Source organism: Rathayibacter sp. SD072, assembly GCF_017355185.1.
Taxonomy (GTDB): domain Bacteria; phylum Actinomycetota; class Actinomycetes; order Actinomycetales; family Microbacteriaceae; genus Rathayibacter.
The window spans coordinates 55,821-112,562 of record NZ_JADILJ010000008.1; the positions used below are offsets into that span (position 1 = coordinate 55,821).

Below are 56,742 nucleotides of genomic sequence, written 5' to 3' on the forward strand. Positions count from 1 at the left end.
CGCTGATCGCGCTCATCGTGATCCTCGCCATCGTCATCGGCGGCACGATCTTCGCGCTGACCACAGGCGACGGCGACCAGGCCGAGCCGACGCCCACCGTCACGCAGACCCAGGCCCCCTCCCCGACACCGACACCCACTCCGACGCCGACCCCCACGCAGACCTCGAATCTCGTCCCCATCAACGAGGACGACTTCACGAACCGTCCCTTCGAGGACGTCGAGGCGGAACTCGGCGCGCTGGGCATGGGCGTCGAACGGGTCGACGGCCCGAACGCCGAGACCAGCGAGCAGGTGGGAACCGTATCGAGCCTCACCCCCACGGCCAACGTCGCGCGGGGCACCACGATCCGGGTCTCGGTGTTCCTCGAGGTCGCGACTCCGGATGCTCCGACGGCGGTGCCGACCGTGACTCCGGCCGCGTCGAGCGTCGACGCCGGTGCGACGTTCAACGTCACCTGGAGCAACTACAACCAGTGCCCGAGCGGCACCTCGGTCTCCGGCTACCGCGTGACCGCGACCGGCGAGGGCGCCTCCGTCACGAGCACCAACCCGTCGAACTCCACCACGGCGGCGATCCAGGCCGGGCCCGCCGCCGGCTCGATCGACATCACCTACACGGTGATCTGCGGAGAGACGGAGTCGGCCGCCTCGCCGACCCTGACGGTCACCGTCGACGCCCCCGCTCCGACTCCGACGCCGACCCCGACCGGATCGAACTCGGCCACCTCGTCGCCCTCCAGCCCGCCCGAGGAGTAAGCCGCAGGAGCGAGTCCGCGACGGGCCCGGAGGAGCGATCCTCCGGGCCCGTCGTCGTGCCCGACGCGTCCAGCGGGATCACGTCGGACCCGCGGGTACACTTGCCGTGGCTCCTGCGGGGGCAGGGCCATACGGGATTCAGGGCGGGAGCGCACGCGTGACGGAAGAGGGTCGCCTGATCGCGGGACGGTATCAGGTCGGGCCCCGGCTCGGACGCGGCGGCATGTCCGAGGTCTACCTCGGCACCGACACCCGGCTCGGACGCACCGTGGCGATCAAGGAGCTCAAGCTCTCGCTGTCCTCCGACTCCGCGTTCCGCCTGCGGTTCCGACAGGAGGCCCAGTCCGCCTCGCGCATGTCGCACCCCACCATCGTCCGCGTCTTCGACGCCGGCGAGGAGGTCACCGTCGACGAGCAGGGCGCCGAGTCGCGCCGCCCGTTCATCGTGATGGAGCACATCGAGGGACGCCTGCTCAAGGACGTCATCGCCGAGGGCCCGGTCGACGTGGACGAGGCCGTCCGCATCACCGAGGGCATCCTCACCGCGCTCGAGTACTCCCACCGCGCCGGTGTGGTCCACCGCGACATCAAGCCCGGCAACATCATGCTGACCCCGTCGGGCCAGGTGAAGGTGATGGACTTCGGCATCGCCCGCGCCGTCTCCGATTCGGCGGCGACCGTCGCCCAGACGACCGCGATCCTCGGCACCGCCGCCTACTTCTCGCCCGAGCAGGCGAAGGGCGAGCAGGTCGACGCGCGCAGCGACCTCTACTCCGCGGGCATCGTGCTCTTCGAGCTCCTCACCGGGCGGGCGCCGTTCCGCGGCGACACCCCGGTGGCCGTCGCCTACCAGCACGTCAGCGAGACGCCTCCCGCGCCGAGCTCCATCAACCCCGCCGTCAGCCCCGCCCTCGACTCGATCGTGGCCCGGGCGCTGTCGAAGGACCGCTACGAGCGGTTCCAGGGGGCGGCCGAGTTCCGCGACGACCTCCGCGACGCCGCGGCCGGCCGCCTCGCCGAGCACCGGCCGATCGACGAGCTCACCACCTCGCTCTTCGCCGCGCGCAGCCAGGGCGGCATGAACGACTCCGAGCTCGCGCTGCGTCAGCTCGCCGAGGACAACTCGGCCGTGCGCACGCAGCGCCGCCCGCCGGTCCTCTGGATCTGGTCGTCGATCGTCGTGCTCGCGGTGATCGTGGCCGCCCTGGTGATCTGGGTGCTCACCCTCCAGCCCACGACCACGCTCCCCTCGCAGTCGCGCGAGGTGCCGACCCTCACGGGCACGAGCTACGACAGCGCGCAGTCGACACTGACGGCGCTCGATCTCGTCCCGAGTCAGGTCACCGAGTTCAGCGACTCCGTCCCGGAGGGCGAGGTGGTCCGCACCGATCCCGGATCCGGCACCATCGTCGCTCCGGACACCGTGATCCGCGTCTACGTCTCGCAGGGCGTCCAGCCCGTCGCCGTTCCGGGCACCGCCGGCACGAGCCTCGGCGAGGCGATCGCCGCTCTCACCGGGGCGGGCCTCGCGGAGGGGTCGCAGACGCGCCAGAACTCCCCGACGATCGCCGCCGACGTGGTGCTCTCCACCACTCCGTCGGCGGGCGAGCAGGTCGTCCCCGGCACGCCGGTCGATCTCGTCGTCTCCTCCGGCACGGTCGTCCTGCCCGATCTGGTCGGCCAGTCGCTCAGCGCGGCTCTGGCGGCCCTCGAGGCCGAGGAGCTGCAGCTCGTCGGCGTCGAGGCGCCCGACGAGTCGTGCGAGTCGGTGCGGGCGAACCCGCCGATCATCACGCAGTCGCTCGCCCCCGGCGAGGTGCCGCAGGGCTCCACCGTCGAGCTCGGGTACTGCGCCGGCTGACGGAGTCGGGCCGACCGAGGAGCACGGGGCCGGCCCCGGCCGCCGCTCCTCGGAGGGGCCGCGACGAGCAGACATTCCGCATCACCCGAGTCGGAGGCGTGCCCAGACGACTGCGCCCGGTCTCAGGCGCGGCGGGCGTCGACCAGCGGCTGCTCGAGGCGGAGCAGGTCGCTCGACGCCGCCGACTCCGCCGCAGGCGAGATCCTGCCCCGGATGTCGCTCGGAGTGAGCCCTTCGCGGCGCTTCAGAGCCCGGCGCAGATGATCGGCCGAGGAGAACCCGGAGGAGGCCGCGATGGTCTCGAGCGGCACCTCGCGCGGACGACGCCGCAGCAGCTCGACCGCACTGGCCACGCGGGCGCGCTCGATCTCGCTCGCGACCGTGGTGCCGGCGTCCTCGAACAGGCGCTGCAGCGAGCGGGTCGAGACGTTCACCGCGTCGGCCACCGCCTCAGGGGTGCAGCGCGGGGTGCGGTGCGTGCGGTCGATCACGGTCCTCGCCCGCCCCAGGGTCGCGGCCCGGATGCTCGTCGCACCCGACTGCGCGCCGTGCGAGGCGAGGAACGCGCTCACCAGCAGCTGCTTCACGACGTGGGCGAAGTTCGCGAGCTCGGCCTCGCCGGGGACGCCCGTTCCCGACTCCGCCGCGAGCGCGAACGCCGTCGTGAACGCGGCGGCCGCGCGCGTGGTCCGCGCATCGGGATCGAGCGCGTGCACGCCCGAGCTCGTGTCGAAGCCGTAGCGGCGCATCTCGTCCGCGCGGAGGGAGACCTGCAGCAGGCTCACGGGCGTCGTCGACTCCGTGGTGAAGGTGGTCGTGCCGGGCTGGTACGAGATCGAGCCCGGACGCAGCAGAGTGGTGCGCTCCGGACCGACCATCCGCACGAAGCCCTCGAGGAGGAACGAGAAGGTGAGCACCGAGGAGTCATCGGCCCCCCAGGTTCCGCGCAGGACCCGGAGCGGGGAGGAGGTGATCAGGACGACGCTGACGTCCTGGGAGCCGAAGCCCGAGCCCGTGATGCGAGGCACCGTTCCCGGCTTCACGACGATGCGCGGTCCGAGGCTCTCGAGTTCCCGTATGCCCGTGTACGCCCAGGAGATCTGTTCCACCATCTGCGCCCCCGGATGTGTCGTTCCGGCAGTCGATCCCCTTGCCGGATGTCCTCCGATTATGCCGGGAAGGACTACCGCATCCTCCGCCGGAGGCCCGTCAAAACACGCCAGCAGGCCGGTCGACGGAGCCTCGCATCGTGCGGGACGACGCCTGTAGATCCGCGGATCGCTCCCCTCTATCCGACATCCATAGCGCATTTCAGGCGCAATCCGCTCGGGTCGTGGCGGGCGAACGCGTCCCCACTGTGGGGGGCAATTCGATGACCGGGACCTCGCCGCGCACGTCGCGAACGGACGGGGCGCCGAGGGCTTCTACGCCGGGAGGTCCGCCACGGGAGGAGCCGAGCGCCGTGCTCCCACCTCCGTCAGCCAGTTCTCCAGGAGCGCGCGCCCGTGGGGCGTGAGGACCGATTCCGGATGGAACTGCACGCCCACCACCGGCGCGGAACGGTGCCGGAGGGCCATCACGACGCCCTCGGACGACGTCGCGGTCACCTCGAGCTCCGCGGGCAGCGAGGTGCGCTCGACGGCCAGCGAGTGGTAGCGCATGGCGTCGAATACGGAGGGGATGCCCGCGAAGAGCGCATCCCCCCTGTGCTCGACGGGCGAGGTGCGCCCGTGGAGCGGCTCGGGCGCCTCGCCGACGCGCGCGCCGAGCGCGTGCGCGATCACCTGATGGCCGAGGCACACGCCCAGCAGCGGATGCGCGTGCTCGACCGCGTGCCTCACGAGGGCGACCGACGTCGGCACGTCCTCGGGTCGTCCCGGCCCCGGAGAGACGAGCACGGCGTCGACCGCCTCGGCACGGCGGATCGCCTCGGGCGCCGCGAGTTCGGCGCCCTCGACCACCTCGACCTCGGCCCCCAGCTCGCGCAGGTACGCGACCAGGGTGAAGACGAAGCTGTCGTAGTTGTCGACGACGAGGATCCGGATCACCGCGCGCTCCTCGGCCTGCTCACTCCTGGACGGTGACGTCCCGGTCCAGGACCAGCGACTGCACCCACGGGAACACCCACTCGGCGAGGGCGACGAGGACCGCCGCCACCAGGACGAGGACGATCAGGAGCCGGACCCACCAGGGTCCGGGCAGGACCCGCCACAGTGCCGCATACACGTCAGCCCTCCTCGGCGACCGTGGCCGCGATCTCGGCGGGCGGACCCGCGGAACGGGGCTGCCACGACTCGAGCACGCCGTAGGCGATGATCCGCTCGGCCGTCGAGTAGAGCGGGTTGCAGCTGGTCAGCGTGATCAGCCGGTCGGTGGGAGCGACGTCTGTCGTCCACGGCACCGGGTCGATGACCTGCACGTCCGACGGCTGCACGTACTCGAGGTTGCGGAAGCGGTAGGTGTACCAGCCGTCGGCGGTCTCGATGTAGATCGCATCGCCCAGCTGCAGCTCGTCGATCAGGTGCATCCCGCCGCCGTAGGCGCTGCGGTGCGCGGCGAGGGCGAAGTTGCCCACCTCGCCCGGCATCTGCGTGGTCGGGTAGTGGCCGATGCTGCCCTCGTCGAGGACGTTCGCCGCGTCGACGCCCTCGGCGATCGTGCGCACCCATCCCTCGCCGTACCTCGGGATGTACAGATTGCCGAACGAGGCGTCGATCGCCGACGCCGGAGAGACGACGGGCGCCCCGAAGTCGACCGGAGCACCCTCGGCAGCGGGCGGGAGCTCCGCGGAGGGCAGCTCCGACGACTGCGGTCCTCCCCAGCTCTGCCGCAGCTCCGCGGCCTCGGAGGTCTGCTGATTGGCGATGACGGCGTCGTTCCACCACAGCTGCCAGCCGAGGAAGAGGAGCACCAGCACCCCGGCGGTCATCAGGAGCTCACCCACGACTCCGAAGAACGAGAGGCGGCGCCGCGGACGGGCGGCGGTGCGCGTCGATCGACGCCGCCGAGGGGCGTCGGAGGGCTGCGGGGCGGACATGGCTCGAGTCTAATCGGGCAGTTCCCGCGGGCTCCGGCCTCCTCGGCCGCCTGGGGAGACGCCCTCCGCGCCCTGTGGAGAACCGGTGCCGCGGCTCGTCGAGGGCACCCCGCTCCCGGTCCGAGGGCTCGGCCCGGTACAGTGTTCCCCATGGCACGAGCGACGAAGAGCCCGAAGCCGGAGCGCGACGAGGCCCGGACCGGAGAGAACTCCCCCAACCCGGTCTGGTTCAAGCCGGTGATGTTCGGCTTCATGCTGCTCGGACTCGCCTGGATCATCGTCTTCTACGTGAGCCAGGGCCTCCTGCCCATCCCCGATCTCGGCAACGTCAACATCCTCATCGGCTTCGGGATCGCCTTCATCGGCTTCCTGATGACGACCCGCTGGCGCTGACCGCGCCCCTCGCGTGAACGACGCCCCGTCCGGACCTCCGACGGGGCGTTCGTCGTCGGTGGCGCGGTTGCGGGCCGCCGGCTGCGTCTTCGCCGAGGAGGAGGCCGCACTCCTCGAGGAGGCGGCGCACTCCGAGGAGGAGCTCGAGCCGCTCCTGCGGCGCCGCGAGACGGGCGAGCCCCTCGAGCAGATCCTGGGGTGGGTCGAGTTCCGCGGTCTGCGGATCGGGATCGCTCCGGGCGTCTTCGTCCCCCGGCAGCGCACCGCGTTCGTCGTGGATGCGGCCCTGACCGTCCTCGGGGACGCCGTCGGAGGCGGTACCACGGTGCTCGACCTGTGCTGCGGCTCCGGCGCCATCGGTCGCGCCCTCCTCGACGAGCGGAGCGGTCTGCGCCTGCTGGCAGCCGACGTCTCCCCCGAGGCCGTGGCGTGTGCGCGAGCGAATCTCGCCGGACTCGCGACGGTCGTCGAGGGCGATCTCTTCGATGCCCTGCCCACGGGTGAGCGCGGCCTTCTCGACCTCGTCGTCGTCAACGCCCCCTACGTGCCGACGGAGGCGATCGCGCTGATGCCGCCGGAGGCGCGTCTGCACGAGCCGACCGTCTCGCTCGACGGTGGGAGCGACGGCCTGGTGCTGCACCGACGCATCGCCCGGGAGGCGCCCGCGTGGCTCTCTCCGGGCGGTGCGGTCGTGATCGAGGTCGGCCGGGAGCAGGCCTCCGTCAGCGCCGCGGCGTTCGCCGACGCGCGCTTCACCGCTGAGGTGCGGAGGGACGACGAGCGGGACGCGACGGTCGTCGTGGCTCGGCTCGTCCGAACTACACGCCTGTAATTATCCCCAGCTGTGCAAACTCCTGTGGAAAGACGGGGGCGGCGCGCGCATCCCCGGGATCCCGCGGCTCCCGAGAGCGATCCGCATCAGGACGCGGCAGGATCGAGGGCCCCCGACCACCTCGCTCGGGGTCCGCGGAATGACAGCCGCGTAGTTCTCCCCATTGTTAACAACCCTGTGGATAACTTTCTCCCCACCTGGGGAGGGTGCCTGTGGAAGAACCTCTCGAGCCGGTTACGTCGCCTCGCGCCGCAACCACTTCGACCGGTTACTCCGCTGTTCCGGCACTAACCGCACGATGCGGTTACGACCGGCGACAAGCATCCTCCTGCTGGTCAGGCAGCCGCCCCGAGCACGTGTCGAGCGGAGGAGCCGCGTCGCGTCCCGGTGAGTGGGCGAAGGAGTGCCTGCCCGTCAGCTCGTCGGCCGAGTAGCACCGCAGGGGCGTCCCGGGACCCGCGTCCGCACGCGGATCCGGGTCATCGTCCGGCCTTCCGGTGGATCTCGAGACGCCCGCTGCGCGGGATGGTCGATCAGCAGGCTGCAGCCGACCCGGGTGGTGACTTCTCCTCAGAGACCCCGCCCCGCCCTCGCGGATCGCGGCCGACGAGCGCCTCAGCCCAGGAGGTACGCTCCCGCGGTGATCGCGACCAGGCCGGCGCCGATCAGGCCGACGAGCAGGTTCTGCGTCCGGCGCTGCGCACGCTGCCGCGTCTTCGTGAACACGAGACCGATGAGCGCGCCGGCCACGAGGCCGCCGACGTGCGCCTGCCACGCCACGTTCATCCCGGGCAGGAATCCGATGACGAGGTTGAGGCCGACGAGCACCAGCAGCTGCGACGCCTGGCCGCCGAGGTGCCGGAGGATCACCAGATAGGCCCCCATCAGGCCGAAGATCGCTCCGGAGGCGCCGATGACCGTGGTGAGCGGGCCGGCCAGCAGGAGGACGCCCACGGATCCCGCGAAGCCGCTGAGCAGGAAGAGCGCGAGATACCGGCCGCGGCCGAGCATCCGCTCGAGCGCCATGCCGAAGATCCACAGCGTGTACATGTTCAGCGCCAGATGGAACGGGATGACGAAGAAGACGGACGTGCTGTGGAGGAAGACCGAGGTGAGCATCCGCCATGGCTCGAATCCGGCGCCGAAACCGGGGAGCGTGTAGGCGGGGACGTACGCCAGCCCGCCGATGACGAGGTTGCCGACGACGGGGAGGACCTCGAGGATCCAGAGGAACACGCAGAGGGCGATGATCGCGTACGTGACGGTCGGCTGATCGGCGCGGGTCATGGCGCGGACCCTCGAGACCAGCGGGCTGCGCGTGCGGGGGGCCTCCGCGCGTTGCTGCGCCATGTCGTCGGGGCAGATCACTCCCACCGGAGCCGGCGTCTGGCACTCGCCGCAGATGGTGCGGCCGCACCGCTGGCAGCGCACGAAGCTCTGCCGGTCGGGGTGGCGGTAGCACGCGTACGCGCTGGTCGGCGGGACCTGGGTCACGGATTCGCCTCCGGGGAGAACGAGGGCCGGATCCAGACGGACCCGGCCCTCGAGGAGAAGGTGGAAGAGGGGATCAGACCTCGGTGATCTCGACGCTCTCGATGACGACGTCCTCGAGCGGCTTGTCGCGGCCGTCGGTGGCCACGGTCGACAGGGACTGCACCAGCTGCTTCGACGCGTCGTCGGCGACCGCGCCGAAGATCGTGTGCTTGCCCTGGAGCCAGGTCGTCGGCGCCACGGTGATGAAGAACTGCGAGCCGTTGGTCCCGCGCCCCGCCTGCTTGCCGGCGTTGGCCATCGCGAGGATGTACGGCTGCGTGAAGTCGAGCTCGGGGTTGATCTCGTCGTCGAACTGGAAGCCCGGGCCTCCGATGCCCTGGCCGAGCGGGTCGCCGCCCTGGAGCATGAAGTCCGGGATCACGCGGTGGAAGACGGTGCCGTTGTAGAGCGGCTCCTTCGTCTTCGCGCCGGTGGCCGGGTGGGTCCACTCGATGTCGCCGGTCGCGAGACCGACGAAGTTGCGGACCGTCTTGGGAGCGTGATTCCCGTAGAGGTTGACGACGATGTCGCCCTTGTTGGTGTGGAACGTCGCGACTGCGGTGTGCAAAGGCATGGGGGGATTCTCGCACAGCGCGTATGTAGGGGTCCCCTGTGCCCGGTGTCAATGCGCTGGGTGCGCGATGCGGAGCCGGATCGATGAGTGGCAGTATTGAGGAGTTCGCTGCTCGTAGCCGATGGAGGACCACACATGGGTCTGTCACGTAAGCACAAGAAGGATCTCAAGCGCCTCCGCAAGAACGCCGAGGCGGTCTGGAGTGAGCAGCAGGAGGTGCTGGCGCACGCGGCCTCCGTTCTCGAGAAGAGCCGCGCTCACGCCGCCAAGTACGCGAAGAAGGAGCTCGTCCCCTTCGCGAAGGACACCTACCAGTCGCGGGTGAAGCCCGTGTACGACAACGGCGTCCACGCGGTCGAGGGCACCTACTCCTCGGCTCGCGACACCGTGCTGCACAAGGTCGTCCCGACCTTCGCCGCTGTCGGAGGAACCGCCGCTGCCGCGTTCGAGGCGGCCAAGGACTCGAAGAACCGCGCCAAGCTGGGCGAGATCTCGAAGGCGCGCTGGGAGGAGCTGACCACTCCCCCCAAGAAGAAGTCGGGCGCCGGCACGGTCTTCGCCATCGGCGCTGCGCTCGTCGCGGTCGGCGGCATCGGCTACGCCGTCTGGCAGACGTTCCGCGCGGACGACGAGCTGTGGGTCGCCGAGGACGAGCCGGCCAGCGCCGCGCAGTCCGCGGCATCGACCGCCTCCTGATCCTCCCCGTCCGGCCCGGACTCCGCCTCGCGGGGTCCGGGCCTGCCGCATGTCCGGAAGCGTCCGGAGTTAGGCTTCTGCCGTGGATATCCGTGTCGCCGCGTACGGCGTGATCATCGACGGGGACCGCATGCTCCTCGCGCACTGGAGCCAGGGACCCTGGCAGGCGTGGACGCTGCCCGGCGGCGGCATCGACGAGGGCGAGTCCCCGGCCGACGCCGCCGTGCGCGAGATCTTCGAGGAGACCGGCTACCACTCCGAGCTCGAGGCCCTCATCGGGGTCGACTCCCACGTGATCCCGGCGCACCGCCGCAGCGACCCCGAGGCCGGCCCGCTGCACGCCATCCGCATCGTCTACCGCGCCCGCATCACCGGCGGAGAGCTGACCCACGAGGTCGACGGATCCACGGACGCCGCATCCTGGTTCCCCCTCGGCGACGTCGAGGCTCTCGAGCGGGTCGAGCTCGTCGACGTCGCGCTCGGCATGAACGAGGCCTGGCTCGTCCGCTGACGGGAATCGCACGCTCCGCCGGCACGTTGTCCCCCGTGTGATCGTCGAGCTGTACTCCTCCGCCTTCTGCGGCGCCTGCCACGCGGCTCGCGCGGTCCTGGAGCACGCCGTCGAGCTGGTGCCGGCGGCCGAGTTGCGCGAGTACGACGTGGCGTTCCGGGCCGATCTGGCCGAGGCGGAGCAGGTCCGCTCGACTCCGACCGTGGTCGTCCGGTCGTCCGACGGCAGTGCCGTGTTCCGCGCCGAGGGGGCGCCGTCGCTCCCCCAGGCCCTCGCCGCCCTCGCCCGGGCCCTGCCGGAGTCCGCTGCAGCCGACGCGCCGTAGGGTGGCCGGAGGAGGTCTCATGCGGCATCGCCTCGCGGTCGTGAGCGGCACGGTCGTGCTCGCCTCGATGGCCGCGGCGGCCCTCGCCGGGTGCTCGAGCGCCGAGGAGGCCAGCGCCGTCGTCGGACTCGGACGCGGGGGCCAGCGCGGCGAGGTCATCGGCGTGGTCGTCGTCTGCTCCGGAGTGGTGGACGGCCTGGATCTCGCGGTCGACGACTCAGCCCCGCTGATCCTCGGAGACGGGCTGCGCCGCATCACCCGGTGGGAGTCGCCGGACACGATCGTCGATCTCGGAGCCACGGATCTCGTCGGTCGCACGGTCTGGCCGGCCGACCCGGTCGTCGAGCGGTTCGCTCCCGGTGTCGACTACGCGCTGAGCGCCTATGCGGAGGACCGTCCGATGTCGGCGCGACCCGTGGTGTTCCGCGCGGAGCAGTTCGACACCCTGTCGGTCGGCGAGATCATCGTCGGCGACGTCCGTGACGAGACGTCGGAGGTCCTGTCGGTCGAGAACTTCCTCGGACTGGCCTGCGAGGGCGCGTGACGGCCATGGTCCCCCACCCGCCCCACCGACAAGGGCTGGTGCGAACCCGTTTATATTCTATGTTAGGACCTGATCCTTTAATATGATGGTGTCATGTCCAGTGATGCAGAATCGGCCGGAGTCATGACGGCGTGGCCGTCCACTTCCTACGAGACCAGGCCGTGGACGCCCACAGGCGACGAAGTCGGATCCCGGCGACGCATACGAGCTGCTCACGGACCGTACCTCGCCGCAGTACCGCCTCTCATCGCAGCCCGTGATGTGACGCTCCCTGCCGACCTCGTGGCTCTCAGCGAGGACGCAGGCCGCGAACTAACAAGGTTCGACACAGAAGTCGGAAGCCTGGCTGCGCCTTTCGCGTCGATCCTGCTCCGCACGGAGAGCGCATCAAGCTCGGAAGTAGAGAATCTCACGTCGAGCGCGAAGCAGGTCGCCCTTGCGGAGATCGGTGATTCGACGTCAGCCGACGCGAGACTCGTAATGAGAAATGCTGAAGCGATGAAGGCCGCCATAGCGCTTTCCGACGATCTCGACGCGGAAGCGATCCTCACGATGCACCGAGTGCTGCTTGAGAAGACGAATCCTGAGACCGTCGGAATGTGGCGCAGGGAGCAGGTCTGGATCGGAGGAGGAAGCGTGTCCCCGCACGGAGCTTCTTTCGTCCCGCCGCACCACGACCTCGTGCCCGAATTGATGGACGATGTCATGGAGTTCTCGAGAAGAGTCGATCTTCCCGTCATCGCACAACTCGCCATCGCGCACGCCCAGTTCGAGACGATCCATCCGTTTCCGGACGGCAACGGTCGTACAGGTCGTGCCCTCATTCAGGGCATGCTCCGCGCCGGTGGCGTGACCACCAACGTCACTGTTCCCGTGTCTGCCGGCCTGCTCGGAAGCACGGAGCATTATTTCGACGCTCTGACTGCCTACAGGGCGGGCGATCTTCGCCCGATCATCGAAACCCTCTCAGAAGCAGCCTTCTCCGCGATCTCCAACGGTCGCACTCTGGAGAAGGACATCACGCGGATTGCGGCGCGCTGGGATGAACTTGTCCGAGCCCGACGGGATTCCTCGGTTCACGCCCTCAAGCGCCTCCTCCTGCGACAACCGGTCGTCACGACCGGAATCGTCGCGAATGAGTTGAACGTGAGCTTCCCAGCAGCAGACGCCTCAGTTCAGAAACTCGTGCAAGCCGACATCCTGACCCAATCGAGCGCGGGCCGACGCAATAGGCACTTCCAATCGTCGGAGGTGCTCCAGGCGCTGGATGACTTCGGCGCTCGCGCACGCCGACAACGCCCAGGGCAGTGAATGATCGAGCATGCTGTCTGCGCCGAGAGATCGTCACGCTGCGGATGACGTCGATCCCGCTCCAGGCGATCTGCGGGCTAGGGAGCGCATGTCCGGGAACAACAGACGATGAGGAATGTGGAGCCTGGGAGAATCGAACTCCCGACATCCTGCTTGCAAAGCAGGCGCTCTACCAACTGAGCTAAGGCCCCGGGCCGGAGACGGGGCGATCCGTCTCCGAGAGCTGAACGGCCCGCCACCGCGAGGTGACGGGCCGATCGGCACGGGTGGGGGTACCAGGACTTGAACCTGGGACCTCTTCATTATCAGTGAAGCGCTCTAACCGCCTGAGCTATACCCCCGAAATGGCCAGATGAGACTCTACCTGACGAACCGCCAGAATCCCAATCGGGCCTCGGGTCCCGGCGCGTACCGGGACCCGTGCGGCTCACTGGTTGGTGAAGCCGACGAGCAGACCACCCGTGATCTTGACGCTGAGGTTGTACAGCAGCGCCACGATCGCACCCAGCGCAGTGGTGACGATGGTGTTGAGCACGGCCACGACGACCGCGAAGCCCATGATCTGGGGGAGCGAGATGATCGTGTTGAGATCGAACGCCTCCGCGCCGGCGATGTCCTGGACGAGGCCGTTGACCTGGTCGAAGACTCCGGTCTGCGCGAGCACCGTGTAGACCAGGTAGACGACGACGATCGTGATGATCGCGAGCGTGAGCCCGAGCAGGAACGAGAGCTTCACCGCCGACCAGAAGTCGACGTAGACGAGCTTCAGGCGGACCTGCTTCGCCGCCGGGCTCTTCGCGGACTTCCTGGCGAGCTTCTCGGCGACCGTGCTACTCATCTACGGACCCATCCTCCTCCGACACCGTGTCGGATTCGGGGGACGCCGCTGCGGCGTCGGGATCCTCGTCCGGGGCGTCGAGATTGCGTTCGGTGTTCTTGGCGAGTGCGATGATGCGGTCGTCCTCTGCGAATCGTGCGAAGACGACTCCCATGGTGTCGCGACCCTTGGCCGGTACCTCGGCCACGGCAGAGCGTACCACCTTGCCTCCGGCGAGGACGACGAGCACCTCGTCGTCCTCCCCCGTGATGATCGCGCCCACCAGGTCGCCGCGCTTCTCCTCCAGCTTGGCCACCTTGATGCCCAGTCCGCCCCGGCCCTGCAGGCGGTACTGGTCGACCGCGGTGCGCTTCGCGTAGCCGCCCTCGGTCACGATGAAGACGAAGCCCTCGTCGCTCACGACGTTCGCGTCGAGCAGACGGTCCTCGCCGCGGAACGACATCCCGCGCACTCCCGAGGTCGAGCGGCCCATGGGCCGCAGCGCCTCGTCGGAGGCGGTGAAGCGGATCGACATGCCCTTGCGCGAGACCAGCAGCACGTCGCTGTCCTCGTCGACCAGCAGCGCCGAGACGAGCTCGTCGCCCTCACGGAGCTTGATCGCGATGATGCCGCCGGAGCGGTTGGTGTCGTACTCCGCGAGCGCGGTCTTCTTCACCAGTCCGTCGCGGGTGGCGAGCACCAGGTAGCGCGCCGCCTCGTAGTCGCGGATGTCGAGGATCTGCGCGATCTGCTCGCCCGGCTCCAGTGCGAGCAGGTTCGCGATGTGCTGACCCTTCGCGTCGCGACTCGCCTCCTGCAGCTCGTACGTCTTGGCGCGGTACACGCGTCCGGTGTTCGTGAAGAAGAGGAGCCAGTGGTGCGTGGTGGTCACGAAGAAGTGCTCGACGATGTCGTCGGCCTTCAGCTGGGCGCCACGGACCCCCCGACCGCCGCGGTGCTGCGCGCGGTACGAGTCGCTCCGGGTGCGCTTGAGGTAGCCGCCGCGGGTGACGGTGACGACCATCTCCTCCTCGGGGATCAGGTCCTCGACACTCATGTCGCCGTCGAAGCCGAAGAGGATCTCGGTGCGGCGGTCGTCGCCGAAGCGGTCGACGATCTCGTCGAGCTCGTCCGAGATGATGCTGCGCTGGCGCTCCGGGCTCGCGAGGATCGACTTGTAGTCCTCGATCTCGGCCTGGATTCGGTCGTGCTCGTCGATGATCTTCTGGCGCTCGAGCGCGGCGAGGCGGCGCAGCTGCATGTCGAGGATCGCCCGCGACTGCACCTCGTCGATGTCGAGGAGCTCCATCAGGCCGTCGCGCGCCTCCTCTACCGTGGGGGAGCGGCGGATGAGGGCGATGACCTCGTCGAGCGCGTCGAGCGCCTTGAGGTAGCCGCGCAGGATGTGGATGCGCGCCTCGGCCTCGTCGAGGAGGAACTGGGTGCGCCGCACGATGACCTCGACCTGGTGGTCGACCCACGCGCGGATGAAGCCGTCGAGCGAGAGCGTGCGCGGGATGCCGTCGACGATCGCGAGCATGTTCGCGCCGAAGTTCTCCTGCAGCGGCGTGTGCTTGTAGAGGTTGTTCAGCACGACCTTGGCGACGGCATCGCGCTTGAGCACGACGACGAGGCGCTGACCGGTGCGTCCCGAGGTCTCGTCGCGGATGTCGGCGATGCCCGAGACACGGCCGTCCTTGACGAGCTCGGCGATCTTGATCGCGAGGTTGTCGGGGTTCACCTGGTACGGGAGCTCGGTGACGACGAGGCAGGTGCGGCCCTGGATCTCCTCGATCGAGACGACGGCGCGCATGGTGATCGAGCCGCGACCGGTCCGGTACGCGTCCTGGATGCCGCGGACGCCGAGGATCTGGGCGCCGGTGGGGAAGTCGGGGCCCTTGATGCGCTGCAGCAGCGCCTCGAGCAGCTCCTCGCGCGATGCCTCCGGGTGCTCGAGCGCCCACTTCGCACCCGACGCGACCTCGCGGAGGTTGTGCGGCGGGATGTTCGTGGCCATGCCGACCGCGATGCCGACCGATCCGTTGACGAGCAGGTTGGGGAATCGCGCCGGCAGGATGGCGGGCTCGCGGGTGCGTCCGTCGTAGTTGTCCTGGAAGTCGACGGTGTTCTTGTCGATGTCGCGGACCATCTCGAGGGCCAGCGGGGCCATCTTAGTCTCGGTGTACCGGGGTGCTGCGGCGCCGTCGTTGCCGGGGGAGCCGAAGTTGCCCTGGCCGAGCGCGAGCGGGTAGCGGAGGCTCCACGGCTGGACCAGGCGCACGAGTGCGTCGTAGATGGCGGAGTCGCCGTGGGGGTGGAACTGGCCCATCACGTCGCCGACGACGCGCGAGCACTTCGAGAACGCCTTGTCGGGGCGGTAGCCGCCGTCGTACATGGCGTAGATGACGCGGCGGTGCACGGGCTTCAGGCCGTCGCGCACCTCCGGCAGCGCGCGACCCACGATGACGCTCATCGCGTAGTCGAGGTACGAGCGCTGCATCTCGAGCTGCAGATCGACGGGCTCGATCTTGTCGTGCCCGTGGATCACCACACCGGTCTCGGTGACGATGTCCTCGCTGTCGTCCGGACCGGTGGGGGTGGTGGGTTCGTCTGCCATGATCTCTGGTCTCTCAGGTGGGTCCGGGCCCCGGGTGGACGGGGGCGGCGGTCGCGCTGGGTGTCAGTCGTTATAGGGCTGATGCGGCCCATTGAGGGCCGCCGTCACGTTGTCGAGATGGTCGCTCGCCGCGGCCATATGCCGCGGGGCTGCCGCCTTGTAGATCGCGATGCGATCTAGATGTCGAGGAAGCGCACGTCCTTGGCGTTCTTCTGGATGAAGGAGCGCCGCGACTCGACGTCCTCGCCCATCAGGGTCGAGAAGATCTCGTCGGCGGCGGCCGCGTCGTCGAGCGTGACCTGGAGGAGGGTCCGGGTGGCCGGATCCATCGTGGTCTCCCACAGCTCCTTGTAGTCCATCTCGCCGAGACCCTTGTAGCGCTGGATCCCGTTCTCCTTCGGCATGCGCTTGTTCGACGCGGCGCCGTGCGCGATCAGGGCGTCGCGCTCGCGGTCGCTGTAGACGTACTCGTGCGGCGAGTTCGACCACTTGAGGCGGTACAGCGGCGGCTGCGCGAGGTAGACGTAGCCGAGGTCGATCAGCGGTCGCATGTAGCGGAACAGCAGCGTCAGCAGCAGCGTCGTGATGTGCTGGCCGTCGACGTCGGCGTCGGCCATCAGGATGATCTTGTGGTACCGGGCCTTGTCGGGGTTGAAGTCCTCCCCGATGCCGGCGCCGAAGGCCGTGATCATGGCCTGGACCTCGTTGTTGCCGAGTGCGCGATCGAGGCGCGCCTTCTCGACGTTCAGGATCTTGCCGCGGAGGGGGAGGATCGCCTGCGTCTCGGGATTGCGGCCCTGCACCGCGGATCCGCCCGCCGAGTCGCCCTCGACGATGAAGATCTCGGAGAGCGACGGGTCCTTCGACTGGCAGTCCTTGAGCTTGCCGGGCATGCCGCCGCCCTCGAGCAGGCCCTTGCGGCGGGCGGTCTCGCGCGCCTTGCGGGCCGCCATCCGGGCCGACGCGGCCTGGATCGACTTGCTGATGATGTCCCTGGCCTGGGTGGGGTTGCGGTCGAACCAGTCGGCGAGCTGCTCGCCGGTCACGCGCTGCACGAACGCCTTGGCCTCGGTGTTGCCGAGCTTGGTCTTCGTCTGGCCTTCGAACTGCGGCTCGCCGAGCTTGATCGAGACGACCGCGGTGAGGCCTTCGCGGATGTCCTCGCCGGAGAGGTTGTCGTCCTTCTCCTTCAGGAGGTTCTTCGCGCGGGCGTACTTGTTCACGAGGGTCGTGAGCGCCGCGCGGAAGCCCTCCTCGTGGGTGCCGCCCTCGTGGGTGTTGATGGTGTTCGCGTAGGTGTGGACGCTCTCGGTGTAGGCCGTCGTCCACTGCATCGCGACCTCGAGCGAGATGCGGCGCTCCTTGTCCTCGCTCTCGAAGTCGATGATCTCGGAGTGCACGAGGTCGGACTTCTTGAGCGAGTTGATGTACTCGACGTAGTCGACGAGGCCCTTCTCGTAGTGGAAGACGTCGCCGCGGACGCCCACGGTCTCGTCCTCCCCCTCGCCGTCGAACTCGACCTCGTTCTGGTCGGTCAGCGCGATCCGCAGGCCCTTGTTGAGGAACGCCATCTGCTGGAAGCGGGCACGGAGGGTCTCGTAGTCGAACTCGGTGGTCTCGAAGATCTCGCCGTTGGGCCAGAAGGTGATCGTGGTGCCGGTCTCGTCGCTCGCCTCGCCCTTCTCGAGGGGCGCGACGGGCACGCCGTCAGCGAAGGACATCCGGTAGACGCTGCCCTGGCGCTTGACCTCGACCTCGAGCTTCGTCGAGAGGGCGTTGACGACGGACGAGCCGACGCCGTGCAGTCCGCCGGACACCGCGTAGCCGCCGCCGCCGAACTTGCCGCCGGCGTGCAGCACGGTCAGGACGAGCTCGACGGTCGAGATGCCCTCGGTCGGGTGCATGTCGACGGGGATGCCGCGGCCGTTGTCGGCGACCGTCACGCCTCCGTCGGCCCGCATGACGACCTCGATGTTGTCGCAGTACCCGGCGAGCGCCTCGTCGACGGCGTTGTCGACGATCTCGTAGACCAGGTGGTGCAGACCGCGCGGCCCCGTGGATCCGATGTACATGCCGGGGCGCTTGCGCACCGCCTCGAGGCCCTCGAGGACCTGGATCTGGCTGGCGCCGTAGTCGCCGGAGGACTTGGTCGACATCCCGGAGGACGGTGCGTCGGTGGAGCCGTTCGCGTCCAGGTCGTTCGCTGCGGGGGCTGACGTGGAGTCGGTCGGCTCAGATGTCATAGCTGTGGAGTTCTCCTCTGACGGTCCGATGCGACGCGGGGGAGGATCTGGAGATCGCTCCCGCTGCGCGAGGTCCCACGAGTGGTGGACCGCGCTGCTCCCGAACGGACTCGGGAGCGGCGTCACTGCGGTTCGGCGGCCCTCCATTCTACCGCGCGGGAGGACGATCCGCGGCGCTCTGCGGCGATCTGACGCCCTGGATCGGCGGGGTCGACCGAAAATGCGTCCTCAGCCGTAGGTGTCGCGCGGACCACGCCCTGGAATCGACCTGGGGCCCTTTTTCCAGTTCGGTACGTCAGGGCCCTGGAATCGGATCGACGCGATCCCCGCCTCGGGGTAGTTCACCGCGATGTGGTTCATGATCTCGATCCGCATGAGCCGCAGCTGCGTCGCCCAGGCCGTCGACTCGCACGCGACGCTCAGCACTCCGTCGACGACGCCCAGTGGAGTGGAGTGCTTCGCGGTCTCCTCGCCGGCGATCGCCGTCCACGACGAGATGAGGTCGCCCTGGGCGAGCGGAGCGGTCCAGTCCATCTTGCGGGTGAGCGACTCGAGCACGTCGCCGAGGTCGTGCGGGTCGCGTCCCTTGCCGAACGGGATCGCGTCGCCCTTGGGCTCCGCGCGCTCGACTGTCCTGCGGACGCGGCGCGGACCGTCGCCGCCGAACACCTCCTTGAGGTGCCGGTAGACGCGCGCGGCCTCGGTCTCGGGCGCGGGGGAGCCGCGACGAGGGGTGTCAGCCACGGGCCGGCTCCTCGGCGGCGGGCTGGGCCTCGGGTGCCGCGTCGGCCGACTGCTCGGAGTGCGCGAGGTCCGGATCCGTCGCGTCGGCCGACCGCTCCGAACCGGAGACCCCCGGCTCGGGTGCGATCGCCGCGCCACCCGGGGTCTCGGGCTCGACGATGCTGCCCGCCTCGATCCTCACGGTGTGCGCCGCCAGTGCGGCCGGCACGTCGTCGAAGACCGCCGCGGTGATGAGCACCTGCTCGTAGTCGGCGACGACGGAGGCGAGCCGCTCGCGGCGGCGCGAGTCCAGCTCCGCGAACACGTCGTCGAGCATCAGGACGGGATCGCCCATGGGGGAGTCGCGGCGCAGCAGCTCCGCGGCGCCCAGCTTGAGGGCGAGGGCGAACGACCAGCTCTCGCCGTGGCTCGCGTACCCCTTGGCCGGCAGGTCGTTCAGCTCGAACTGCACGTCGTCGCGGTGCGGTCCGACCAGCGAGATCCCGCGGTCGAGCTCCTTGCGGCGCACCGCCGTCAGGGCTGCGGCGAAGGCATCGGTCAGCCCTGCGCGCTCGACGGGTGAGCCCGGCTCGGCGCTCTCGACGGGCTCGCCGTCGTCATCGACCGCGCCCTCGATGCTCAGGCGCGAGCGCAGGACCGGCCGCTGGTCCGCCCCGGCCACCGCCTCGTAGGCGCGACGCACCGGTCCGCTCAGCTCGTCGACGAGAGCGAGGCGCGACTGCATGATCTCGGAGCCGAGGGCGATCAGCCGCTCGTCCCAGATGTCGAGGGTGCTCAGCTTGGAGACGTCGCGGATGCCGCTCGCCCGCGCCGACTTCAGCAGCGAGTTGCGCTGGCGCAGCACCCGCTCGTAGTCGGCCTGCACCGCGCTCATCCGGGGGGAGAGCAGGATCACCAGCTGGTCGAGGAAGCGGCGCCGGGCCGACGGGTCGCCGCGGATCAGGAGGAGGTCCTCCGGTGCGAAGAGGACGCTGGAGAAGAAGCGCGGCAGCTCGCGCGGCTTGATGCCGCCGCGGTTGATCTGGGCGCGGTTGGGGGAGGAGCGGTTGATCTGCACCTCGGCCAGCAGCTCGCGATCGCCGTTGCGGAGTCGGGCCCGCACCACGGCGCTGTCCCGGCCGGCCCGGATGAGCGCCTGATCGCTCGAGACCCGGTGCGACCCCAGGGTGGAGAGGTACCCGAGCGACTCGACCAGGTTCGTCTTGCCCTGCCCGTTGCGCCCCACGAAGAGGTTCGGCCCGGGCACGAGCGCGACGTCGACGGATCCGTAGTTCCGGAAGTCGCTCAGCGCCAGCTGCACCACGTGCACGTCACCACCTCCTCCGTCCCACTCTGCCCGATGCGCCTGTGCCCTCCTCCGCTGGAGCACTCGGCCCTCCGGGGCCCCTCGACCAGCGGAGGGATCAGCCGGGATCCCCGCCGCCCCGTGTCCGTGACACCGACCCGACGATCGGCCCGGCTGCTGGATCACGTGGGTCTCGATACGCCCCTGCGGGGCTACTCGACCAGCAAGCATCGAGCGCCGCCGTCCGCAGGTCGCCGGACGCGACCGGCTCTGCGGAACGTGACCGCCTCAGGAAGCCGACCGCCGCGAGGACCGGCACAGCCGGTCCGAGCCCGTCGACTCAGTCGACGGCTTTGACGCTGTGCCCGCCGAACTGGTTCCGCAGCGCCGCCACGGCCTTCATCGCGGGGGAGTCCTCCTGGCGTGAGACGAAGCGCGCGAAGATCGAGGCGCTGATCGTGGGCACCGGGACGGCGTTGTTGATGGCCTCCTCGATGGTCCAGCGGCCCTCGCCGGAGTCCTGGACGTAGCCCTCGATGTGCTCGAACTCCGGGTCCTGCTCGAGCGCACGCACGAGGAGCTCGAGGAGCCAGGAGCGCACGACCGTGCCGCGCTGCCATGCCTTGAAGGTGCCGGTGACGTCCTTGATGATGTCCTTGCGGGTGTCGAGCAACTCGTAGCCCTCGGCGAACGCCTGCATGAGCGCGTACTCGATGCCGTTGTGCACCATCTTCGCGTAGTGACCCGCGCCGACCTCGCCCACGTGGACGAAGCCCTCCTCGCGGGGTCCCTCGGGGCGCAGTGCGTCGAAGACGGGCATCGCGTACTCGACGAGCTCGCTCGGACCGCCGACCATGAGGCCGTAGCCGTTCTCGAGACCCCAGACGCCGCCCGAGACGCCGGCGTCGATGTAGTGGATCCCCTTGGGCTTCAGCAGCGCGTCGTGCTTGAAGTCCTCGGTGAAACGGGAGTTGCCGCCGTCGATGACGAGGTCGCCCTCCGAGAGCTTCTCGGACAGGTCGGTGATGACGCTGTCGGTGATCTCTCCGGCGGGGACCATGACCCACACCACGCGGGGCGCGGGCAGGGCGGCGATCATGTCGTCGAGGGAGGCGGCGTCGGAGACGTCCGGGTTGCGGTCGTATCCGGTCACCTCCACCCCCTTCTCACGGAGGCGGGAGCGCATGTTGTCGCCCATCTTGCCGAGTCCGACGAGTCCGATGTGCATGGTGAACCTTCCTGGATTCATGAGCCGGCGGGCGGGCGCTCGTCGGGAGCGGGGAGGGTCGCGACGGTGCGATCGAAGAGGGGGGTCAGCGCAGGAGCAGGTTGGGCTGCAGCAGGTAGCGGTAGCTGTCGTTGCCGGGCTGCTCGCGCGAGGTCTGGGCCGTGAGCAGGACCGGACCGGGCTTGTTGGGGTTCTCGGTCTTCGTGAACGCGATGCGCACGAACTCCGAGTGCACCGCGGCGAGCCCGTCGAGCAGGAACTGCGGTTTGAGCGAGACGACGACGTCGCCGCCCGTCAGGATCGCGTCGATGCTCTCGGACGCCTGCGCCTGCTCCGATCCGATGGCCTCGAGGGTGAGGCCGTCGCTGCTGAAGCTGAAGCGGAGGGCGGCCTCGCGCTCGAGGACGAGCGAGACGCGGCGCGTGGCCTCGATGAGGTCGCTGGTCGCCATGACCGCGTAGTTCTCGACCGAGGCGGGGAAGAGGCGCTTGACCGGAGGGAAGTTCCCCTTGATCAGGAGCGACGTGACCGTCTTGCGGTCGGCCGTGAAGGCGATGAGCTCGCGCTCGTCACGTTGCGTGATCGCGACCGAGACAGTGCCGGAGTGGCCGAACGTCTTGCCGACCTCCTGCAGGGTCCGCGCCGGCACGAGAGCGGTGAGCGGCTGGCTCGGAGCGGGGTTGTCGCCGTTGTCCCAGTCGATCTCGCGGACGGCGACGCGGTAGCGGTCCGTCGCGACGAGGCCGATGGTGTTCTCGGTGATCTCGAGCTGCACGCCGGTGATCACCGGAGTCACGTCGTCGCGGGAGGCGGCGACGGCGACCTGCGAGATGGCGGCCGAGAAGGCATCGGCGGGGACCAGCCCGGTCGACGCGTCGATCTCGGGGATCGACGGGTACTCCTCCACGGGCATCTGCAGCAAGGTGAAGCGCGCGGATCCGGCCGAGACCGTCACGCGGGACTCCTCCGTCGCGATGCGGACGGGGGCGTTGGGCAGACGGTTGGCGATGTCGGCGAGAAGGCGTCCCGAGACGAGGACAGTGCCGGGCTCCTCGACGTCGGCCGCGATCTGCGTCTGCGCCGAGACCTCGTAGTCGAACGAGGAGAGCGTGAGGCCCTCGCTCGTCGCCTCGATGAGGACGCCGGAGAGGATCGGCAGGGTGGTGCGCTGCGGCAGCAGCTTGACCGCGAAGGACACGGCCTCGCTGAAGACATCGCGGTTGGCTTGGAACCTCACGAGAACACCCCTGACGAGTCGCGGACGAAGACCGTCGCCCATCGTACCCGGGTGTCTCGCCGCGCTCAGAAGGGGTGGACTCCTCCGACCTCTCCTCGCGCCTTCCACAAGGTTGTCGTTCGCGCCCTGATTAAAGAGAGAACTGCGTTAACAGTGTTAACACGTGTGGAAACTGTGGAAAGCGCTGGTGGCCCCTACTCCCCGCTGGCATCCGGACCCCCTGCCTCTGTGGAGGAGTTGTGAGCGCGCCGGTGGACGCCCTGTTGAGAGATCCGAGCGCGTCGACCGGATTCCACAGGCGGGCCGATCGGCCGCACAGTTCGAGCTCGGTTGTCCACAGTTATCCACAGGTTCTGCACACGTGTGGAAAGCGTCGGAATCCGTTCGATGCGTCGAACGCGGAGGGGGGCGACGGCGTGTCGGAGTCGTCGAGGGCAGGGTCTCGAGACGCCGCGGTGCGGCTACTCGACCAGCGGGAGGAATTCGCGGTGCCGACCGGAGACGGCCTGCACCCTCTGCTTGCTGATCGAGTAGCGGCCGCAGGGCGCGTATCGAGATCCCCGTCACAGGGTCGGCGGGTCTCGATACGCCGCGGTGCGGCTACTCGACCAGCAGGAAGGGGGTCCGACGAGCAGCTCGGGGCCCGTAGCGCGGGTGCTCGACCGGCAGAGGAGTGAGCCGTGGAGGGCCGCTAGCGGTTCGTCTTGATGCGGGTGGTCAGCTCGGTGACCTGGTTGTAGATGCTGCGGCGCTCCTTCATGAGCTCCGAGATCTTCTTGTTCGCGTACATGACCGTCGTGTGGTCGCGGTTGCCGAAGAGCTGGCCGATCTTGGGCAGCGACAGGTTGGTCAGCTCGCGGCAGAGGTACATGGCGATCTGACGTGCGGTGGCGACGGCCTGCGAGCGGGACGAGCCGTAGAGGTCGTCGACGGTGAGCTTGAAGTAGTCCGCGGTGTGATTGATGATGTCGACCGGCGAGATGACGTTGTCCTCGTCGAGCGTGATCAGGTCCTTCAGCACCGTCTGCACGAGCGACATGTCGACCGGAGTGCGGTTGAGGCTCGCGAACGCGGTGACGCGGATGAGCGTCCCCTCGAGCTCGCGGATGTTGCTCGACACCTTCGACGCCATGAACTCGAGGATGTCGTCGGGCACGAGCAGCTTCTCGCTGACGGCCTTCTTCCGGAGGATCGCGATGCGCGTCTCGAGGTCGGGCGCCTGGACGTCCGTGATCAGGCCCCACTCGAAGCGCGAGCGCATCCGGTCCTCGAACCCCGTCAGGGCCTTCGGCGGCAGATCCGACGTGATCACGACCTGCTTGTTGTGATCGTGCAGCTGGTTGAAGGTGTGGAAGAACGCCTCCTGCGTCTCCGCCTTGCCCTGCAGGAACTGGATGTCGTCGATCAGGAGGATGTCGACGTTGCGGTACCGGCCGTGGAACGCGTTGCCCCGGTTGTTGGCGATCGAGTTGATGAAGTCGTTGGTGAACTCCTCGGATGACACGTAGCGCACGCGGATGCCCGGGTAGAGACTCATCGCGTAGTGGCCGATGGCGTGCAGGAGGTGGGTCTTGCCCAGTCCGGAGTCGCCGTAGACGAAGAGCGGGTTGTACGCCTTGGCCGGCGCCTCCGCGACCGCGACCGCCGCGGCGTGCGCGAACCGGTTGGATCCGCCGATGACGAAGTTGTCGAAGCTGTACTTGGGGTTCAGCCGGGTGTCCGTTGCCGGGACGGTCCGCATCTCCTCGACCACGCGCACCGGGGTGAGGGCGGGGGAGGAACCGGTGATCGGCTCGAACGGGTTCAGCGACTCGGACGAGGCGGGCGAGCTCAACGGCTCGTGCTCGATGTCCGGGTTCACGACGAAGGCGAAGGTGGAGACGCCGAAGGAGTCGTCGAGGGTGCCGATCGCGCTGAGGAGCGGCACGCGCACGCGCTGCTCGAGCATGCCGCGGGTGAACTCGTTCGGGACCTCCAGGTAGAAGGTGCCCGCCATGATGCCCTTGGGCTCCACGAGCGAGACGAATCCGTAGAGCGGAGCCGTGATGCGATCGTCCTGCGAAAGGGCCCCGAGGATCACCTTCCACGCGTCGACGATCGACGTGTCCTCTGGCATCTGTCTCCGGTCCTCGGTCGCTGTCGAAATGCTCATCGCCGTGCGGCGGCGCCGTTCGCAGTGCGAACGCGCGGAGTCCGTCGGTGATCCGGCCCGTCCGGGGGTCGAACGTCGTCCACAGGGCCCTCCACAGGAGGGAGCCGATGCCAGCGCGGACGCGGGAACGGGCGGCCTGGGCCTGTGGATAACTGCGGCTCAACACGGTAACGAAGGAGCCGACGGGAGACAAATCCACCACAGCCGACTCCGCGTGTCAATGCGCGGAACACGCCGTCGCGCGGGCAGAATCGAGGTTTCGGCCCGGTCCCATTTGACCGGTGGCGGGACAGGCCGTAGTTTTAATCAGTTGACGCCTGCCCGGGGTCGCTCGGTCGGTCCTCAGGGACACGTCCTGATCGGAGCCGGGCTCCCTTTCTTCCCGGGAGACCGGAGCACCGCCCCGGCGGTCGCCCCGCCGGTACCGAGGAACACGTACGTGGAGATTGAACTATGAGCAAGCGAACCTTCCAGCCGAACAACCGTCGTCGCGCCAAGGTGCACGGCTTCCGCCTGCGCATGCGCACCCGCGCCGGCCGCGGCATCCTGAGCGCACGCCGCGCCAAGGGCCGCACCGAGCTCTCGGCGTAGAGCCCACTGGTACCGACCAGCGGTGCTGGCCAGAGCCCATCGCATCGTCCGAGGTGACGAGTACCGGGCAGTCGTCCGTCGCGGTGTGCGGTCCACAGGACCGCACACCGTCACGTATGTCCGGAGGTCGTCTTCGGCGACTCCCCCGCGATTCGGTTTCATCGTGGCCAAGACCGTCGGATCGGCCGTGACGCGCAACACCGTGCGCCGGCGCCTGAAGGCGATCGCGTTCGAGCTGGTGGCGCAGACCGAGCACGGGACCGACGTCGTGATCCGCGCGCTGCCCAGCAGCGCGACGGCTCCGTGGGCGGATCTCCGCCGGGAGGTCGTGGGCGCGATGTCGCGGAACTCGCGCTCCGGTCGGTCGTCCGAGGTCCGCTCGTGACCACTGCCGTCGTCGACCGACCGCTCTCCTGGCCGGCGCGACTGGGCTGGGGCCTGCTCCTCCTCCCCCGCAATCTCGGGATCCTGCTCCTGCTGGTCTACCGAACCGTCGTCTCCCCTCTGTACGGCGACGTCTGCCGCTACTACCCCTCGTGCTCCTCGTACGCGCTGCAGGCCGTCCAGCTCCACGGACTCGTACTCGGCTCCGTCCTCGCTGCGCGTCGACTCCTCCGCTGCCACCCGTGGGCGGCCGGCGGCGTCGATGACGTACCGACCTCGATCCCTCTGCACCGGCCGGCTCCGGGTCGCATCCGATTCGCTGTGACGCGTCTCGGGTTCGTCGCGGGCCCTCGAAAGGACTGACCCCCTCCCATGGACCTCCTTGGCACGATCCTCTGGCCCCTCAAATGGGTCGTCGAGCTGATCCTCGTCGCCTTCCATCAGCTGCTGACGCTGACCGGTCTGGAGGCGGCGGCCGGCATCACCTGGGTGCTGTCGATCGTGGGCCTCGTCCTCGTCATCCGTGCCGCTCTGATCCCGATCTTCGTGAAGCAGATCAAGAGCCAGCGCCGCATGATGGAGGTGGCGCCGCAGCTCAAGAAGATCCAGGACAAGTACAAGGGCAAGCGCGACCAGCTCTCCCGCGAGGCGATGTCGCGCGAGACCATGGAGCTCTACAAGCGCACGGGCACCAACCCGCTCGCCTCCTGCCTGCCGCTGCTGATCCAGATGCCGATCTTCTTCAGCCTCTTCTCTGTGCTGAACGACGCTCAGCGGAGCGAGCGGGGCGTCGGACCCCTCGATGCGGCCCTCGCCCGCCAGTTCGGCGAGGCGAACCTCTTCGGCATCGCGCCCCTGCACCAGTCGATCCAGGGCGCCCTCCAGGAGGGCGGCCAGGAGCTCGTCGTCGTGATCGCCGTCATCATGGTGGTCCTGATGACCGCCTCGCAGTTCATCACGCAGCTGCAGATCGTCTCGAAGAACATGTCGCCCGAGGCCAAGGCCTCGCCGACCTTCAAGCAGCAGCGGATCCTGCTGTACATCCTCCCCCTCGTGTTCGCCTTCTCGGGCTTCGCGTTCCCCCTCGGCGTGATGTTCTACTGGCTGACCTCGAACATCTGGACGATGGTCCAGCAGTTCATCGTCATCCGGAACATGCCCACCCCGGGCAGCGAGGCCGCCAAGGCCCGCGAGGAGCGCCTGCGCCGCAAGGGCAAGCTCGTCGAGGAGACGAACGTCGCCGGCGAGACCACGCTCGTCGAGAAGAAGGCCGTTCAGCGCCAGCAGCCCGTCGGAAAGAACCGCGCCAAGAAGCAAGCCGGAAAGAAGTAGGACCGTCATGACCGACTCGACGCAGACCACCGCCGTCCCCGCGCAGGCACCGTCGTTCGACGGTGCACCCGCCGTGGACGAGTCCACGATCGTGCCCGCCGGCGAGAGCGCCGCGCCGGCTCCGGAGTCGACCCTCAAGCAGCTCGAGGACGAGGGCGACGTCGCTGCGGACTACATCGAGGAGTTCCTCGACATCTGCGACCTCGACGGCGACATCGACATCGAGGTGCGGAACGGCCGCGCCTACCTGTCCGTCACCGCGTCCGGAGATTCCAACCTCCGCGTGCTGTCGCGCCCCGATGCCGTTCAGGCCCTCCAGGAACTGACCCGCCTCGCAGTGCAGACCCGCACCGGTGCCTTCTCGCGCCTCATCCTCGACATCGGCGGCTCGCGCGATGCCCGCGAGACCGAGCTCGCGCAGCTCGTCGACCGGGCGATCGAGCGCATCGAGGAGGGCGCGACGTCGGCGTCCCTGCCTCCGATGTCCTCCTACGAGCGCAAGCTGGTGCACGACATGGTGGGCGAGCGCGGCTTCGTGTCGGAGTCGCGCGGCGAGGCGCGCGAGCGCCACACCGTCATCACCCGCGGCTGAGACCCGTGGAGCCGACCCTCGAGGCCGAACCCGCCGCGGCAGCCGCGATCGCCGGCGACCGACTGCCGGTCCTGCGCCGGTTCACTCAGTCGCTCGCCGCGCAGGGCGAGGAGCGCGGCCTCATCGGCCCGCTGGAGCTTCCCCGCCTCTGGACCCGGCACGTGCTCAACAGCGCCCTGGTGGCGCCTCTGCTGCGTCCGGGGCTGGTGGGTGACGTCGGTAGTGGTGCGGGTCTTCCCGGCCTCGTCCTGGGCATCGTGCGGCCGGACGTGCGCTTCGTGCTGATCGAACCGATGGAGCGGCGCATCCTCTGGCTCCGCGAGCAGGTCGAGGTGCTCGAACTCGAGAATGTCTCGGTTCTGCGTGCCCGGGCCGAGGAGGTCCGCCTTCCGGAACCGCTCGATCAGGTGACGGCACGCGCCGTCAGCGCTCTCTCGAAGCTCATCCCTCTCACAGCGCCGCTGCTGCGACCGGGTGGCGAGCTCGTGCTCCTCAAGGGGATCAACGCCGAGAAGGAGATCCTGGCGGCCGAGAAGGTGCTCCGACGGTTCAAGGTCGCGACGCCCGAGGTCGTCGTGCTCGGCGACGGCGTGCTCTCCGAGGTCACGCGCGTGGTCCGGGCTACAGTGGGTTGATCCGGCCCTGTCGCGCGCGATCCGTCTCGGATCCTCGACTCCCGGCCTCGGTGGCACCCGCCCTGATCCATCTGCTGAGCGAAGGTTTCACGTGAAACGACCCGATTCCGACGTGACCGGACAGGCCGGGGGTTTCGACTCCTCCACTCCCCTGGCCCGCGAGATCGCCGATATGACCCGTCGACGAGCGCTGCTCAACGCACAGCCTCTGCCGAAGCCGGAGTCGACCAGGGTGATCACGATCTCGAACCAGAAGGGCGGGGTCGGCAAGACGACGACCACCGTCAACCTGGCGGCGGGGCTGGCGCGCGGTGACGCCAAGGTTCTCGTCATCGACCTCGATCCCCAGGGCAATGCATCGACTGCGCTGGGCATCGAGCACCGCGCGGACACGCGCAGCGTCTACGACGTCATCGTGAACGACACCCCGCTGGCCGAGGTGGTCCAGAAGAGCCCGGAGTTCGATTCTCTGTACGGCGTTCCGGCGACGATCCATCTCGCCGGCGCCGAGATCGAGCTCGTGTCCCTCGTGGCGCGCGAGCAGCGCCTCCGTCGAGCGCTCGATCGGATGCTCGAGGGCATGGACGAGCCGTTCGACTACGTGTTCATCGACTGCCCGCCGTCGCTGGGGCTCCTGACGATCAACGCCTTCGTCGCCGCCCGAGAGGTGCTGATCCCGATCCAGTGCGAGTACTACGCACTCGAGGGTCTCAGTCAGCTGTTGAAGAACATCGACCTGATCGAGCGTCACCTCAATCCCAACCTCGCGGTCTCGACGATCCTGCTGACCATGTTCGACGGCAGAACCAACCTCTCGCACCAGGTCGCCGCAGACGTGCGCGAGCACTTCCCGAAGGAGGTGCTGAGGGCGGTCATCCCCCGGAATGTGCGCATCTCGGAGGCGCCGAGCTACGGGCAGAGCGTGATCACGTACGACCCGCAGTCCTCCGGCTCGCTGGCCTACCTGGAGGCAGCTGCGGAGATCGCACGCCGAGGTGCACGGAAGGCCGCTACCACCGAGAACGAAGGGCAGGCACGCTGATGGCGACGAAGCGCACAGGACTGGGCCGTGGAATCGGCTCGCTGATCCCGACCAGCGACGAGACGCGGTCGCGACCCGTCGACGTCTTCTTCCCGGACCAGAACCTCGGCGTGGAGCCGGCCGACGATCTGCTGGATGTCCCCGGTGCGCGGTTGGCACGACTCCCCCTCGAGGACATCGTGCCGAATGCTGCGCAGCCCCGTGCGGTCTTCGACCAGGACGATCTCGCCGAGCTGGTCCACAGTGTCCGCGAGTTCGGGGTGCTGCAGCCGATCGTCGTGCGTCCGGTGTCGGGCCGCGGTGGTGCGAAGTTCGAGCTCGTCATGGGGGAGCGTCGGTTCCGTGCGTCGAAGGCGGCAGGACTGACGACGATCCCGGCCGTCATCAAGGACACCGCGGACGAGAACATGCTCCGGGATGCTCTGCTCGAGAATCTGCACAGGGCGGAGCTGAACCCCCTCGAGGAGGCGTCGGCCTACCAGCAGCTCCTCAGTGACTTCGGGATCACGCAGGAGGCGCTCGCGTCCCGGCTCGGGCGATCCCGCCCGCAGATCTCGAACACGCTCCGGTTGCTCCGCCTGCCTGCGGATGTGCAGGCGCGGGTGGCTGCCGGAGTGCTCACCGCGGGACACGCTCGTGCGGTGCTGTCGCTCGAGGATGTCGATCAGATGCGCCGGCTCGCGGACAAGATCGTGAACGAAGACCTGTCGGTGCGGGCCGCGGAGGCTGCGGCCGCGCAGATGAAGAAGCCGCGGACGTCGGTCCGGGAGTTGCCCGAGGAGCGCGGGGGACACGCTGGACACCTCAGCTCGATCGCGGATCACCTCGGGGATCGCCTGAACACTCGCGTGAAGGTGACTCTGGGGGCTCGCAAAGGCCAGATGGTCATCGACTTCGCCACTATTCAGGACTTGAACCGCATTCTGGCCGAGATCGGCGAGCCGTCCGAAGTGTCTCTTGCCCCGTAGCTCTCTGATGTTTCACGTGAAACGCCCCGGTGGTCTCCCCCGCCGGGGCTTTTCTTTGCTCTGAGCAGATTCGCCCGATGCGTCAGAGAGGCTTGCTCACAGAGCCGACGCCTCGTTGAAGGGAGCTCCCGCGTGCGCGGATCCTATAAGGCTTCCGCGCCAAGCTGGTGAGAGACTCCTTCATCTCCGTTTCACGTGAAACGTTCGGATAGATGCAGCGCATCCCGAGATCTGCAATGGATCGGCCTCATGGCGCCTTGACCGATCGGCTCCTCCCTCACATCGGACGGTGCACAGCGGTCCGCGGTTGCACACAAGCGATCTGGAGGATGTTTCGTGGTTCCCGACTAGGACGCTCGGGAGCCATCGCCAGACCAATGTTTCACGTGAAACAATAGAGCGCCGCGGCTGTCCCAATTCGCACACGAAGTATGCCCGGTTGAGGTACCGTTTCACGTGAAACATCGGCACCGGGGATCACAGCTCGAAGGGCGCTCAGTCGCGCGAAGTGGTCGGCGCAGCAGCGAGATGTGCAAGCGTCGAGTAGACGTCGCCGAGGAATCGGCCCGACGCCTCGATGGCCTGAGGGACGAGGGAGGTCTCGGTCATCCCGGGCAGTACGTTTGCATCGAAGAACCAGGGGGTGCCGTCTTCAGCGACGACGAAGTCGATGCGGGAGAGATGACGCAGGCCGAGCAGTTCGTGGATCTGCACTGCGGCACGGGAGACTTCGGCGGTCGTCGAGGCGTCGAGCCGAGCCGGCGTGAAGAACCGTGTCTCGCCGGCGTTGTACCGGGCGTCGAACGTGTAGGAGCCTGTGACGGGCTCGATCTCGACTGGCGGAAGCGCGAGGGGCCCGTCTCCGAGATCGATGACACCGACAGCGACCTCCGTGCCGTGGATGCGCTGCTCGATGAGGACGACATCTCCGTAGGTGTACGCCGCAACCATGGCTTGGGGGAGTTCGGAGTCCTCGTCGACGAGGGTCACCCCCTGTGCGGACCCGCCTTGTGCGGGCTTGACCACGAGGGCGTCGGGCAGCATCGCCCGGACCTGGGAGAGGATCGCCGCTGCGCCGAGTTCGCGGAAGGTGTCGCGGGGGAGCGTGAGTGAGTCCGGCGTGGCGAGTCCGGAACGACGCACCAGGGTCTTCGCGGTGGGCTTGAACCAGGCGAGTCGGGCGGAGTCCGCGTCGGACCCGACGTAGGGCAGGCCTGCAGCCTCGAGAAGCCCCAGCAGGGCTCCATCTTCTCCGCTGGCCCCGTGGACGGCCGGCCAAACGAGATCTGGTCGGCGGGAGACGAGGAACGGCAGCAGCTCGGCGTCGGGCTCGCGCGTCACGACACGGTGGCCCATGGCGACGAGCCGATCTCTGACGCGGCGCCCGGAGCGGAGCGAGACGTCCCGCTCGTGGCTGATGCCTCCGCTGACCACGACGATGTCGAGTGCGCGGGAGCCGATGGAGAAATCGGTCATGACCAGGCCTTTTTCGGGATCGCGAGGCGGACGGGCATCGTCACGCGACGCTCGGAGGAAGGGTGTGCGCCGGACGGCCGGCGTCGACGGTCCGCAGAGCCCCCGTGCCGGCGAACGTCGTGAGGAGGTCGAGTTCGCCGTCGATGACCTTGGCGAGCCGCTTGATCCCTTCGGTGATACGGTCCGGCGTCGGGTAGCAGAAGGAGAGTCGGATGTTGCCGCGTCCGTCTCCGTTCCCGTAGAAAGCGGTACCGGGTGTGTAAGCCACGAGCTCCTTCACGGCGCGGGGCAGCATGGCCTTCGAGTCGAGCCCCTCGGGAAGCGTCACCCAGACGTAGAAGCCGCCGCTCGGATCCGTCCAGGTGAGAGACGGCAGGTGGGTCTCGAGTCCGCGCAGCATCGCTTCCTTGCGCTCCCGGTACACGCCCCGGAAGATGTCGATCTGACCCTTCCAGTCCGCGGAGTCGAGGTACTTCGAGATGACCAGTTGACTGAACGACGAGGGACTGAGTACCGCGGCCTCGTTCGCGAGGATCAGACGCTCGCGGATGGCGTGCGGCGCGAGGGCCCAACCGACTCGGAAGCCGGGGGCGAGGGTCTTCGAGAAGGTCCCCAGGTAGACGACGCCGTCCTCCTCGAGCGACCGCATCGCTTTGGGTGGCGCCCCGTCGAAGTACAGGAGTCCGTACGGGTTGTCCTCGAGGACGAGGATCTCCTCGCTCTTGCAGATCTCGAGGATCTCGACCCGTCGCTTCCAGCTGAGGGTGACACCCGCGGGATTGTGGAAGGTGGGGATCGTGTACAGGAACTTGATCCGCTTGCCGGAGGAACGCACGCGAGCGATGTGCTCCCGCAGGGCCGCGGGGATCAGGCCGTGCTCGTCCATGGCGACGTGCTCGATCTCGGCCTGATAGGACCGGAAGATCACCATGGCGGTCACATAGCTGGGTCCCTCGGACAGGACGACATCGCCGGGATCGAGGAAGATCTTCGAGAAGAGCTCGAGGGCGTGCTGCGATCCGGTCATGACGACCACGTCGTCCGCGCCGGCCGAGATGCCCTCGAGCGCCATGACCTCGAGGATCTGCTCGCGCAGCTTCGGCACCCCCTGGCCCGATCCGTACTGCAGCGCGACCGGGCCCTGCTCGCGCATGACGGAGTCGATGGCACTGCTGACGAGATCCTGCGGGAGTGCGGCGACGTACGGCATGCCGCCCGCGAGCGAGACGACCTCGGGTCGGGATGCCACAGCGAACAGTGCTCGGACCTCGCTGGCGGCGAGGCCGGCTGTGCGCTCCGCGTAGGAGTCGTACCAGGGGTCGAGAGTGGTTCCGTGGTTGATCACGATCACGTCGCTTCGGTCGTCGGGCGGGGAGTCCGGTGCGGAGGCCGGGGTTGATCCACCCTATCCGGGAGGTCCGACGGCGGGTCAGGTCACGGCGGCTCCACTCCGGTGCGGGTGGACCGTCCGGTGTTTCACGTGAAACGCTCTCGAACGGCACGAAGCCCCCGTCTCCCGGAGGAGACGAGGGCTTCGGCGATCCGATCGGGAATGATCAGAGGAAGGCGGCGAGGTCGGCCTCGAGGGCCGGCTTCGGCTTGGCGCCGATGACGGTCTTGACGACCTCACCCTTCTGGTAGACCTTCATCGCGGGGATCGACGTGATCTGGTACTTGGCCGCGGTCTGCGGGTTCTCGTCGACGTTCAGCTTGACGATCTCGATCTTGTCGCCGTGCTCGGCCGAGATCTGGTCGAGGATCGGCGAGACCATGCGGCAGGGGCCGCACCACTCGGCCCAGAAGTCGACGAGGACGGTCTTCTCGGAGTCGAGGACGTCGGACTGGAACGAGGCGTCGGTGACGCTCTTCGCGGTGGACATAGGGATTCTCCTTCGTGAGCCGGACGAGCCGGTTCCACTCGTGGTGATGGGGTGGGTCAGCGGGTGACGAGTTCGGCTTCGACCGATGCGTCGACCTGGGGGGTGCCCTCGGTGTGGGCGGTGCCGTCGGCGAGCGCGGCGAGGTAGTGCTCCGCGTCGAGGGCGGCGACCGTTCCGGAGGCGGCGGCGGTGACGGCCTGACGGTAGGTCGGGTCGATGACGTCGCCCGCGGCGAAGACGCCGGGAACGGAGGTCTGCGAGGAGCGGCCGACGACCGAGATGGTGCCGTCGGTCGTCAGGTCGAGCTTCCCGTGGACGATGTGGGTCCGCGGGTCGTTGCCGATCGCGATGAAGAGCCCGTCGATGTCGAGTCGCGACTCGGTGCCGTCGACCGTGTTGCGCAGCTTCACGCCGTTGACGTGGCTCTCGCCGGCGATGCCGGTCACCTCGGAGTTCCAGACGAACTCGATCTTCTCGTTGTCGTGGGCGCGCTTCTGCATGACCTTCGACGCGCGGAGAGTGTCCTTGCGATGGATGACGTAGACCTTCTCGGCGAACTTGGTGAGGAAGGTCGCCTCCTCCATCGCGGAGTCGCCTCCGCCCACGACCGCGATCGTCTTGCCCTTGAAGAAGAAGCCGTCGCAGGTGGCGCACCATGAGACACCGTGTCCCGACAGGCGCTCCTCGTCGTGGAGGCCCAGCTTGCGGTAGGCGGAGCCGGTGGCGACGACGACCGTCTTCGCCTGGATGCTCTCACCCGATCCGAGGTGGACCGTCTTCGTCTCTCCCTCGAGGTCGAGCCCGGCGACGTCGTCGTAGAACGTCGTCGCTCCGAAGCGCTCGGCCTGAGCCTGCATGGCGGCCATGAGCTCGGGTCCGAGGATGCCCTGGGGGAAGCCGGGGAAGTTCTCGACCTCGGTGGTGTTCATGAGGTCGCCGCCGATCTCGACCGAGGAGGCGACCACGATCGGCTTCAGGTCGGCGCGGGCCGCGTAGATGGCGGCGGTCCAGCCGGCGGGGCCGGATCCGATGATGACGATGTCCTGCACGGCAACTCCTGAGGTCTGTGCTGAGCGGGGGCTGATCGGGGGACGGCGCCCGAAGTGCTGCGCCGTCGTCTTGCTGGTCTTCGTCGTGCACCGCCTGCGCGGTGCACCGTGTTGGTCTCGCCTGCGGAGCCCGGATCCGGTCGCTCGGTCGTTCCCGGCTCCACGGGCTACAACACATCCTAGGCGGGGGCTATTCCACCCCCGGGCGGGCACTCGGCCGCCGATCAGGGTCGAGGGAGACCCTTCTTCGCGGATCCACCGATCCGAGCTCTGACCTGGTTTTCCTCTCTCCTCGTCACAGCCGGCCCCTGCCGGCGGCTCGGACGACGCGAGATCCACACGGTGAACCAGGCCGAGGCCGCGAAGAGTGACGTCAGGGCGACGACGTAGAACACCACCGCGATGCCTCCCCCGGGGAGGATCGGCGGATCCGCCAGGCGGGGGTCGAGGAACGGGTACGGGTACCAGACCTGCTCGTGCTTCATCTGGTCGTAGACGAGCGGGGCCCGCAGCACCGTGTAGGCGAACCAGGCGATCGGGACCGCCAGGACACCCGGGATCACTCCCCAGGACAACCGGCGGCGGCCCGGAGCGAACAGCCAGTCGAGCACGAGCGCGAGCGGGGCGACGACGTGCATCACCTCGTTCGTCCACTCCTGCGGTGCGCCGGCACCGGTGACCACCGTGCCGCGCAGGAGCAGGTTGTAGACCACTCCGATGACCACCATGCAGGCGACCACGCCCGCCCGCAGCCACGAGAACCAGCGCGGGTCCGGGAGCCGATCCCGCGCGAGGAGGACCGCTCCGATCAGGAGCACGACGGCCGCCGCCAGACAGGTCTCGACCGTGATGTAGCTGAAGAAGTTCACGACGAGGGTCGCGCGGTCGCGGAACCGGGCCTCGACCCAGAAGGAGTAAGAGTCGAGGAAGCTCACGACGGTCGCCGCGAGGATCGCGACGGCGACGAGCAGTCGGACGAGGACGAAGGTGGAGCGCATCGCGCCTTCCGGATCGGCGGGTGAGGAGGAGCGGCTCTGCCGGACGCCTCCACCCTTGCACGTGGCGCGGCGCCGTGCACCTGCTCGGCGGCGGCCCCGCGACCCCTCTCCGCTGCGGCTAGCGGCCCAGGCGGCGGAGGACGGGAGCGGCCATCAGGCGCAGCTCCGGGTTGCGGACGACCCAGAGGATCCCGAAGTAGACGACCGCCATCGCGACGCCGGTGAGGATCATCGACAGGAGCGCCTCCAGCACACCGCTCGTCGGGTAGCCGTCGTTCTGCGCGAGGACGAACATGACGAGCACTCCCGCACCGATCGCAGGGAGCGTCGCGAGGGTGAACTGCGCGAAGCGGAAGACGATCCGGGTGCCGCCCCAGCCGCCGAGCTTGCGGCGGAGGAGGACGCAGGCGAGCAGCGACTGCACGGCGACTCCGACCGAGATCGAGGACGCGACGAAGATCGTCGTGAACTCCGGCGGGAGCCCGAAGGCGAGGAGGCAGCCGATGGTGATCACCACCGCCTGCACGAGCGTGTAGAAGAACGGCGTCCGACCGTCGTTGAGGGCGTAGAACGCGCGCTGGACGATCGCGAGCGTGGAGAAAAGGGGGAGGACGACCACGTGGGCGGTGATGATCTGGGCCATCTGGAAGGTGTCGCCGGGATCCGAGGAGAACATCCTGGCGAACGAGGTGGCGCAGACCACGAGGGCGGCGGCGCAGAAGAAGAGCAGCAGGCCGACCACGCGGATCGACGTCGAGACGTCGCGGCGGAAGTCGGTCATCTCGCCGCGCGAGGCGTGCCCGCTCATCTTGGTGAAGTACGCCGTCGCGATCGACACGGCGACGATGGAGTGCGGCAGCATGAAGACCAGCCAGGCCTTCTGCAGGGCGGTGGCGGAGGCGTTCTCACCGGAGGCGCCGCTGACCACGTTGTTCTCGAGGAATCCGACGGCGACGGTCAGCAGGAGGGTCGCGAAGGTCCAGCCGGCGATGCGGCCCGCGCGGCTGAGCCCGACGCCGCGGAAGTGGAAGTCGGGGCGGTAGCGCAGCCCCACCCGCTTCCAGAAGAAGACCAGCAGGATCGCCTGCAGTGCGACTCCGAGGGTCGCGGAGCCGGCGAGGAGCGTGATCATCGCCGGAGTCCAGTCGGTGGCGAGGAGATCGCCCTCGGTGTCCGATCCGAACAGCTGCTGGAAGGCGATCAGGCCGGCGATGGTCACGACGTTGTTGACGACCGGGGTCCAGGTGAACGGACCGAAGGACCCGCGGGCGTTCAGGACCTCGCCGAGGATCGTGTAGAGCCCGTAGAAGAAGACCTGCGGGAGGCACCAGTAGGCGAACGTGACCGCGAGCCGGGTCTGCTCCGGTCCGAACTGCCCCGCGGCGAGCTGGACGAGCAGCGGAGCCGCGAGCGTGGCGACGGCGGCCGCGGCGACGAGCACGAGAAGAGCGAGCGTCAGGAGCTTGTCGATGTACTTGCGCCCGCCGTCGGCCTGCAGGCCCGCCCGCACGATCTGCGGCACCAGGACGGCGTTCAGAGCACCGCCCGCGAGGATCGCGTAGATCGTGTTGGGCAGCCCGTTGGCGACGGTGAACGCATCCGATCCCTGACCCGTGAGTCCGATGGTCTGGGTGAAGACCAGCGACATGACGAAGCCGAGGATGCGCGAGACCATCGTGCCGGAGGCGAGGACGGCGCTCGCGCGTCCGAGGGAGAAGCTAGCCACGCGGGTCCGTTCGTTCGTCGAGGCCGGGTTGGACGGCGAGGGGGGCGTTGGGGTCCTCGTCGTCCTCCTCCGGAGCTGCGCCGCCACGGCGGCGGCGGCGGATGTTGCGGAGGATGCCGGCGCCGAAGACCACGACGAGGACGAGACCCAGGACGAGGGTCCCGACGGTCTCCCAGTCGGCCCTCACGCTCGTCCCGACGCTCGCCGGGGCGCCGATCGGCGTGCCGTCGAGGGCGGTGAGCTGCATCCGGAGCGTCGTCTCGCCACTGCCGACCCGGGCCTTCACGGGGATGAGCACCCGGCCCTGGGAGCGGCCGTCGATGGCGGTGGGCTCGACCGAGCTCTCGTCGATGTCGAGCACGGCGTTCGACGTGGAGGCGCTGATCTCGACCGAGACGGGCCACGGCAGGTCGTTGCGGACGTACACGGGGATGCTCGAGTCGCGGGAGACCTGGAGGAGGGTGCTGGTCGCCTCGATCGAGACCGAGCCGAGCGTCGTGTCGGCCATGTCGACGCTCCCGGTGACGGCCTCGTCCCAGCCTGCCTCGTCCTCGCGCCAGACGACGGCGAGGAGGGCGAGCAGGTCGTTGCGGCGCTTCCCGCTCAACAGCTGCGGGTCGGTGAGCACCGCCGAGAAGGCCTCGACGCGGGAGGCGGCGGTGAGGAGGTCGGAGACCCGCTCGAGACGCTCCTCGGACTCCGGTGCGTCGACGAGGACCACGTCGTCGGTCGCGGGGACGGCGAGGGCGGCGCCGAGCGAGGTGCCCTCGGCCCAGGGCAGCCGGTCGAGAGCGTCGAGCGTCTGCGCGAGCCGGACGCCGTCGACCGCCGCCCCGCGCTCGAGCGCGAGGACGACGCGGGGAACCTCCCCTTCGCGCTGGACCTGGGCGAGATCGACGGTGAGCGCTGTCATGTGCGCGCGCCACTCCGCGTCGGTCGTCGCCGTCGCCGCCCCGTCGAGGGCGGTCGAGAGGGTGCTGTCGCTGACGACGACGTCGTGCCCGTCGACGACCGCGCGCGTGGCGGTCCCCGTCGAGGACGGGAGCTCGAGATTCGCCGACGCCACGACGGTGCGGTTCATGCCGCTCGTGGCATAGACCCCGAGGTCCTCGGCGCGGACGGTCAGATCGTCGGGCCAGGCGAGGCTGCCGACGGTGGGCGACCAGCGGAAGTCGAGGAGCGACTCCGCTGTGGGACGCGGCTCGAGCTCCTCGCCGGCGGGCGCCTCGGTCGGCGTCGGCTCGGGGGTGGCTCCCGGAGCGGGTGTGGTCGCGGGCTCGGCGAAGAGGGCGGCGTCGATGCCGTACTCGAACGAGGTGGGGGTGAGGAGCGTCGACAGGCCCGACTGGGCCTGGGCCGCGACGTCCGCATCGGCGTAGGCCAGGGGGAACACCTCGTTGGGCGCGGCCTCCAGGCGGTCGAGCCACGAGACGGCCGACTCGGGTGCCGATTCGCCGAGGATCCGGATCGACGCGAGGATCCGCGGGTCGACCCCGATCGCGACTCCGCGGCCGATGACGGAGTCGAGCTGGCGCGACAGGGTGCCGGTGGACTGCGTGTAGTCCTGGAGCGCGTCGGCGGGGATGAGGCCGTCGCTGCTGCCGGGCACGGTGAGGGGGACGAGGACGTCGACGCCCGTCTCCTCTCCGGACGGCACGCCGTCGGTCAGCTCGACCGCCGTGCGCGCCGTGGCGACCGTGCCGCCCGGACCGATCACGGTGACGGCGACGGCGTGGGTGCCCCGGGCGCTCGGATCGGAGGAGAAGGGGATGCCCGCCGCGGGCACCGTCAGCGGTACCTGCGCGGAGCTCGACGGCAGCAGGCGGATGTCGGCGCCGTCGCCGACGGGCGAGCCCGCGTCGTCGTCCTCTCCCCCGAGCCAGTCGGCGAGCTCGGCCCGCGAGTCGAGAGTGTCGGAGTCGATCGTCACCTCGATGCGGGCGCCGTCGATCGTCTCGGTCGTGCCGTTGCGCACCGAGACCGACAACTGCAGGTCCTGGCCCAGGAGCAGGACTCCGTCGTCCGCGGCGCCGACGGTGGCGGTCACGATCCCCTCGGCGGGCTCCTCGGCCAGGGGCGAGGCGGTTGTACCGGGCGTGGGCGTGGTCGCGAGAACCGGCGGCGCGACCCCCACGAGCGCGACGGCGAGAGCCGCCGCACCGACGGCGCGGAGCAGCTGCGGGACCGCGAGGCGGTCGGAGAGAGTGAGGCCGCGCCGATGCATCGAACTCACTCGGCCTCCATGCGGCTGATTCTACGTGCAGGCCCGCGGCGGTCGGCGGCGGGCGCAACGGGACCGGTAACCGGTCAGACCGGTTAGGGCCTCTCCCGGCCCCCTTCTCCGGCCGTGCGCCGCGACTACACTCGTGCGAATGCACAGCGTCCAGGCCGCACTCGAGACCCTCCGTGCTCTGGCGGCGACGCCGACCGTGGCGCGACTGGCGGAGGCGTTCGCCGCCCAGGGGCACGAGCTCGCGCTGGTGGGCGGACCCGTCCGCGACGCGTTCCTGGGGCACGGAGTGCACGACCTCGACTTCACCACCTCCGCGCGCCCCGACGACATCGTGCGCATCGTCGCTCCCATCGCGGAGGCGCACTGGGACATCGGTCGAGCGTTCGGCACCATCGGCGCGCGGATCGCGGGCGAGACGGTCGAGATCACGACCTATCGCAGCGACAGCTACGACGGAGTCAGCCGCAAGCCCGAGGTCGAGTTCGGCGACACCCTCGAGGGCGACCTGGTGCGGCGGGACTTCACGGTGAACGCGATGGCGCTCCGGATCCCGGAGGTCGTCCTCGTCGATCCTTCCGGGGGTGTGGAGGACCTGCTGGCCGGCCGCCTGCGGACGCCTGCCGATGCCGACGTCTCGTTCGGCGACGATCCGCTCCGCATGATGCGGGGCGCCCGCTTCACGTCGCAGCTCGGGTTCCGCACCACCGAGGAGGTCGAGTGGGCGATGGCCGAGCTCGCGCCGCGCATCCGGGACGTCTCGGCCGAGCGGGTGCAGGAGGAGCTGCGCAAGCTGCTGTCCACCGCGTCTCCGCGAGCGGGCCTGGAGCTCCTCGTCGACACCGGTCTGGCCGGTCATTTCCTCCCGGAACTGCCCGCCCTGCGCCTGGAGCAGGACGAGCACCACCACCACAAAGACGTCTACGTGCACAGCCTGACCGTGCTGGAGCAGGCGATCTCGCTCGAGCAGTCGCGGAACCCCGGGGCGGCCCCGGACGTCGTGCTGCGCCTCGCCGCGCTGCTGCACGACATCGGCAAGCCCGCGACGCGCCGCCTCGAAGCCGGCGGTGCCGTGAGCTTCCACCACCACGACCTCGTCGGGTCCAAGCTGGCGATCAAGCGGATGCGCGCGCTCAAGTTCGACAAGCAGTCGACGACCGAGGTGGCCCGGCTGATCGAGCTGCACCTGCGGTTCTTCGGCTACACCGACGGAGCCTGGACCGACTCCGCCGTGCGCCGCTACGTGACGGACGCCGGGCCCCTGCTCGAGCGGCTGCACATCCTCACGCGGGCCGACGTGACCACGCGCAACAAGCGCAAGGCCGACCGGCTGGCGCACGCGTACGACGACCTCGAGACGCGCATCGCCGAGCTCGCCGAGAAGGAGGAGCTCGCGTCCAAGCGGCCCGACCTCGACGGCACCGCGATCATGCGGATCCTCGACCTGCCGCCGGGGCCGGAGGTCGGTGCGGCGTACCGCTTCCTGCTCGAGCTGCGGCTCGAGGAGGGACCGCTGGGCGAGGAGCTCGCGACGCAGCGGCTGAAGGAGTGGTGGGCGGCGCGCTGAGCCGCATCGCTGAGCCGCCGGCCCGGGATGCCCGGTCGGGCCGCCGGATCGGGCGCAGATCTCCCGACCGCGGGAACGGCCGCGGTGGTAGGGTGTCCAGGTTGTCCACGACCAGACGCACTCGCGTCCGCGGGAGTGGGCAGATGCTACATACCCTCCTGTCACGGAAATACCGTGGCCGTTCAGTCCGAAGGAGGTGGGTTAGTGACGCATCAGTACGAAATCATGGTCATCCTGGACCCCGAGATCGATGAGCGCACCGTCGCTCCGAGTCTCGACAAGTTCCTCAACGTCATCCGCACCGATGGTGGATCCATCGACAAGGTGGACGTCTGGGGCCGTCGTCGTCTGGCGTACGAGATCAACAAGAAGTCCGAGGGCATCTACGCCGTCGTCGACTTCACGTCGACCTCTGCCGCTGCGAACGAGCTCGACCGTCAGCTGAAGCTGTCCGAGGCCGTCATGCGCACCAAGGTGCTGCGGGCCGAAGAGGGCATCGCCCAGGTCGCCGCCGCTGCGAAGCTCGCCGACGAGAAGGCCGCCCGCAAGGCTGCCAAGGCCTCGGCCGCTCCCAAGGCGTAGCGCTCATGGCCGGCGAGACGATCATCACCGTGGTGGGGAACCTCACCTCCGACCCCGAGCTGCGCTACACGCAGAACGGGCTCGCGGTCGCGAACTTCACCATCGCCTCCACTCCGCGCACCTTCGACCGTCAGGCGAACGACTGGAAGGACGGCGAAGCGCTGTTCCTCCGGGCCTCCGTCTGGCGCGAGTTCGCCGAGCACGTCGCGGGATCGCTGACCAAGGGGAGCCGCGTCATCGCGACCGGCCGCCTGAAGCAGCGCTCGTACGAGACGAAGGAAGGCGAGAAGCGCACCAGCATCGAGCTCGAGATCGACGAGATCGGTCCCTCGCTCCGCTACGCGACCGCACAGGTCACGCGTGCCTCCGGTGGAGGCGCGGGCGGCGGACGCGGACAGGTCGGCGGAGGTCAGGGCGCGAGCCAGGGCGGACAGGGCGGCTTCGGCGGCAACCAGGGGGGCTCCGGCGGCAACGCGGGAGGCAACCGCGGTGGCCAGGCCGAGGAGCCGTGGGCGCCGAGCGCGCCGGCCGGTGGCGACGTCTGGAGCACGCCGGGCAGCTACAACGACGAGACTCCGTTCTGAGCCTCGGGCTCGGACGCGACCTCACCTGAATCACGCTCTCTCCGCACGCCGCACGAGCGGCCGCGGAGGGGGGCGAACCAGAATCTAAGGAAACCACTATGGCTGGAAAGAGCAGCGGCGACCGCCGCAAGCCGATCCGCGGCAAGGGCGCGAAGAACGCGGCCCCCGCGAAGTCGGTCCGCGTGGGTGTCATCGACTACAAGGATGTCGCGACCCTCCGCAAGTTCATCTCGGAGCGCGGGAAGATCCGCGCCCGTCGTATCACCGGCGTCTCCGTCCAGGAGCAGCGCCTCATCGCCCGTGCCGTCAAGAACGCCCGCGAGATGGCGCTCCTGCCCTACGCCGGCAGCGGAAGGTAGGTAACGGTATGTCCAAGGTCATCCTGACCCACGAGGTCGACGGTCTCGGCTCCGCCGGTGACGTCGTCGACGTCAAGAACGGCTACGCCCGCAACTTCCTCATCCCGCAGGGCTTCGGCGTCGCGTGGACCCGTGGAGGCGAGAAGCAGGTCGAGCAGATCAAGTCGGCCCGCGCCGCGCGCGAGCACAAGACGATCGAAGAGGCGCAGCACACCAAGCAGGTCCTCGAGGCCAACCGGGTGAAGCTCACCGTCAAGGCGGGCCGCGACGGCCGCCTGTTCGGCTCGGTCAAGACGAGCGACATCGCCACCGCTGTGGCGGCCGCCGGCTTCGGCGACCTCGACAAGCGCAAGATCGTCATCGCGAACGCGATCAAGACGGTCGGCGAGCACGAGGCCGTGGTGCGTCTGCGCGACGACATCCAGGCCACCGTGAAGCTCCAGGTGGTCGCGGCCAAGTAAGGCCGCGAGACACGCCTCGAAGGGCGGTGCGGCGGGATCTCCGGGTCCTGCTGCACCGCCCTTCGTCGTCCCGTTCTCCACAGCTCCATCCACATACACCCAATCGCGGGGACAACCTTCAACGTGGTCTGGAGACTCTTTTCCACACACACCTGTGGAATGAGGGAAAGCCCAGGTCAAAGGGTGGAAAAAAGATCACGAGGGCTCGCGATTCCACAGGGTTCTCCACATGTTCCCCACACGTGGTCCGGCGTTTCACCACAGTTGTCCACAGTCTCCTCCACAGGGCGGTTTGACCGTGGCGGCGAGCGGTACGTAGGGTGGCGCAGCGCCCCGCGAGGGGAGCGGGTCGAGGCGTCCGGACGACCGGCGCCGACGCTGTCGGAGGTCGCTGGTAGACCGGATCCGACGCACGTGATCACGGCTCGGCCGGCGGTCCTACCGTTCCCGCGAGGCACCCCACGACAGGAGGCGAAGGCATGACGATCGCGCACCTGGCGGTTCCCGGCTCGGACGGACGGAGCGAGGCTCGAGGCGACTCCCCGCGCCACGAGCGCACCCCTCCGCACGACCTGCTCGCCGAGCAGTCGGCACTCGGAGGCATGCTGCTCTCGAAGGACGCGGTCGCCGACGTCGTCGAGAGCGTCAAGGCCACCGACTTCTACATCCCCAAGCACGAGATCGTCTTCGACGCGATCCTGCAGCTCTACTCGCACGGAGAGCCGACCGACGTCATCGCGGTCACCGACGAGCTCACCAAGCAGGGCGAGCTGCAGCGCGCGGGCGGCGCCGACTACCTGCACTCGCTCACCGCGATGGTGCCGACGGCCGCGAACGCCGGCTACTACGCCTCGATCGTCGCCGAACGCGCACTGCTGCGGCGCCTCGTCGAGGCCGGCACCCGCATCGTGCAGATGGGCTACCAGGGCGAGGGCGAGGTCCTCGATCTCGTCAACACCGCGCAGGCCGAGATCTACAACGTCACCGGGTCCGAGGCGGCTGAGGACTACGTTCCGCTGACCGACGCGGTCACCGTCGCCATCGACGAGATCGAGGCGGCCGCGCACAAGGACGGCGCCTTCACCGGCGTGCCGACCGGCTTCGCCGACCTCGACGACCTCACCAACGGATTCCACCCGGGCCAGATGATCATCGTCGCCGCGCGACCCGCGCTCGGAAAGTCGACGCTCGCCCTCGACTTCGCCCGCGCCGCCGCGATCAAGCACCAGATGCCGACGATCTTCTTCTCTCTCGAGATGGGGCGCAGCGAGATCGCGATGCGCCTGCTCTCGGCCGAGGCCTCCGTGCCGCTGCAGCACATGCGCAAGGGCACCGTCGACCAGCGCGACTGGACGACCATCGCATCCACCCGCGGCCGCATCAACGACGCTCCGCTCTACATCGACGATTCGCCCAACCTCACGCTCGTCGAGATCCGCGCGAAGTGCCGCCGGCTCAAGCAGCGCATCGGACTCAAGATGGTCGTCATCGACTACCTGCAGCTGATGACCTCGGGCAAGAAGGTCGAGAGCCGCCAGCAGGAGGTCTCGGAGTTCTCCCGTGCGCTCAAGCTCCTCGCGAAGGAGCTCCAGGTGCCGGTCATCGCGCTGTCGCAGCTGAACCGTGGTCCGGAGCAGCGTGCCGACAAGCTCCCCGCGATCTCCGACCTCCGCGAGTCCGGCTCGATCGAGCAGGACGCCGACATGGTGATCCTCCTGCACCGCGAGAGCGCGTACGAGAAGGACAACCCGCGCGCCGGCGAGGCCGACCTGATCGTGGCGAAGCACCGCAACGGCCCGACCCGCACGGTCACCGTGGGCTTCCACGGCCACTTCTCGCGCTTCGCCGACATCCCGGCGGTGTAGCGCCTGTGCCCGCACCCATCGACGACGTCCCCCTCGACGGGGAGGCCATCCGCCTGGGGCAGTTCCTGAAGTTCGCCGGGATCCTCGACTCGGGTGGCGAGGTGAAGGAGGCCGTTGCGGTCGGACTCGTGAGCGTGAACGGCGAGGTCGACCGGCGTCGTGGGCGCCAGCTGGCGGTCGGCGACGTGGTCGGGTTCGGCGGGCGGCGATACCGCGTCACGGCGTGACAGCGAGCCTCCAGCACTGATCGTCCACCGGGCGGCGATGCAGGGGCGATCCCGTCCTGCTGAGGGCGGCGCGGTGCGCAGCCGTGGATGCTGTCAAGCAGAACCTCCGCGGGGGCGCGGGTGCCAGGCTCGGAGTACTTCGGCACCCGGGTGCTCCGCGTGATCCGCGCGGACCCGGACGTCGCCTCGCGGACCACAGGGGATCTTGCATGCAGGTAGGCATTCATTTCATGGACTTCACGCTGCCGGGTGGCAGCACGGGGATCGCTCCGATCCTGGGGGCCACGGCACGGACGGCCGAGGACGTGGGCTGCGAGTGGTTCACGCTGATGGACCACTACTTCCAGATGGAGCAGTTCGCGACCAGCGAGGATCCGATGCTCGAGGGCTACACCTCGCTCGGGTTCCTCGCGGGGCGGACGGAGCGGCTCCGCCTGGGACTGCTCGTGACCGGAGTGACCTATCGGCACCCGGGGCTGCTCGCCAAGATCGTGACGACGCTCGACGTGCTGTCGGGCGGGCGGGCGATGCTCGGCATCGGCGCCGCCTGGTACGAGCGCGAGCACCTCGGGCTCGGTGTGCCGTACCCGCCGCTGACGGAGCGGTTCGAGCGACTCGAGGAGACGCTGCGGATCTGCCGGCAGATGTGGAGCGAGGACGACGGGCCGTTCGAGGGCGAGCACTACCGGCTGGCCGAGACGCTGAACCACCCGGAGCCGATCCAGAAGCCGGGTCCGCCGATCCTGATCGGAGGCGGGGGCGAGAAGAAGACCCTGCGGCTCGTGGCGCAGTACGGCGACGCGTGCAACCTGTTCGCGACGGGCGCCGAGGTGGTCGCGCACAAGCTGGACGTGCTGCGGCGCCACTGCGACGAGCTCGGGCGCGACTACGACGCGATCACGAAGACGATCATCGGCGGCGGGGATCCGGTGGGCGACCCGGACGGCTTCGTGCGGGCGATGGAGGAGTACGCGGCGATCGGGATCACGCTGGTGGAGCTGGCGCCGCAGGGGCCGGACCCGGAGGGGTACGTGGCGCGGTTGGGCGAGGGCGTGATCGGGCGGCTGGGGGAGCTGGGCTGACCGCACCCTCCGGAGCTGACTGCGGCGGTGGCGCCTTCCTGCTGATCGAGTAGAGCGCGCGCGACCGTATCGAGATCCGCATTCCCGGGGTCGGGTCTCGAGACGCGCCTGCGGCGCTACTCGACCGGCAGGAACGGCGGGACTACTCGACCGGCGCAGGCGCGGTCGGGCAGCCGCAGGTCTCGCCGAGGACCAGGGTGGTCGGCAGGCGGACGTGGCGGACGGGAGCGTCGCTGGAGGTCTCGCCCAGGAGCTCGAACGCGATGCGCGCCATCTCGGGGACGGGCACGGCCACGGTGGTGACGCGCACCCCTCCGAGCAGCGCCTCCCGGATGCCGTCGAAGCCGACCACCGCGAGCTCGGACGGGACGTGGATCCCCTCCTGCGACGCGGCGCGGAGGAGGGCGAGTGCGTGCTCGTCGGTCGTCGCGAAGACGGCGCGGGGCCGCTCCTCGCGCAGCACGGTGCGGAGCGCCTGCTCGGAGGAGACGCGGTCCATCGGGACGCGGTGCAGGCGACCGCCGGCTCCCGCCTCCGCGACCGCTCCGGCCCACGAGCGCGCGCGCAGACCCGACGGACCGAAGTCGTCGGGTCCGGTGACGCAGTGCACGTCGTCGTAGCCGTGGGCGAGGAGGTGCTCGACGGCCGAGCGGGTGCCTTGCTCGTCGTCGAACACCACGCTCGGCTCGTCGCGCGTGGGCGGCGAGGAGTGCAGGAAGACGCGCGGAGCGGTGTCGGCGGCGCTCGCCGGATCGATCGTGACGAGCAGGATGCCCGCGGTGCGCAGATCGGCGAAGGTGCGCTCGTAGCCGCGCTCGACCTCGGGGTCGTACTCGGTGTTGCCGAGCAGCGTCAGCAGCGAGCGTCGGCGGGCCTCGTGCTCGATGTGCCGGACCAGTTCGCCGAAGAAGGCGTTGGAGGAATCGGGGACGAGCAGGCCGACCAGACTCGAGCGGCCGATGCTGAGCGCCTCGGCCAGGGAGTTGCGGCGGTAGCCGAGCTCGGCGATGGCGTCCTCCACGCGCTGGCGGAGCTCCGCCGACACCGGGCGCGGTCCGTCGTTCACGACGTAGCTGACGACCGTGCTCGACGTCCCGGCCGCGCGCGCCACGTCGGCGAGCGTCGGTCGCCGGGGCCGGGGGGACATCCGGTCAGCCTAGGACACGGCTCCCGAGCACCCCGACCGGGTCTGCGACCGCGCGCGACATCGGTTGCCACCGGTGCTCGCGCACGATGCCGGCCGAGGAGGAGTCCGGGCGGAGCAACTGCTGCGGGTCGTGCGGCGGGACCGTCGCGACCCTGCCGGGCGCCGCCTCCGTACACTCGCAGAGTGAGCACCGACCCCCGCGACGCTCGCCGAGGCCGCGCCACGATCGCCGACGTCGCGCTGGCGGCGGGGGTGAGCATCCGCACCGCGTCCCGGGCGCTCGGCGGCTCGGCGAAAGTGGCGGAGGCGACCCGCACGCGGGTGGAGCAGGCGGCGGCGGCACTGCGGTTCCGGCCGAACGCGCTGGCCCGCGAGCTGCGGACCGGAGGGGTGAGCTCGACGATCGGGCTCCTCGTGGGCGAGATCACGAACCCGTTCTCCGGCGCGCTCGCGGCAGGCGCGATCGACGCCGCGTCCGCTCGCGGGCTGACGGTGCTGGTCGCCGCGTCGGGGGACGTGGCGGAGGGGGAGCGTCCCGCGGTCGCCGGCATGCTCGAGCGGAGGGTGCGCGCGCTGCTGCTCGTGCCGAGCGCCCACGATCACGGCTACCTCGACGGCGAGCGGCGCCTCGGGACCCCGGTGGTCGCGCTCGACCGTCCCCTCGTCGGCGCCGAGTCCGACAGCGTGCTGCTGGACGACCGGGGCGGGGCGCGCGCCGCGGTCACCGCCCTGCTCGCCGCCGGTCGTCGACGGATCGCGTTCGTGGGCAGTCCGCGCACGCTCTATACGCACGGGCAGCGGCTCGCGGGGTTCGAGGACGCGCTGGAGGGTTCCGGTCTCGTGCGGGAGGACGGCGTCAGCGCCGAGGGGGCGGAGGCGGCCGCGCGCGAGCTCCTCGCCGGTGAGACGCCTCCGGACGCCGTCTTCGCGGGCAACAACCGTGCGACCCTCGGCGTGCACCGCGCCCTCGCGGGGCGCGACGTGGCGCTGATCGGCTTCGACGACTCGGAGGTCGCCCAGGAGCTGGGCATCAGCGTGGTCGCGCACGACCCGCGGCGGATGGGGGCGGAGGCGGTCGGACTCGCACTCGCCCGGCTCGCGGACCTGGACGGAGAGCCGCGGCGACTCGTTCTGCCGACGTCGCTGGTCCTGCGCGGGCGGCTGGCCGGCTGAGACGGCGCTCTCTCGACACTGACCCCCCATCAGGGTGGCTTCGGTTCCGCGGGGCCGCCGAGCCGTACTGTTCGGAGCACCCATCGCGGGTACCGAGCCCACGCTGACGTGGGCAGATCGCTGGCCTTCATGCCGCCCACGTCCGATCGATCCTCTCTGCGGCGTCGCCGGCAGTCCCGCGGAAGGGCCGTCATCGCCGGCACCGCCGGTCTCGCCGTGATCGCCGTCGGTCTCCTCGCGGGCACCGCCGCCCAGGCCGCGACCGCTCCCGACCTCGGCACCGCCGGGGAGTACTCGGTCCTCGCCGGATCGACGGTGACCAACACCGGGGACACGATCCTGCAGGACTCGCTCGGCCTCAGCCCGGGCACCGCCGTCACCGGGTTCCCGCCGGGCATCATCCAGGGCGAGCGGAACGTCGCGAACGCGGACGCGCTGCAGGCCAAGTCCGACCTGGTCGTCGCGTACGACCAGCTCGCGTCCCAGGCTCGTGACGAGGACATCGAGGGCGACCTCGTCGGCCGGACCTTCGTGCCCGGGGTCTACCGCGGAGCGGGACCGATCGGCATCACCGGGACGGTGACCCTCGACGCGGAGGGCGTTCCCGGCTCGATCTTCGTGTTCCAGATGGCGAGCACTCTGATCACGGGGTCGCAGAGCACGGTGGCGCTGATCAACGGCGCTCAGGCCTGCAACGTGTACTGGCAGGTCGGCAGCTCGGCGACCCTGGGGACGAACTCCGACTTCGCCGGGTCGATCCTCGCTCTCGCGTCGGTCACCGTCACCACCGGCGCCGACGTCGAGGGACGCGCGCTCGCGCAGACCGCCGCGGTGACGCTGGACGACAACGTCTTCTCGACCCCGGGCTGCGCGACGACGCCGACTCCGACGGAGACGCCGACGGTCACCCCGACCGTGACTCCTACCGTCACGCCGACTGCGACCCCGACTGTGACTCCTACGGTCACGCCGACCGTGACTCCGACTGTGACTCCTACGGTCACGCCGACCGTGACTCCCACGGTGACGCCGACCGTGACTCCCACGGTCACGCCGACCGTGACTCCCACGGTCACGCCGACGGTCACGCCGACGGTCACTCCGACGGTGACGCCGACCGTGACTCCGACCGTGACTCCCACGGTCACGCCGACGGTCACGCCGACGGTGACGCCGACCGTGTCTCCGACGGTCACTCCGACCGTGACTCCGACGGTGACGCCGACCGTGTCTCCGACGGTCACTCCGACCGTGACTCCGACGGTGACTCCGACGGTGACGCCGACCGTGACTCCGACGGTGACGCCGACGGTGACGCCGACCGTGACTCCGACGGTGACTCCGACGGTGACGCCGACGGTGACGCCGACCGTGACTCCGACGGTGACGCCGACCGTGACTCCGACGGTGACGCCGACGGTCACGCCGACCGTGACTCCGACGGTGACGCCGACCGTGACTCCGACCGTGACTCCGACGGTGACGCCGACCGTGACTCCGACCGTGACTCCGACGGTCACGCCGACCGTGACGCCGACGGCCACGCCCACGGCGACCCCGACCGCAACACCCACCGTGACCCCGACGGTCACGCCGACCGCGACGCCCACCGCCACTCCGACGGTGACGCCCACGCCCACGGCCACGCCCACCGTCACTCCGACGGTGAAGCCGACCGCGACGCCCACGAGCACCCCGACGGCCGTGCCGCCGATGGCGAACCCGAAGCCTCCGCAGTCGGGCGGAGTGGTCGCCCCGGTCGTGAAGCCCCGCGGGCCCAGCACCGGACTCGCCTCGACCGGCGCCGACGGAGTCTCGCTCGCCCTGACGGCGACGCTGGCGCTCGCCGGACTGCTCGGTGGAGCGGCCCTGATGATCAGCGAACGCCGCCGCCGCGAGCAGACGGGGAGCTGATCCTCCGCTAGACGACCGAGCGCCGGGTCCGAGAGGGCCCGGCGCTTCGTCGTGCGCCCGGCCGTCCGGAATGTTTCACGTCGCCGTAATAAACGAGCGCGGCCGCGAAACACGGCGCGACTATGGTCACACGCTAACCGCTTAGAGCCTTGTGCGCCCGCGGAGCGCCAGCAGCACCCGACCCCCTGGAGCGCCGATGTCCGCCACCCTCACTCCGCTGCGCCGAGAGCGCGCGCGGGCGCTCCTGGACGAGCGGCTCGCCCGGCTCGAGCTGCAGCCGGTCGAGGCCTCCGACTCCCGCGTCGTGACGGCGATCGCCCGGGCCGCGTGGGCGCAGGCCGTGCTGCGGGCCGCGGCGTCGGCGAGCAATCTCTCCCTCGCGCACACCCGCATCGCCGTCCTCGGCGCCGGTCCGCTCGCCCGAGAGCTGGCGACCCGCACGGCGGCGATGGGCGCCCGTGTCCTCGTCGTCGGGGACGACCCGGTGGCCCTCGTCGAGCTCGCGCAGCTCGGCCTGGCCGTCTCGGTCACGGACGGCGCCCGCCTCGACGACGTCGTGCTCGCCTTCGCCACAGGGGAGCTCGATGGCGCGGTCGACGCCGGCGCGCTCGGCGGCGGCGGACCGGTGCTCGTCGTCGATGCGGCGGAGGGTGCACCCGCCGTGGCCGCGAAGACCGACTCCTCCTTCGGCCGACCCGGCATCGCGCGCATCCTCGGCACCGACCGCGAGGCCTTCGTCCTCGTCGCCCGCGACGTGGCCGACGGATCGACGCGCCGGACCCGCGAGCAGCTCTCGTCCGCCTTCTCCGCGGCGCTCGCCGAAGCGCGCGCAGCCGACCCGGGAGCCGACGGTGCCGAGCTCGCGGCCCGCGCCGACCGGGCCCTCGCCCTCGAGGTGCTCGCGTGAGCGGCCGCATCCGCGACGCCTCGCTCTGGCGGCAGGGCCAGGACAAGATCGACTGGGCATCCCGCTTCATGCCCGTGACCGGCAGCGTCGTCGGGCAGCTGCGCGAGAGCGGATCGATCGCGGGGCTGCGCATCGGGCTCGTCCTGGTGCTCGAGCCCAAGACCGCGACCCTCGCCCTCGAGCTCGCAGCGGCCGGTGCCGAGGTCAGCGTGATGTGCGGCGCCTCCAACACCCACGACGACACCGCGGCCGCCCTCGAGCACGCGGGAGTGAGCGTGTTCGCCCGCTCGGACGCGACCGCCGCCGAGGACCACGCCTTCGCGCTCGACCTCCTCGACCACCGGCTCGACATCCTGGTCGACGACGGCTCCTCCGTGACCCGCCTCGCGCACACCGAGCGCCCCGCCGTCTTCGAGACCCTGCGCGGCGCCACGGAGGAGACCACCAGCGGACTCCGCCCGCTGCGGGTCATGGAGCGCGAGGGCGCCCTGCGCATCCCGGTCCTCGCCGTGAACGACGCGCGCTGCAAGACGCTCTTCGACAACCGGCACGGCACCGGGCAGTCGACGCTGCTCACGATGCTCGACCTGCTCGCCGCTCCGCTGGACCGCGCGCACGTCGTCGTGGCCGGCTTCGGCCACGTGGGCCGCGGAGTGGCGCAGCACGCCCGCGCACTCGGCGCGCGGGTGACGGTGTCGGAGGTCGACCCGGTGCGGGCGCTGGAGGCGGTCTTCGCGGGCTACGACGTCGCTCCGCTGGAGGACGCCGCACGGACGGCCGACCTCCTCGTGTCGGCCACCGGCATCGCGCACACGATCGACGTCGAGCACCTGCTCGCCCTGCCCGAGGGAGCAGCGGTCGCGGTGTCGGGCGGAGTGGCGCAGGAGATCGCGATCGACGCGGCCGTCGCCGCGGGCGCGGTCCGCGAGAGCATCGGCCACGCACTCGAGCGCTTCGTGCTGCCGACCGGGCGCTCGATCGTGGTGCTCGACGACGGCGGCTGCATCAACTGCACGGCGGGAGAGGGCAACCCGATCGAGATCATGGACCTCTCCTTCGGTGTGCAGGCGGCGGCGATCGACGTGCTGGCACGGGAGGCGGGGACTCTCGCTCCGGCGGTCCACCTGCTCCCACCCGAGGTCGACGACCGGGTGGCGCGCGCCAAGCTGGCCTCCCTCGGCGTCGCGATCGACAGCGCCAGCCGCGCCCAGCAGGACTTCCTCGGCAGCTGGACCCCGACGGGTCGCCGTGCCGCTCCCCAGCGCGACGGAGCGCGCTCGTGAGCGAGCTGCTCCGCCTCGAGGGCGTCGGAGTCACCTACCGCAGCGCCACCGTGCCCGCTCTCGTCGATGCGTCCTTCTCGGTCTCGAGCGGTGAGGTCGTGCTGATCGCCGGCCCGTCGGGCTGCGGCAAGAGCACTCTGCTGCGCGTGCTCAACGGCCTCGTGCCGCGCTCGTACCGGGCCGAGGTGACGGGCCGGATCGAGGTCGAGGGCCGCGACGCCGCTCCGCTCGCCCTCCGCGACATCTCCGAGGTCGTCGGCACGCTGCTCCAGGACCCGGCGAAGCAGGTCGTGGGCCACAGCGTGCTCGCCGAGATCGCGTTCGGACTCGAGAACCGGGGCACGCCGCCGAGCGAGATCCGCGAGCGCGCCCACAGGGTCGCCGAGCGGCTCGGGCTCACGGCGCTGCTCTCCACTCCGCCGCACGAGCTCTCGGGCGGTCAGCTGCAGCTCGTCGCCTTCGCCGGGATCCTCGTGCTCGATCCGAAGGTCATCGTGATCGACGAGCCGCTCGCCAATCTCGATCCGGATGCGGCCGACGTGCTGCTCGCCGCCGTCCGCTCCTACGTCGACGGCGGCGGCGCGGCGGTGATCGTCGAGCACCGAGTCGACGAGGTGCTCGCCCTCGCGCCCGACCGGGTGGTCTACCTCGAGGAGGGCGGTGTCGTCTACTCGGGCGACGTCGACGGCTTCCTCGAGGTCGCGTCACCGGAGTCGGTGAAGCTGCCGTTCTCGGCGCTGCTCGCGAGCGCGTCCGGCGAGGAGGAGGCGCTGCCGGAGTCGACGCCGATCGCTCCGGGAGCCGCGGCCCGCCTGCACTTCGAGGGTGCGGAGCTCGGCTACGGAGCGCGCACGATCGTCTCGGCCGTCGAACGCCGCTTCGAGGCGGGGGAGCGCGTCGCGATCCTCGGCCGCAACGGTGCGGGCAAGTCGACCCTCATGCGCGCCGCCGTCGGGCTCGTCGCTCCGACGCGCGGACGGGTGCTGCTCGACGCGAGGCCGGTGCACGAGCTCAGCGCCGCCGAGCTCGTCTCGACCTGCGGCTACCTGTTCCAGAACCCGGGGCAGGCGCTGTTCAGCGAGAACGTCGGCGCCGAGCTGGCCTTCGGGCCGCGCAATCTGGGTGTCCCGGAGGAGGAGATCCCCGCGATCTCGGACGCCGCGCTGCGCGCCGTCTCGCTGCACGACGTGCCCGGAATCCTGGAGAGGCCGCCGCGCACGCTGTCCTTCGGGCAGCAGCGGCGGCTGGCCGTGGCGCTGGCCCTCACGCTCCGCCCGCGCACGCTGATCCTCGACGAGCCGACCGCCGGCCAGGACGAGCGCTCGTCGCGCCACTTCCTCGACGCCGTCTGGGCGATCGAGGGCATCGACAGCGTCTACTTCATCACCCACGACGTCGACATGGCGCTCGCGCGGGCCGACCGCGTCGTGGTCGTCGACGGCGGCGGGATCGTCGCCGACGCGACTCCGGCCGAGATCGTGCACGACCTCGAGCTGTGGCACGAGCCCGGCGAGGCCGCCGGCGGGCGCGCCGTGCTGCGCGGGACCGACTTCGTGCGCGCCGCCCGCGAGCACGGACCCGCTGCCGGACGCCTCCCGCGCCCCCTCGATCTCGCCCGGCGCCTGCGCCTCTCCCTCGACGCTCCTCACTCCCTCGACGCTCCTCCCCATCCCCTCGAAAGGACACACCCGTGACCACCACCGCGACTCCCGCCCGGACCGGCCCCTGGGCCGTCTCGTCCCGCACAATCGTCTTCGGCGCCGTCGGCGCCGCTCTCTACGGCGCGCTCGGAGCCCTCAGCTTCGTGCTCCCCGGAACGATGATCTCGATCCGCCCGGCGATCGCGATCATCCCCTTCGTGGGCCTGCGCTTCGGCCCGATCGCCGGCTTCTTCACGGGCGCCGTCGGCAACGCGATCGTCGACCAGATCATGGGCTACGGATTCCTGACGTACTGGAACTGGAGCATCGCGAACGGACTCGTCGGCCTGCTCGCGGGCCTCATCGGCTACTACGCCAAGGAGCCGCGCTCGACCGGTCGTCAGGTCGTCTGGGCCGCCGCCATCGCGGTCGCCGCGGTCGTCGTGGGACTGCTCTTCACCGTCACCGACCTGCTGCTCGGCGTCACCGTGGAGTACTGGTTCTTCGGCTCCTACCTCCTCGCGATCCTCGCGACCGGCATCACCGCGGCGATCCTGGTCCCCGTGCTCGACCGGGTCTGGAAGCCGCTCCAGAACCTCGCCGGACGCTGACCGGTGGAGGTCTCGCCTCGATACCTCGGCGGCGACTCCTTCCTCGGCCGTCGGGATCCGCGCGTGCTCATCGTCGTGCCGGTGATGCTCGTGATCACCGCGACGCAGGTGAAGGACCTGAGGTGGATGGCGGCGCTCGCCGTGGTGGCGTTCGCCTACTACCTCAGCGCGCGGATCCCGTTCCGCGAGGTCCGCTCGAACTGGGCCGTCGTGGCCGTGTTCGTGGTGGTCTTCGCGGGGATCAACGGGCTGATCGTCGGGGCGACGAGCTCGGGCGAGCCCGAGACGGGCGCGACGCTGTTCACCGTGCCGCTGATCGGGCTGCCGATCACGGAGGGAGCCGTCTCGTACGCGGTGAACATGCTGCTGCGCTTCCTCGCCCTGGTCGCGGTCGGATTCCCCCTGGCCTTCGCGATCCGCCCGGGCGACCTCGCGGTCGCGTTCGCACGGCTGGGAGTGCCGGCGCGCTTCGCGTACGGCATCGACCTGACCTTCAAGTTCCTGCCCAGCGCCGCCGCGAACCTGCAGGAGACGGCCGCCGCCCAGCGGCTGCGCGGCTACGAGCGCGCCGAGACCCGCAACCCGGTGCGGCGCCTGCGCGAGGTGGCCCCGCTCATGGTGCCCGTGACCATCACCTCGTTCGTCGACGCGGAGGACACGGTCGACGCGCTGGATCTGCGGGGCTTCGGCACCGCGAAGCGCACCTGGCTCCGCGAGATCCGCTACGCGCCGGCCGACTGGGCGGTGACGGCGCTCGCCGTGCTGCTCGCCGCCGCCGCCTCGGTCGCGAGCATCGCGGGGCTCATGCCGTCGGCGTGGATCCCGTGACGGGCGTCGAGGTCCATCTGGCGCCCTGGGTGGTGCCGGTGGCCGGCGAGCCGATCCGCGGCGGCGCCGTGGCGGTGCGCGGCGAGCGGATCCTCGCAGTCGGTCCGCGCGACGAGGTCCTCGCCGAGGGGGCCGACCGGGTGCGGGAGTGGGCCGGAGTGATCACTCCGGGGCTCGTCAACGCGCACTCCCACCTGCAGTACACCTGCATGGCGGCCGTCGGCGCCGGTCGCTACGAGGGCTTCGAGGACTGGTCTCGCGCGTTCCAGGTGGTCTACGAGCAGCCCCACGACTGGGCCGCCTCGGCCGCCGACGGACTCGCGATCGCGGTCTCGACCGGCACGACCGCGATCGCCGACATCGTCACCGACCTCGAGGCGCTGGACGTGCTCGAGGCCGGCCGCGTGCACGGCATCGCCTACTGGGAGCTGATGAGCCTCCTCGAGGACGACTGGCGCGGCAGCGGCCGCGCGATCACCGCGGAACTCGTGCGGACTTCCGGGGTCACGCGCATCGGCCTCTCTCCGCACGCCCCCTACTCCCTGGACACCCCGGTGCTCAGCGATCTGACCGGCCTGTCGCAGGAGCTCGGCGTGCGCCGGCACCTGCACCTGGCGGAGTCGGCGTGGGAGGCGGAGTACACGATGCACGGACGCGGCGCGCTGGCCGAGCAGTGGCGCCGCTGGGGCTACGACGGCTTCCACCTGCTCCGCAACGGCGGCAGCGCGCTCCGGCCCGTGGCCTACGCCGAGACGATCGGAGCGCTCGGCGACGACGTGCACATCGCGCACGGCATCTACGTGGACGCCGAGGACAGGGCGACGCTGCGCCGCTCCGGCACCTCGGTCGCACTGTGCCCGCGCTCGAACGCGGTGATCGGACTCGACGAGGCGCCGGTCGCCGACTACCTG

At 69.9% G+C, this 56,742-nt stretch carries 56 protein-coding genes, 2 tRNA genes and 1 pseudogene (2 of these 59 running past the window's edge); 34 read left to right on the forward strand and 25 right to left on the reverse strand.

The window, feature by feature from the left end:
• Window positions 1–758: the 3' end of a protein kinase gene (locus tag IOC53_RS05155; RefSeq protein ID WP_207403296.1), read on the forward strand. The gene continues 1,033 nt to the left of window position 1, outside the view; the window shows 758 of its 1,791 coding nt (coding positions 1,034–1,791); its start codon lies off the left edge, out of view; the stop codon is at window positions 756–758.
• A 157-nt stretch (window positions 759–915) separates the two neighbouring features.
• Window positions 916–2,619: a Stk1 family PASTA domain-containing Ser/Thr kinase gene (gene pknB / locus IOC53_RS05160; protein WP_207403297.1), complete on the forward strand. Its 1,704-nt coding sequence runs from the start codon at window positions 916–918 to the stop codon at window positions 2,617–2,619.
• Between the two features lie 122 nt (window positions 2,620–2,741).
• Here pknB and IOC53_RS05165 read toward each other — a convergent pair whose 3' ends face one another.
• The 4 genes from IOC53_RS05165 to IOC53_RS05180 form a co-directional block, all read right to left on the reverse strand.
• Entirely contained in the window at window positions 2,742–3,731 is a 990-nt protein-coding gene (locus IOC53_RS05165) for a helix-turn-helix domain-containing protein (protein ID WP_207403298.1), read from the reverse strand.
• Window positions 3,732–4,043: 312 nt separating this feature from the next.
• Window positions 4,044–4,667 carry an aminodeoxychorismate/anthranilate synthase component II gene (locus IOC53_RS05170; RefSeq protein ID WP_207403299.1) on the reverse strand — a complete coding sequence of 208 codons (624 nt, stop codon included), beginning with the start codon at window positions 4,665–4,667 and terminating at the stop codon, window positions 4,044–4,046.
• A gap of 19 nt (window positions 4,668–4,686) precedes the next feature.
• Window positions 4,687–4,845, reverse strand: a complete 159-nt coding sequence (locus tag IOC53_RS05175) for a hypothetical protein (RefSeq protein ID WP_207403300.1) — start codon at window positions 4,843–4,845, stop codon at window positions 4,687–4,689.
• Window position 4,846: 1 nt separating this feature from the next.
• Window positions 4,847–5,656, reverse strand: coding sequence for a class E sortase (locus IOC53_RS05180; protein WP_207403301.1), 810 nt, complete (start codon window positions 5,654–5,656; stop codon window positions 4,847–4,849).
• Window positions 5,657–5,806: 150 nt separating this feature from the next.
• Between IOC53_RS05180 and IOC53_RS05185 the strand changes: the two genes are divergently transcribed.
• Together IOC53_RS05185 and IOC53_RS05190 are read left to right on the forward strand one after the other, a co-directional pair.
• Window positions 5,807–6,049, forward strand: a complete 243-nt coding sequence (locus tag IOC53_RS05185) for a cell division protein CrgA (RefSeq protein ID WP_207403302.1) — start codon at window positions 5,807–5,809, stop codon at window positions 6,047–6,049.
• A gap of 58 nt (window positions 6,050–6,107) precedes the next feature.
• On the forward strand, window positions 6,108–6,881 hold the full coding sequence (locus IOC53_RS05190) for a putative protein N(5)-glutamine methyltransferase (RefSeq protein ID WP_307786072.1): 774 nt from the start codon (window positions 6,108–6,110) through the stop codon (window positions 6,879–6,881).
• A gap of 615 nt (window positions 6,882–7,496) precedes the next feature.
• On the opposite strand, the gene IOC53_RS05195 is transcribed toward IOC53_RS05190, so the two are convergent.
• Together IOC53_RS05195 and IOC53_RS05200 are read right to left on the reverse strand one after the other, a co-directional pair.
• Window positions 7,497–8,375: a rhomboid family intramembrane serine protease gene (locus IOC53_RS05195; RefSeq protein ID WP_207403304.1), complete on the reverse strand. Its 879-nt coding sequence runs from the start codon at window positions 8,373–8,375 to the stop codon at window positions 7,497–7,499.
• Between the two features lie 73 nt (window positions 8,376–8,448).
• On the reverse strand, window positions 8,449–8,988 hold the full coding sequence (locus tag IOC53_RS05200; RefSeq protein ID WP_056868835.1) for a peptidylprolyl isomerase: 540 nt from the start codon (window positions 8,986–8,988) through the stop codon (window positions 8,449–8,451).
• Between the two features lie 135 nt (window positions 8,989–9,123).
• Here IOC53_RS05200 and IOC53_RS05205 point away from each other — a divergent pair, with 135 nt between their 5' ends.
• From IOC53_RS05205 to IOC53_RS05225, 5 genes are all read left to right on the forward strand, one after another.
• Complete coding sequence (locus IOC53_RS05205; RefSeq protein ID WP_207403305.1) at window positions 9,124–9,684, forward strand: hypothetical protein; 561 nt, start codon at window positions 9,124–9,126, stop codon at window positions 9,682–9,684.
• Window positions 9,685–9,766: 82 nt separating this feature from the next.
• A complete protein-coding gene (locus tag IOC53_RS05210) occupies window positions 9,767–10,195 on the forward strand; it encodes an NUDIX hydrolase (RefSeq protein WP_207403306.1) in 429 nt (142 codons plus the stop codon).
• Window positions 10,196–10,232: 37 nt separating this feature from the next.
• Window positions 10,233–10,520: a thioredoxin domain-containing protein gene (locus IOC53_RS05215; protein ID WP_207403307.1), complete on the forward strand. Its 288-nt coding sequence runs from the start codon at window positions 10,233–10,235 to the stop codon at window positions 10,518–10,520.
• Window positions 10,521–10,539: 19 nt separating this feature from the next.
• On the forward strand, window positions 10,540–11,064 hold the full coding sequence (locus IOC53_RS05220) for a hypothetical protein (RefSeq protein ID WP_207403308.1): 525 nt from the start codon (window positions 10,540–10,542) through the stop codon (window positions 11,062–11,064).
• Window positions 11,065–11,157: 93 nt separating this feature from the next.
• Window positions 11,158–12,375 (forward strand): Fic family protein, encoded by a 1,218-nt coding sequence (locus tag IOC53_RS05225; RefSeq protein WP_242682943.1) that lies wholly within the window; start codon window positions 11,158–11,160, stop codon window positions 12,373–12,375.
• A gap of 118 nt (window positions 12,376–12,493) precedes the next feature.
• Here the strand turns inward: IOC53_RS05225 and IOC53_RS05230 are convergent.
• The 10 genes from IOC53_RS05230 to dnaA form a co-directional block, all read right to left on the reverse strand.
• Window positions 12,494–12,566, reverse strand: a tRNA-Ala gene (locus IOC53_RS05230).
• A gap of 76 nt (window positions 12,567–12,642) precedes the next feature.
• Window positions 12,643–12,716 (reverse strand) — tRNA-Ile (locus IOC53_RS05235).
• A gap of 86 nt (window positions 12,717–12,802) precedes the next feature.
• Window positions 12,803–13,213, reverse strand: a complete 411-nt coding sequence (locus IOC53_RS05240) for a DUF3566 domain-containing protein (protein WP_207403309.1) — start codon at window positions 13,211–13,213, stop codon at window positions 12,803–12,805.
• Window positions 13,206–15,809 carry a DNA gyrase subunit A gene (gyrA, locus tag IOC53_RS05245; protein ID WP_207403310.1) on the reverse strand — a complete coding sequence of 868 codons (2,604 nt, stop codon included), beginning with the start codon at window positions 15,807–15,809 and terminating at the stop codon, window positions 13,206–13,208. The genes IOC53_RS05240 and gyrA overlap by 8 nt, the downstream gene beginning before the upstream one ends.
• Window positions 15,810–15,985: 176 nt before the next feature.
• Complete coding sequence (gyrB, locus tag IOC53_RS05250) at window positions 15,986–17,965, reverse strand: DNA topoisomerase (ATP-hydrolyzing) subunit B (RefSeq protein WP_242682961.1); 1,980 nt, start codon at window positions 17,963–17,965, stop codon at window positions 15,986–15,988.
• Window positions 17,966–18,280: 315 nt separating this feature from the next.
• The gene (locus IOC53_RS19415) at window positions 18,281–18,796 is read right to left on the reverse strand and encodes a DUF721 domain-containing protein (protein WP_207403312.1); all 516 of its coding nucleotides are present in this window, start codon (window positions 18,794–18,796) and stop codon (window positions 18,281–18,283) included.
• Complete coding sequence (gene recF, locus IOC53_RS05260) at window positions 18,789–20,105, reverse strand: DNA replication/repair protein RecF (RefSeq protein WP_207403313.1); 1,317 nt, start codon at window positions 20,103–20,105, stop codon at window positions 18,789–18,791. Before recF ends, IOC53_RS19415 begins: the two co-directional genes overlap by 8 nt.
• A gap of 316 nt (window positions 20,106–20,421) precedes the next feature.
• Complete coding sequence (gene gnd / locus IOC53_RS05265) at window positions 20,422–21,309, reverse strand: phosphogluconate dehydrogenase (NAD(+)-dependent, decarboxylating) (RefSeq protein WP_207403314.1); 888 nt, start codon at window positions 21,307–21,309, stop codon at window positions 20,422–20,424.
• Between the two features lie 85 nt (window positions 21,310–21,394).
• Complete coding sequence (dnaN, locus tag IOC53_RS05270) at window positions 21,395–22,546, reverse strand: DNA polymerase III subunit beta (RefSeq protein WP_207403315.1); 1,152 nt, start codon at window positions 22,544–22,546, stop codon at window positions 21,395–21,397.
• A 691-nt stretch (window positions 22,547–23,237) separates the two neighbouring features.
• Window positions 23,238–24,698 (reverse strand): chromosomal replication initiator protein DnaA, encoded by a 1,461-nt coding sequence (gene dnaA / locus IOC53_RS05275; RefSeq protein ID WP_374070300.1) that lies wholly within the window; start codon window positions 24,696–24,698, stop codon window positions 23,238–23,240.
• 453 nt (window positions 24,699–25,151) lie between these two features.
• Between dnaA and rpmH the strand changes: the two genes are divergently transcribed.
• The 8 genes from rpmH (at window position 25,152) to IOC53_RS05315 (ending at window position 30,242) form a co-directional block, all read left to right on the forward strand.
• Entirely contained in the window at window positions 25,152–25,289 is a 138-nt protein-coding gene (gene rpmH, locus IOC53_RS05280) for a 50S ribosomal protein L34 (protein WP_055784512.1), read from the forward strand.
• A gap of 22 nt (window positions 25,290–25,311) precedes the next feature.
• Complete coding sequence (gene rnpA, locus IOC53_RS05285) at window positions 25,312–25,674, forward strand: ribonuclease P protein component (RefSeq protein WP_207403317.1); 363 nt, start codon at window positions 25,312–25,314, stop codon at window positions 25,672–25,674.
• Window positions 25,671–26,036, forward strand: a complete 366-nt coding sequence (gene yidD / locus IOC53_RS05290; protein WP_207403318.1) for a membrane protein insertion efficiency factor YidD — start codon at window positions 25,671–25,673, stop codon at window positions 26,034–26,036. Before rnpA ends, yidD begins: the two co-directional genes overlap by 4 nt.
• A gap of 9 nt (window positions 26,037–26,045) precedes the next feature.
• The gene (gene yidC, locus IOC53_RS05295; RefSeq protein WP_207403319.1) at window positions 26,046–27,005 is read left to right on the forward strand and encodes a membrane protein insertase YidC; all 960 of its coding nucleotides are present in this window, start codon (window positions 26,046–26,048) and stop codon (window positions 27,003–27,005) included.
• A gap of 7 nt (window positions 27,006–27,012) precedes the next feature.
• Entirely contained in the window at window positions 27,013–27,597 is a 585-nt protein-coding gene (locus tag IOC53_RS05300) for a R3H domain-containing nucleic acid-binding protein (RefSeq protein ID WP_207403320.1), read from the forward strand.
• On the forward strand, window positions 27,594–28,232 hold the full coding sequence (rsmG, locus tag IOC53_RS05305; protein ID WP_374070315.1) for a 16S rRNA (guanine(527)-N(7))-methyltransferase RsmG: 639 nt from the start codon (window positions 27,594–27,596) through the stop codon (window positions 28,230–28,232). Before IOC53_RS05300 ends, rsmG begins: the two co-directional genes overlap by 4 nt.
• A gap of 91 nt (window positions 28,233–28,323) precedes the next feature.
• Complete coding sequence (locus IOC53_RS05310) at window positions 28,324–29,274, forward strand: ParA family protein (protein ID WP_307786073.1); 951 nt, start codon at window positions 28,324–28,326, stop codon at window positions 29,272–29,274.
• Window positions 29,274–30,242 (forward strand): ParB/RepB/Spo0J family partition protein, encoded by a 969-nt coding sequence (locus IOC53_RS05315; RefSeq protein WP_207403322.1) that lies wholly within the window; start codon window positions 29,274–29,276, stop codon window positions 30,240–30,242. Before IOC53_RS05310 ends, IOC53_RS05315 begins: the two co-directional genes overlap by 1 nt.
• Window positions 30,243–30,737: 495 nt before the next feature.
• Here the strand turns inward: IOC53_RS05315 and IOC53_RS05320 are convergent, their stop codons facing one another.
• The 7 genes from IOC53_RS05320 to IOC53_RS05350 all read right to left on the reverse strand — a co-directional run bounded on the left by IOC53_RS05320 (window position 30,738) and on the right by IOC53_RS05350 (window position 39,595).
• Entirely contained in the window at window positions 30,738–31,718 is a 981-nt protein-coding gene (locus tag IOC53_RS05320; protein ID WP_207403323.1) for an ATP-grasp domain-containing protein, read from the reverse strand.
• 40 nt (window positions 31,719–31,758) lie between these two features.
• Window positions 31,759–33,060: a PLP-dependent aminotransferase family protein gene (locus tag IOC53_RS05325; RefSeq protein WP_207403349.1), complete on the reverse strand. Its 1,302-nt coding sequence runs from the start codon at window positions 33,058–33,060 to the stop codon at window positions 31,759–31,761.
• A gap of 214 nt (window positions 33,061–33,274) precedes the next feature.
• Window positions 33,275–33,598 carry a thioredoxin gene (gene trxA, locus IOC53_RS05330; RefSeq protein WP_055784535.1) on the reverse strand — a complete coding sequence of 108 codons (324 nt, stop codon included), beginning with the start codon at window positions 33,596–33,598 and terminating at the stop codon, window positions 33,275–33,277.
• Between the two features lie 56 nt (window positions 33,599–33,654).
• Complete coding sequence (gene trxB / locus IOC53_RS05335) at window positions 33,655–34,647, reverse strand: thioredoxin-disulfide reductase (protein ID WP_207403324.1); 993 nt, start codon at window positions 34,645–34,647, stop codon at window positions 33,655–33,657.
• Window positions 34,648–34,871: 224 nt separating this feature from the next.
• A complete protein-coding gene (locus tag IOC53_RS05340; protein ID WP_207403325.1) occupies window positions 34,872–35,645 on the reverse strand; it encodes a Pr6Pr family membrane protein in 774 nt (257 codons plus the stop codon).
• Between the two features lie 118 nt (window positions 35,646–35,763).
• Window positions 35,764–37,371: a murein biosynthesis integral membrane protein MurJ gene (murJ, locus tag IOC53_RS05345; RefSeq protein WP_307786074.1), complete on the reverse strand. Its 1,608-nt coding sequence runs from the start codon at window positions 37,369–37,371 to the stop codon at window positions 35,764–35,766.
• The gene (locus IOC53_RS05350) at window positions 37,364–39,595 is read right to left on the reverse strand and encodes a DUF6049 family protein (RefSeq protein ID WP_242682967.1); all 2,232 of its coding nucleotides are present in this window, start codon (window positions 39,593–39,595) and stop codon (window positions 37,364–37,366) included. The genes murJ and IOC53_RS05350 overlap by 8 nt, the downstream gene beginning before the upstream one ends.
• Window positions 39,596–39,743: 148 nt before the next feature.
• On the opposite strand from IOC53_RS05350, the gene IOC53_RS05355 reads away from it, so the two are divergent.
• The 8 genes from IOC53_RS05355 (at window position 39,744) to IOC53_RS05390 (ending at window position 46,328) form a co-directional block, all read left to right on the forward strand.
• Entirely contained in the window at window positions 39,744–41,168 is a 1,425-nt protein-coding gene (locus IOC53_RS05355; RefSeq protein WP_207403327.1) for a CCA tRNA nucleotidyltransferase, read from the forward strand.
• 204 nt (window positions 41,169–41,372) lie between these two features.
• Window positions 41,373–41,750 (forward strand): 30S ribosomal protein S6, encoded by a 378-nt coding sequence (gene rpsF, locus IOC53_RS05360; RefSeq protein ID WP_068207796.1) that lies wholly within the window; start codon window positions 41,373–41,375, stop codon window positions 41,748–41,750.
• Between the two features lie 5 nt (window positions 41,751–41,755).
• Window positions 41,756–42,334, forward strand: a complete 579-nt coding sequence (locus IOC53_RS05365) for a single-stranded DNA-binding protein (protein ID WP_207403328.1) — start codon at window positions 41,756–41,758, stop codon at window positions 42,332–42,334.
• A gap of 98 nt (window positions 42,335–42,432) precedes the next feature.
• A complete protein-coding gene (gene rpsR, locus IOC53_RS05370; RefSeq protein ID WP_055784551.1) occupies window positions 42,433–42,693 on the forward strand; it encodes a 30S ribosomal protein S18 in 261 nt (86 codons plus the stop codon).
• An 8-nt stretch (window positions 42,694–42,701) separates the two neighbouring features.
• Window positions 42,702–43,154: a 50S ribosomal protein L9 gene (gene rplI, locus IOC53_RS05375; protein WP_207403329.1), complete on the forward strand. Its 453-nt coding sequence runs from the start codon at window positions 42,702–42,704 to the stop codon at window positions 43,152–43,154.
• A gap of 602 nt (window positions 43,155–43,756) precedes the next feature.
• Window positions 43,757–45,019 (forward strand): replicative DNA helicase, encoded by a 1,263-nt coding sequence (gene dnaB / locus IOC53_RS05380; protein WP_374070318.1) that lies wholly within the window; start codon window positions 43,757–43,759, stop codon window positions 45,017–45,019.
• A 5-nt stretch (window positions 45,020–45,024) separates the two neighbouring features.
• Window positions 45,025–45,246, forward strand: coding sequence for an RNA-binding S4 domain-containing protein (locus IOC53_RS05385; protein WP_207403331.1), 222 nt, complete (start codon window positions 45,025–45,027; stop codon window positions 45,244–45,246).
• 209 nt (window positions 45,247–45,455) lie between these two features.
• On the forward strand, window positions 45,456–46,328 hold the full coding sequence (locus IOC53_RS05390) for an LLM class F420-dependent oxidoreductase (RefSeq protein ID WP_207403332.1): 873 nt from the start codon (window positions 45,456–45,458) through the stop codon (window positions 46,326–46,328).
• Between the two features lie 142 nt (window positions 46,329–46,470).
• Here the strand turns inward: IOC53_RS05390 and IOC53_RS05395 are convergent, their stop codons facing one another.
• On the reverse strand, window positions 46,471–47,475 hold the full coding sequence (locus IOC53_RS05395; protein ID WP_207403333.1) for a LacI family DNA-binding transcriptional regulator: 1,005 nt from the start codon (window positions 47,473–47,475) through the stop codon (window positions 46,471–46,473).
• A gap of 183 nt (window positions 47,476–47,658) precedes the next feature.
• Between IOC53_RS05395 and IOC53_RS05400 the strand changes: the two genes are divergently transcribed.
• Both IOC53_RS05400 and IOC53_RS19635 read left to right on the forward strand, forming a co-directional pair.
• Window positions 47,659–48,648: a LacI family DNA-binding transcriptional regulator gene (locus IOC53_RS05400; protein WP_207403334.1), complete on the forward strand. Its 990-nt coding sequence runs from the start codon at window positions 47,659–47,661 to the stop codon at window positions 48,646–48,648.
• A 129-nt stretch (window positions 48,649–48,777) separates the two neighbouring features.
• Window positions 48,778–49,440, forward strand: a pseudogene (locus tag IOC53_RS19635) (ice-binding family protein); the annotation flags it as partial.
• On the opposite strand, the gene IOC53_RS19185 reads toward IOC53_RS19635, so the two are convergent.
• Complete coding sequence (locus IOC53_RS19185; RefSeq protein ID WP_278250016.1) at window positions 49,332–50,336, reverse strand: hypothetical protein; 1,005 nt, start codon at window positions 50,334–50,336, stop codon at window positions 49,332–49,334. The pseudogene IOC53_RS19635 and the gene IOC53_RS19185 sit on opposite strands and share 109 nt — an antisense overlap.
• Between IOC53_RS19185 and IOC53_RS18810 the strand changes: the two genes are divergently transcribed.
• The 7 genes from IOC53_RS18810 to IOC53_RS05435 all read left to right on the forward strand — a co-directional run.
• Window positions 50,314–50,562: a hypothetical protein gene (locus IOC53_RS18810; protein ID WP_242682945.1), complete on the forward strand. Its 249-nt coding sequence runs from the start codon at window positions 50,314–50,316 to the stop codon at window positions 50,560–50,562. The genes IOC53_RS19185 and IOC53_RS18810 overlap by 23 nt on opposite strands.
• 196 nt (window positions 50,563–50,758) lie before the next feature.
• Window positions 50,759–51,469: a hypothetical protein gene (locus tag IOC53_RS05410; protein ID WP_207403336.1), complete on the forward strand. Its 711-nt coding sequence runs from the start codon at window positions 50,759–50,761 to the stop codon at window positions 51,467–51,469.
• Window positions 51,466–52,752, forward strand: a complete 1,287-nt coding sequence (locus IOC53_RS05415; protein ID WP_207403337.1) for an adenosylhomocysteinase — start codon at window positions 51,466–51,468, stop codon at window positions 52,750–52,752. Before IOC53_RS05410 ends, IOC53_RS05415 begins: the two co-directional genes overlap by 4 nt.
• Window positions 52,749–54,446: an ABC transporter ATP-binding protein gene (locus tag IOC53_RS05420; protein WP_207403338.1), complete on the forward strand. Its 1,698-nt coding sequence runs from the start codon at window positions 52,749–52,751 to the stop codon at window positions 54,444–54,446. The genes IOC53_RS05415 and IOC53_RS05420 overlap by 4 nt, the downstream gene beginning before the upstream one ends.
• On the forward strand, window positions 54,443–55,003 hold the full coding sequence (locus IOC53_RS05425; protein ID WP_207403339.1) for an ECF transporter S component: 561 nt from the start codon (window positions 54,443–54,445) through the stop codon (window positions 55,001–55,003). The genes IOC53_RS05420 and IOC53_RS05425 overlap by 4 nt, the downstream gene beginning before the upstream one ends.
• A 3-nt stretch (window positions 55,004–55,006) precedes the next feature.
• Window positions 55,007–55,831, forward strand: a complete 825-nt coding sequence (locus tag IOC53_RS05430) for an energy-coupling factor transporter transmembrane protein EcfT (RefSeq protein ID WP_207403340.1) — start codon at window positions 55,007–55,009, stop codon at window positions 55,829–55,831.
• Window positions 55,819–56,742, forward strand: partial view of an amidohydrolase family protein gene (locus tag IOC53_RS05435; protein ID WP_307786075.1) — the 5' portion only. Its footprint extends 345 nt past the window's final position; 924 of the gene's 1,269 nt are visible here — the first part of the coding sequence; it begins with the start codon at window positions 55,819–55,821; its stop codon lies beyond the right edge, outside the window. Before IOC53_RS05430 ends, IOC53_RS05435 begins: the two co-directional genes overlap by 13 nt.

Coding starts and splice junctions, on each gene's coding strand:
- IOC53_RS05410 (WP_207403336.1), top strand. CDS start 50,759: ATGTCCGCCACCCTCACTCCGCTGCGCCGAGAGCGCGCGCGGGCGCTC.
- trxA (WP_055784535.1), bottom strand. CDS start 33,598: ATGTCCACCGCGAAGAGCGTCACCGACGCCTCGTTCCAGTCCGACGTC.
- IOC53_RS05355 (WP_207403327.1), top strand. CDS start 39,744: ATGCACAGCGTCCAGGCCGCACTCGAGACCCTCCGTGCTCTGGCGGCG.
- rplI (WP_207403329.1), top strand. CDS start 42,702: ATGTCCAAGGTCATCCTGACCCACGAGGTCGACGGTCTCGGCTCCGCC.
- IOC53_RS05350 (WP_242682967.1), bottom strand. CDS start 39,595: ATGCATCGGCGCGGCCTCACTCTCTCCGACCGCCTCGCGGTCCCGCAG.
- IOC53_RS05240 (WP_207403309.1), bottom strand. CDS start 13,213: ATGAGTAGCACGGTCGCCGAGAAGCTCGCCAGGAAGTCCGCGAAGAGC.
- IOC53_RS05185 (WP_207403302.1), top strand. CDS start 5,807: ATGGCACGAGCGACGAAGAGCCCGAAGCCGGAGCGCGACGAGGCCCGG.
- rpmH (WP_055784512.1), top strand. CDS start 25,152: ATGAGCAAGCGAACCTTCCAGCCGAACAACCGTCGTCGCGCCAAGGTG.
- IOC53_RS05225 (WP_242682943.1), top strand. CDS start 11,158: ATGTCCAGTGATGCAGAATCGGCCGGAGTCATGACGGCGTGGCCGTCC.
- IOC53_RS05200 (WP_056868835.1), bottom strand. CDS start 8,988: ATGCCTTTGCACACCGCAGTCGCGACGTTCCACACCAACAAGGGCGAC.
- dnaA (WP_374070300.1), bottom strand. CDS start 24,698: ATGAGCATTTCGACAGCGACCGAGGACCGGAGACAGATGCCAGAGGAC.
- IOC53_RS05395 (WP_207403333.1), bottom strand. CDS start 47,475: ATGTCCCCCCGGCCCCGGCGACCGACGCTCGCCGACGTGGCGCGCGCG.
- gyrA (WP_207403310.1), bottom strand. CDS start 15,809: ATGGCAGACGAACCCACCACCCCCACCGGTCCGGACGACAGCGAGGAC.
- IOC53_RS05300 (WP_207403320.1), top strand. CDS start 27,013: ATGACCGACTCGACGCAGACCACCGCCGTCCCCGCGCAGGCACCGTCG.
- yidC (WP_207403319.1), top strand. CDS start 26,046: ATGGACCTCCTTGGCACGATCCTCTGGCCCCTCAAATGGGTCGTCGAG.
- rpsR (WP_055784551.1), top strand. CDS start 42,433: ATGGCTGGAAAGAGCAGCGGCGACCGCCGCAAGCCGATCCGCGGCAAG.
- IOC53_RS05180 (WP_207403301.1), bottom strand. CDS start 5,656: ATGTCCGCCCCGCAGCCCTCCGACGCCCCTCGGCGGCGTCGATCGACG.
- dnaB (WP_374070318.1), top strand. CDS start 43,757: ATGCTGCTCTCGAAGGACGCGGTCGCCGACGTCGTCGAGAGCGTCAAG.
- IOC53_RS05340 (WP_207403325.1), bottom strand. CDS start 35,645: ATGCGCTCCACCTTCGTCCTCGTCCGACTGCTCGTCGCCGTCGCGATC.
- IOC53_RS05390 (WP_207403332.1), top strand. CDS start 45,456: ATGCAGGTAGGCATTCATTTCATGGACTTCACGCTGCCGGGTGGCAGC.
- IOC53_RS05365 (WP_207403328.1), top strand. CDS start 41,756: ATGGCCGGCGAGACGATCATCACCGTGGTGGGGAACCTCACCTCCGAC.
- gnd (WP_207403314.1), bottom strand. CDS start 21,309: ATGCACATCGGACTCGTCGGACTCGGCAAGATGGGCGACAACATGCGC.
- IOC53_RS05205 (WP_207403305.1), top strand. CDS start 9,124: ATGGGTCTGTCACGTAAGCACAAGAAGGATCTCAAGCGCCTCCGCAAG.
- IOC53_RS05220 (WP_207403308.1), top strand. CDS start 10,540: ATGCGGCATCGCCTCGCGGTCGTGAGCGGCACGGTCGTGCTCGCCTCG.
- gyrB (WP_242682961.1), bottom strand. CDS start 17,965: ATGTCGACCAAGTCCTCCGGCGACTACGGCGCCAGCCAGATCCAGGTC.
- IOC53_RS05320 (WP_207403323.1), bottom strand. CDS start 31,718: ATGACCGATTTCTCCATCGGCTCCCGCGCACTCGACATCGTCGTGGTC.
- IOC53_RS05165 (WP_207403298.1), bottom strand. CDS start 3,731: ATGGTGGAACAGATCTCCTGGGCGTACACGGGCATACGGGAACTCGAG.
- IOC53_RS05315 (WP_207403322.1), top strand. CDS start 29,274: ATGGCGACGAAGCGCACAGGACTGGGCCGTGGAATCGGCTCGCTGATC.